Genomic DNA, 57,671 nt, shown 5'->3' on the forward strand with positions numbered 1-57,671 from the left:
GTGAACGACCACCAGACGTAGCCGTAGAGCTCGTCGTAGCGGCGGAGCGAGACGGGCAGCAGCGTCCCGGCCGGCGAGAGCGTCTGAGCGAGCTCGATCTCCCGCAGCCACGGCCGGATGTGCTCGTCGTAGACGGCGCGGCCGCCGTAGTACTGCTGCAGCATGAGCACGACCGCGGTGATGGTGAACAGGACGGCGGGGCGGCGGTCGTAGCCGCCGGCGGCCAGGGTGCGCCGCTGGTGCTCGTGGGCCTCGACGTCGAGCTCCCGCCAGGTGCGCCGGAAGAAGAGCCAGAGGACGGGCGCGAGCGCGATGTACGCGATGACCGGGAACAGGGCCTTGAGGACGGTGCTCCCCAGGGCCGACGAGGGCCCGGCGAGGCGGGAGCTGACGTCCGAGAGCGGTGGCTGCAGCGGCCGGAGCCGGTCGACGTGCGCCACGAGCCAGCTCCCCAGGTTGAGCATCGGCGCGCCGTGTACCACGATCCGCGGCCCAGCACAGCGGCGATACACGGGCGACACGGGGTCTCGACCGCCGCCGGCGCCGCCCCTCCGCAGCGCGGCCTTGCGGCGCCCCGCCCGGCTCTGCTAGATCGCGCCCCTCTTCAAAGCCGCGCGAGTCATCTCGCGCATGTCCGGCGCAGGCCTCGCCTGCCCGTGGGAGTCTCAGCAATGGCCAGCAAAAATCCGCTTGCGATCGTGAAGGAGCGCTTCGGCGACAAGGCGAAGCTCGTCGAGGCCGTGAAAGGGTTCGCGACCGAGGACCTCTGGCTCGGGCGCGTCAGCTCCGATCGGGGCGGCACGAAGGGTCTCGACCACGTCTCGAACGCCAAGCTCCTCCGTCTGCACGCGACGTTCAGCGTTGTAAAGGAGAAGTTCGGGACCCGGGCGAAGCTCATCGACGAGACGTTGACCGTCCTGAACCGGTCGAAGGACCAGGGGTACAGGAAGCGCCTCGAGGCGTACCCCGTCCCGCGCCTCTACGATCTCTACCAGTCGGCCTCGAAGCGGGCGAAGGCGGCCTCGAAGGCCCAGGCCTGAGCGCGCGCTGCTCGGAGCCCCCTCCCGCCGGTCGTGACCGGGCTGCCTGCCCTTGAAGGTCAGGCGTTCCTATCGTAATGAGCCGCGTCGCCAGCGCGCGGCGTCCAGCCGTCCTGCGTCGGACCGACGATCTGACGTCCCCCTGATGAGCCAGAAGCCCCCTCCTGGGGGCCCTCCCAGAGAAGGTGTGGGCGCCGCCGGCCGCGGCCCCCTCCAAGGAGAACGACTGTGAGCAGCGCGCACGAGACCGAGACCGACGTCTGGACGACCGAAGACGCCAAGTCGCTCTACATGATCGACCGCTGGGGTCGCGGCTACTTCGATGTGAGCCCGGACGGCAACCTCACGGTCGCGCCGCTCCAGGAGCGCGGCAGCAAGATCGCGATCCGCGACGTCGTCGACGCGGCGCTCGAGCAAGGGCTCCGCACGCCGCTGCTCATCCGCTTTCAGGATCTCCTCCATCACCGGGTGCGGGCGCTCAACGAGGCCTTCAACAGGGCGATCGCCGAGAGCAAGTTCCGCGGGACCTACCGCGGCGTGTTCCCGATCAAGGTGAACCAGCTCCGGGAGGTCGTGGAGGAGATCCTCGACGCGGGAAAGACCTATCACTACGGCGTCGAGGTCGGCTCCAAGCCCGAGGTCTTCGCCGGCCTGTCGGTCCATAGCGACCCGGAGTCGCTGATCGTCTGCAACGGCTACAAGGACGAGAACTTCATCCGGACGGCGCTGATCGGGCGCAAGCTCGGCAAGAAGGTGATCCTCATTGCGGAGAAGCTCTCCGAGGTGCGGATGATCACCCGCGTCGCCAAGGAGATGAACGTCGAGCCGATGATCGGGCTCCGGGTGCGGCTGCTCACCGAGGGGGCGGGCAAGTGGAAGACCTCCGGCGGAGAGAACGCGAAGTTCGGGCTCTCCACCGCCGAGATCCTCGCGGCGATCAGGATCATGGACGAGGCGGGCATGAGCTCCTCGTTCAAGCTCCTCCACTTCCATATCGGCTCGCAGGTGCCGGACATCCTGATCATCAAGCGCGCCGTGCGCGAGGCGACGCGCTACTACGCGAAGCTCCGCAAGATGGGGCAGCGCATCGAGTACATCGACGTCGGCGGCGGGCTCGCCATCGACTACGACGGCTCGCGCTCGACCTTCCACTCCTCGATGAACTACTCGGTCGAGGAGTACGCGCGCGACATCGTGCACAACATCGCGGACATCTGCGACGAGGAGCGGGTGCCTCACCCCAACATCGTCTCCGAGTCCGGGCGAGCGATCGTCGCGCACCACTCGGTGCTTGTCGTCCAGGCGTTCGGCTCGATCGAGAAGACGCCGATGTCGCCGATCGACATCCAGACCGAGGAGCACAAGCTCATCCAGAACCTCCTTTACATCAAGGACAACATCTCCGGTCCGAACCTCGGTGAGTCGTGGCACGACCTCCTCCAGATCAAGGAGGAGGCGCAGAAGATGTTCGAGCTCGGCCTCCTCAACCTCGACGTGAAGGCCCGGGTCGAGATCCTCTTCTGGGAGATCGCCGAGAGCATGCAGAAGATCGCGTCGTCGCTCGAGCCGGAGGAGGTGCCGGACGATCTCGGCGAGCTCCGCAAGCAGCTCGCCGACCAGTACATCTGCAACTTCTCGGTGTTCCAGTCGCTGCTCGATCACTGGGCGCTCGGCGCGCTCTTCCCGATCGTGCCGATCCACCGGCTGAACGAGCGCCCCTCGTCGGACAGCACGCTCGTCGACATCACTTGCGACTCCGACGGCAAGGTGAGCAAGTTCATCGATCTCAACGACGTGAAGGACACGCTCCCGCTGCACCCGATCTCGGGCGACCAGCCGTACTACGTCGGCATCTTCCTGACCGGCGCGTACCAGGACATCATGGGCGACATCCACAACCTCTTCGGCCGGGTCAACGAGGTGCACGTCTTCCTCGATGAGGACGAGGAGAGCGGGTACTACATCGAGGAGACGATCGCCGGGAACAAGATCCACGAGGTGCTGGCGCTGACCCAGTACGACAACCGCGATCTCGTGGGGAAGGTGAAGGCCCAGGTGGACGGCGCGATCAAGCAGGACCTCCTCAAGCCGACGGAGGGGATGCGCCTCCTCGCCGACTACGAGCGTGGGCTCAAGGATCAGACGTACCTGAGCCTCACCTCCGCGCCGTGACGTCGGAGAGCACGGCGCCCGCGGTCCGCGCGTCGCTCCCCCGGCGCCGGCCCGGGTGGGCGCGCCAGGCGGCGCTCGTCGCGCGGAAGGACCTCGCGATCGAGCTCGCCACGGGCGAGATCGTCACCACGAGCGGGTTCTTCGCGGTGCTCGTCGCCGTGATCGCGTCGCTCGCGTTCTACGCGGGCCAGGACGCGGCCGAGCGGGTCGCGCCGGGGGTCATCTGGGTGAGCGTGGCGTTCGCGTCGGTGCTCGCGCTGAGCCGCACGTGGCAGCGGGAGCGCGAGGACGGCGCGCTCTCGGGCCTGCTCGTGCTGCCCATCGCGAGGAGCGCGCTCTTCGCCGGCAAGGCGCTCGGGCTCTGCGCGTTCATCATCGCGGTCGAGGTGATCATCATCCCGGTCGCGGCGCTCCTCTTCGCTGTGGATCTCGCGGAGACGGGCGCGGGGCTCGCGCTCTTCTGCCTCGCGGCGACGCCGGGCATCGCCGCGAGCGGCACCCTCTTCGGGGCCATGACCGTGCGCACCCGCGCCCGCGACCTCGTGCTCGCCAGCGTGCTCTTCCCGCTGCTCGCGCCCACCCTGCTCGCCGCGGTCGCGGGGACGCGGGAGCTCTTCGGCGGCGCGGCGATCGGCGAGCTCACCGACTACGTGGCGCTCATGGGCGTGTTCGACGTCGTGTTCCTCGCGGGCGGGATCGGCCTCTTCGATCTGATCATCGAGGGCTGAGCCGCGGCGCGGTCGCTGACGCCCTCGGGCTCACGCGGGTGTCAGCGACCGCGCCGCGAGCACGTCGTCGGCGAGGATCGTCGCCGCCCGCTCGATGCCGGCGAGATCGAGCGAGGCGCCTGTGCACTCGCCGATCGCCCACAGGCCGTCGTCGGCCCTGCCGCGCGCGTCGACCTGCACCGCGTACCCCGCGCGCGGGTCGATCTCGACGCGCGCGCCCGCCTGCGCGGCGACCTCGAACGCGGGCGCTGCCGGCGCGTCCACCGCGACGGCCACGACCCGGACGTCGCTCGTCGGGCTGTCGGGGGCGAACGGCGCGTCGCGCACCGTCACGCTCTTCACCTGCGAGATCCCGTTCACCGCGGCGAGCGCGGCGAGCGGGATCCGGACCGCGACGCGGTCGCCGAGGGCGCTCGCGAGCTCGTCGGCCCAGGGGCCCTCGCCCGCGAGCGCGACGGGGCCGGTCGGCTCGACGCCGCACGCGAGGAGCCGGCAGAACGCGCGCGCCGAGAAGACCCCTGGCAGATCGTTGTTCGGGAACGCCGCGACGCCGTCGTGCGCCCCGGTGGCGAAGACCTTGGCGGGCGCCCTGATCACGGTCGCGCCCGCGTCGCCGGCGACCAGGAGCTCGCCGAGGTAGACGCCGGCGGCCACGTGACGGCGGAGCTCGCGGACGCCGTCGAGCGGGTATCGCGCGAGGAGCTCCGCGGCGCGGCGCGGCGCGCCGGCGAGCGACCCGCCGGGGGCGAGGCCGTCGTCGACCAGCGCCACACGGAGGCCGCGCGCCGAGAGCGTCGACGCAGCCGCCACGCCGGCGGGCCCGGCGCCGATCACGGCCGCGTCCACGTCGAGCCGCGCGGCGCGCTCGGGTGAGAGCGCCGCGCTCGGCAGCTGCCCGAGCCCCGCCAGCTTGCGCGCGATCGACTGCATGACCCCGGACAGGCCGGGGACGCCGGCCATCAGGTGGTGGTGATCGATCCCCTGCGGGAAGAACCAGTCGGTCACCTGGAGCAGGTCGGCCTGCCGCGAGCCCACGACGTTCTGCACCTCGATGCGCTCTCCACCGGCCGCCGGCCGCAGGCACGTCATCACGTTGGGTACGCCGTCGACCCGCGCGAGGCAGCCGTCGCAGCCTCCACGCAGGCAGGTCGGCGCCCTGGGGCGGTGCAGCTTCGGGCTCCGCGCGAGCGTCACGCGCCCCGAGGCGATCAGCGCCACGGCCAGGGGCTCGCCCAGCTCCGCCGGGACGGCCGCCCCGTCGAGGGTGATGGTGACCGGATGCTGGAGCGCGCGACCTCGCCGAAACATGGGCGGACGCTAGCAGACGCGCGCCGGCAGAGGAGGGCGCCGGGGCAAGCACGAGGAGAGAGCGAGCAGGAGGAGAGAGCCGGAGAGAGGTCGGAGCAGGGAAAGACAGACGATCGCCGGCGGCAGGCGCCCGAAGCGCGAGGCGCGCAATCACGCAGGGCGCGGGAAGCGCGGGAGGCGCGGGAAGCATGGGAGGCAGCGGAGGCGCGGGAGCGCGCAGAGCGGGCGGAGTGGAGAAGGTGTCCTCACCTTCGCGCGGTGATCTATGCTGTGTCCGATGCGCCTCGGCGTCCTCGGCCCTGCTCAGGGTGATCTGCCCGCGCTCGCTCGCGGCGCGCAGCACCTGCTCGACGAAGGCCACGCCGAGCGGGTCATCTACGTCGCCGAGGACGACGCGCTCGACCGGGTCGTCGTGGGCTGGGCGCAGCGCCTGGTCGGCGCGGACCCCACCGAGGGCGGGCTGTTCGATCGGGCTGCGCGGTGCGCGGCCGCGACCCCGGACAAGATCGACGCCTTCGTGGCGTCCGAGCGCGCTCGGCTGCGACTCCGGGTGCTGATGAGCCTGCCGTCGGGCCGGCGCACCATCGAGATCCTGGACGGGCGCGTCGCGCTGTTCGTGTTCGACAAGGCGGCGCTCGACGAGGAGGACATCGTGGCGGCGTCTCTCCTCGTCTTCGGCAAGAGCACGGAGCCGCTCATCAAGAGGGTCGGCTCGCGGACGTTCTTCTCTCCCGGGCCGATCGGCTCCGACGGCGGCACGGCGCTCCTCGACGATGGGCAGGGCGGCGTGCGGATCGAGGTGATGAACGCGAGCGGCGCGGTGACGGCGCGCGAGATCGTGGGCCCGCCCGCGGCCGGCCCCAGGCTGAGGGTTCAAGGTGGCTCGCACGGTTGAGGCGCCCGCCCGCGCCCAGGCCGCGCCCGCGCCCGAGGCGCGCCGCGTCGCCATCTTCGGGGGCAGCTTCAACCCGCCCCACGTCGCGCACGTCCTCGCGGCCACCTACGCGCTCTCCATCGCGCCGATCGACGAGGTGCTCGTCGTCCCTGTCTATCGCCACCCCTTCTCGAAGGAGCTCGTGCCGTTCGAGCATCGCCTGGCCATGTGCCACCTCGCGCTCGGGTGGCTCCCGCGCGTGTCGGTGTCGCCCGTGGAGCGCGATCTCGGCGGCGAGAGCCTCACGCTGCGCACGCTGGAGCACCTCGCCGCGGCGCACCCGGACTGGGCGATGCGCCTGCTCGTGGGCGCCGACGTGCTCCCCGATCTACCGAGGTGGCACCGCTTCGACCGCATCGAGCAGCTCGCCCCGCCGATCGTCCTCGGCCGCTCCGGCGTCGTCGCGCCCGCCGCGGAGCGCCTCGATGCGGGGCCGGCCGATGCCCGTCCTCACCTGCGCCCCGCGGACGTGGAGCTCCCTCGGATCTCGAGCAGCGACATCCGCCGGGCGCTCGCGGCTGGCGATCTCGAGGCCGTCCACCAGCGCGTGCCGCGCGCCGTGCTGGAGTACGTGCTCGCGCACCGGCTATACGGGAGTGGCCCATGACCGAGATGGACAGCACGCGCCCGTCGCCGGTGCACCCGGAGGACAACACCATCCTCGAGGTGTTCATCTATGGGGGCGGCAAGGTGGGCCGCGGGCTCGCGCGCGCGATCCGCGACGCGGGGCTGCGGGTGACCCTCCGGCCCGCGCGGGATGGCCTGCCATCGGAGCGCATCGAAGCCAACTTCGTGATCCTCGCCGTGCGCGATCGGGACATCGCGCCCTGCGCCGAGGCGCTGCGCGATCGCCGGCTCGTCGGCCACAAGGACGTCGCGGTCGTGCATTGCGCCGGCGCGCTCGGCCCGGAGGCGCTCGCGGCGGTGCGAGGCGACCGCGTCTGGGTCGCGCAGATGCACCCGATGATCTCGTTCGCATCGCCCTCGTTCGCGCCGTTCCTCGAGCGTGGTCAGCTCCACATCGACGGCGATCCCGGCGCCGTGCGCGCGGCGCGCTCGCTCGGGGTGTGCCTCGGCATGACGCCGCGCACGTTCTCCGGTCTCGACCGCGTCGCCTACCACGCGGCGGCGGGCCTGGTCGCCAACGGCGCTGCCGCGCTCGCCGCCGCCGGCGTCGACCTGCTCGAGCGCGCGGGCATCGATCGAAGGACGGCCGCCGAGATGCTCGGCCCGCTGCTCCGCACGGTCGCGGACAACGTCGAGGTCCTCGGCGTGCCCGAAGCCCTGACGGGGCCGGTGCGCCGCGGGGACGCGGCCGGCGTCGCGCGGCACCTCGAAACGCTCCGCCGGCTCGCGCCGCACCTCGTGCCGTTCTACGTGGCCGCCGCGGCGACGCAGCTCCCGCTGGCCCGCGTCCTGGGCGAAGCACCTGCGGATGCGTTCGACGCCATCCAGCAGGTCCTGGACGGAATACAGCAATAAGAGTGTAATTTTCTTATGATGAGGTAATGGCCTCATTATAGATAACGGCGGGATCCGTTGATGCGAGGTCCGGCGGAGAGGTACGCTTTTGTTGCCTTGGGATCCGTTGCCGCAGCCTGCGTTCCTTCCGTCATCACGAGCGACTCCGGGGGGTTCCGGGCGCTCGATGAGCGCGTCCGTGATGCCGCGTCGCGTGGGGTGCTCCACGTCCATGGACAGCGGCCGGTCCTGGACGCGGTTTGTTCCCACCTCGCGCGCCGCGCTCGAGGTGTGGGACGATCGCTGATCTCGGCCGCGCACGCCGCGGATCGGGATCCCTGGCGCGATCTCGCGCTTCGCTGCGCCGTCACCTCTGCCGATCCGGCCGCGGCCGCGCAGGGCATCAGCGCCGCCGCGCAAGGCGCGATCCTGCTGGTCGCCGAGCGAGAGGCCACCAGCTGGGGGAGCCTCGTGCTGGACGAGGTCACGCGCCTCATCGCGGAGGGGTCGTGCTCCGCGCTGGTCATCGTGTGCAGCGACGCCGCGATGCGGCCCTGGACGAGCGCGCTCACGATCGACGGCGTCGCGTCGCCGGACGATCTGCACCGCTTCTGGGAGGCGTTCGCGGCGGACGCGGAGCGTCGGGTCGTCGCGAAGATCGAGCGGCTCGACGCGCTGGAGGGCTGGTGCTCCGCGGTGCTGGCTGCGCCGCCCGAGCAGCGCGCCGCGCGGCAGCCGCCGAGCCGCGAGGCCGCGCGCCTGCTGGATCGGCTCGCGCTGAGCCAGCGGCCCTGGCCGTCCGCGCAGCTCCGCCAGCTCGCGGCGCGGCGCGCGCAGCCCGGGCCGGGGGACGCGGCGTGCCAGGGGGTCGCCCAGGAGCTCGCCGCCCTCGGCCTGATCGAGGTCGACGATCGTGGGTGGGTCGCCGCGCCGCGCGCGGTCGTCGATCCGGCCGACGTCGATCCCGAGGATGTGCTCGCGATCGCGGAGGCGCTCGAGGAGCAATCGTCCGATCCGTGGAGCCTCTCGCGCGCGAGCGAGCTCCTCGCCTCGCTGGGCCAGGACGAGCGGGCCGAGGCCGCGGCGATGCTCGCGATCTCCTCGGTCGGCGAGCCGTCGGCGCGCGCCGACTTCTGGCAGCGCTGGGCCCGGACGACGCGGACGCTCTCCGGCGAGAGCGCCGCGTCGGGCGAGCGGCTGCTCCGCGCGGCGCAGCTCGCGCTCCGGCTCGGCGACATCGAGTTCGCCATCGACTTCTCGTCCGCGGCCCAGCGCGAGCGGGAGACGTTCGCCGCGCTGCTCGTCCGGGGCCGCGCGACGAGCGCGCGCGGCGACCTGACGACCGCCGCGATGGTGCTCTCGCGGGCGCTGTCGCTCGCCGCCACGCCCGACGAGCGGGCGCGCGGCGCCGTGGAGATGGCGGAGCTCTGCTGCAAGACGGGCGACCTCGCGGCGGCCAAGGCGCGCGCGGAGGAAGGGCTCGCCGGCGCGGGGGAGATCGGGACGCGCCTCCAGGCGCGCAACATCCTCGGCAAGCTGCTCCTCGCGCAGCAGGCCTGGGCCGAGGCGGAGCTGCACTTCGCGGCCGACGCGTGGGAGGCGGCGTGCGCGGGCGAGCACGTGAGCGAGCTGCGCGCCCGGCTGAACCGCGCCATCTCGCTGCTCTCCAGCGGCCGGCTCGACGAGGCGCGCACGATGCTCGCCAGCGTGCTCGAGGAAGGCGAGCGGCGGGGCGAGCGCGCGGCGACCGGCTATGCGCTCACGAACCTCGCGGTCATCGCCCACCTGAAGCACGAGTACCCGGAGGCCTTGCGCCTCTTCGAGCGCGCGATCGAGATCTTCCGGAGGATCGGCGACAAGGTCGCGCTCGTGAACCTCATCACGAACCTCGCGGAGATCCGGCTGCAGCTCGGGATGATCGAGGAGGCCGAGCAGGCGCTCGCGTTCGCGCGGAAGGCCTGCGGCCACGTCATCCCTGGCGTTCGCGTCACGCACGTCGCCTACGTCGCGGCGCAGATCCACTTCGAGTGCCGGCGCACGGTGGACGCCTGGTCCGAGCTCACGGCCGCCTTCGCCTGCGGCGCCGGCTCGAAGCTCGGCGAGTGCTACGCGACCGCCGCGCGCATCGCGCTGCACGACGGCGACCTCCTGCAGGCCGGTCAGATGATCCAGCGGGCGCGCGCCGAGGCGACCTCCGACCGGCACCGCGCCGAGGTCGCGCTCCTCGAGGCGATGTGCTCCCGCGCCGCCGGCGCGCCGTTCGGGCAGATCGCCGCGGAGGCGCTCGCGCTGTCACGCCGGGCCCACAGCCACGAGTGCGCCCTGGAGGCGCACGTGCTGCTTCACCACGCCTCGTCCGCCGGGGACCGTGTGTCGCGCGCCCTCGAGGACGAGCCCACGGCGGCGCGCTCGCACCTCGAGGCGGCGATCGTCCTCCGCGATCGCATCGCCGGGTCGCTCCCGCCCGAGATCGCCCGCAAGTTCCTCTCGCGCCGGAGCTTCGCCGAGCTCGCCCGGCTGGAGGCGTGCGCGCGCAGCGCCGCCGAGGCGGAGCCGAGGGGCTGCGAGCTCTGCGGCTCCAGCGCGTGCGCCGGGTGCGCCAGGGGAGCGGCCCGCGCGCCGAGGCCGGCGAGCGTGGTCCCCGCGATCAAGCGGATGGTCGGGACGACGCCCGCGCTGCTCAGCCTCATCCACCAGATCGAGAAGGTCGGGGCGAGCGACGCGACCGTGTTGATCCATGGCGAGAGCGGCACCGGGAAGGAGCTCGTCGCCGAGGCCATCCACGAGGTGAGCGCGCGGCGCGCGGGCCCGCTGATCAAGGTCAACTGCGCCGCCCTCGTCGAGACGCTGCTGCTGTCGGAGCTGTTCGGCCACGAGAAGGGGTCGTTCACCGGCGCGGCGTCGCGCCGTCGCGGGCGCTTCGAGCTCGCCGAGGGGGGAACGCTCTTCCTCGACGAGATCGGGGACATCTCGCCGCGCACTCAGGTCGCGCTGCTCCGCGTCCTGCAGGACAAGACCTTCGAGCGGGTCGGGGGTGTCACGCCGCTGCGCGCCAACGTGCGGATCCTCTGCGCGACCCACCGCGACCTGCGTGCGATGGTCGCCCGGGGCGAGTTCCGGGAAGATCTCTATTACCGGCTCCGGCAGGTCGTCCTGGAGGTCCCCGCGCTGCGCCATCGGCCGCGGGATCTGCCCGCGATCGCGGCGGCGATCCTGGAGAGGATCGGCGGCGAGCGTGGCGTGGCGCCGAAGCGCCTCTCCAGCCGCGCCGTCGAGGCGCTCTCGCGGCACTCCTGGCCGGGGAACGTGCGCGAGCTCGAGAACGCCCTGCGCGCCGCGGCGATCTTCGCGGACGGCCAGGTGATCGATCTCGAGGATTTCACGACGAACGTCGAAGGGCTGCGGGAGCTCGAACCCGCGGAGCTGGCGAGCGCTCCGATGACACCGAGGGCTGGCATGCACCCTGCTTTCGACTCGTCGAGAGACTCATCGAAAGAGTCGTCCAGAGAGCCGACCAGCGCGCCGCGCTCGTCGGCGCCAGAGCAGGCGACGTCGGTGTCACATTCCCCGTCGACGCCTGCGGATCGCACGCCGCTGGAGCTCGCGTACGCTCAGGTCCGCGGAGGGGTCAGCCTCAGCGACATGAAGCGCGAGATCGAGCGCGAGTGCATTGCTAGGGCGCTCGACGAAAGTCGTGGGAACATCACGCGCGCCGCCGTGCTCCTGGGCATGAAGCGCCCACGGCTTTCCCAGCTTGTGAAGCAGTATGGCTTTGGCGGGACTTCGGAGGATTGAAGTGATGCGAGGTTGCTGGACGAGTTGGCTGTCGGGGGGCTTCGCGGCGCCTCTGCTGCTGGCGGGCTGCGCGATCACGTCCGCAGACCACGAGGAGCAGAGCGTGGAAGCGTGGGGCGATCTCGACCCGATGATCTCCGAAGAGGCGTCCGGATCGAGCGATGGCGCGGAGGGTGATGTCGTCGTACCCGTCACCGATTTCGTCACGCCTGCGTCGCTCCCGCCGCGCGACGTCGCGCCGCCGTCGAGCGACGACGGCGCGCCCACGTCGATCGAGGTCCGGTCGCGGGGGCGCTGCAACCCGGACCCGCTCCCGTGGAACCCCAGCAGCGCGGACAGACGCGACAGCGCTCCCTCCGAGAGCGACGGGACGCGCTGAGCCGCGCGCCCGGGCGGCCTGAGCGCGCCCGCGCCTCGGCGCGCGTCTTGCGGTCGCCGCGCGCCGCTCCCCGGCGCGTTTTGCGGTCGCCGCGCGGCTCGCCGCGGTAGCCTTCGCGCGTGGCGCCGCTCGGGATCGATCTCCGCACACGGACGACCCTTGTCTGCGGGGCCCTCGCCCTCGCCATCGCGGCGTCGACGCTGCTGCGGGGCCGCGTCCGCCGCGTCCACCTCTTCTTCGCCGCGTTCGCCGCCGACGTCGGGCTCTGGTACCTCTCGCAGTCGCTCTTCGGCTTCTTCCAGGCCTCGATCTGGGAGCGCTTCACGGCGATCCTCGCCGTGCTGCTCCCGCAGTTCGCGCTGCAGCTCTTCGAGGCGATGATCCCCCATGACGCGGATCGGCGCTCGCGGCTGCTCCGGTTCGCGGGGGTGCTCGTCATCCCGCTGTTCATCCTCGTGCTGGTGAGCCGGGAGCCGGGCTCGTGGCTCGACTGGCTCACGCGCGGCTGCATTTTCCTCTACGTCTTCGCGCTGCTCACCGCGGGGCTGTACACGCTCGGCCAGCGCGGCAAGCAGAGCTCCTCGCGCGCGACGCAGCGGCGCGTGCGGTTCCTCGTGGTGATCGGCGCGCTCGCCGGGCTCGCCAGCGTCGCCGACTTCGCCTGGTTCCTCGGCGCGGAGCCGCCGCCCGTCGGCGCGGCGCTCTCGATCGTGTTCCTGTTCGTCCTCGCCCAGGCGCTGCGTCACGAGCGCCTGCTCGACGCCTACGAGATGCTCGCGCGCCTGCTCGTCGCCACGGCGGTCGCGTTCCTGATCGCGCTGATCTTCTATCTCCTGCTCACGTTCATCGGCGGCTTCAACACGATGTACCTGAACGCGGTGCTCGCCGCGATCGTCATCCTGGTGCTGTTCGACCCGCTGCGGGAGCGCGTCGAGGAGCAGCTCCAGCGCCTCTTCCTGCGGGAGCGGTTCGATCTCGATCGCTCGCTCGCGGAGGCCCGGCGGCGCCTCGTGCACACGCTCGAGGTGGACGAGATGGGCTCGATCGTGATGAGCGCGCTCGAGCAGTCGCGCCGGGTCACGGCGGCGGCGCTCTACCTGCGCGATCAGGACGGGACGGGCTTCGACCGGCTCACCTCGCTCGGGCCGCGGGTCCCCGAGCGGATCGAGGTGGCGACCGCGAGGGCGCTGCTCGATCGCCTCGACCGGGGGCCGCTCGCGATGGAGGAGCTGGAGCGCGAGGCCCGCGAGCGGCGGGCGCGCCGCAGCCAGAGCGACGCGGACGACGACGGCAACTTCGCGCGGCGGACGGAGGTGCGGCCCCAGGTCCCCGAGGACGCGGTGCTCGCGGCGGCCGAGGTGCTCGGCAGCCTCTGCTCGGGCGTGGTCCTGTGCGCGCGCGACGAGCAGGGCGAGCCCATCGGGCTCCTGGTCGTGGCGGACACGCGCGTGCGCGACGCGTTCTCGCCCGAGGAGCTGACCCTGCTCGAGACGCTCGCCGCGCAGATCGGCGTCGTCCTGGAGAACTCGCGGCTCTACGCGCAGATGAAGGAGCGAGACCGGCTCGCGCTCCTCGGCCAGATGGCGGCCGGGCTCGCGCACGAGATCAGGAACCCGCTCGGCGCGATCAAGGGGGCGGCGCAGCTGCTCGCCGATCCCGTGCCGGAGGCGCAGATCGACGCGGCGTCGCGCGAGTTCCTCGGGATCATCCTCGAGGAGGTCGACCGGCTCGATCGCGTCGTGGGCTCGGTGCTCGATCTCGCGCGGCCGGCGCAAGGCTCGGTCGTCCCGACCGACGTGAACGCGATCGTGCGCCGCACCCTGCAGGTGCTCTCGATCGAGCGCAGGAACGACCAGCTCGAGGTCGAGGTCACGCTGGATCCCGGTCTCCCCCGCGTCGCCATCGATCCAGAGCAGCTGCGGCAGGTGCTGATGAACCTGTTCCGCAACGCCGTCCAGGCCATGAAGGGCCGGGGCAAGGTGGTGATCTCGACGCGCGTCCGCTTCGGCCGCGGCACGCGGCCCGGCTCGGGCTCGGACGAGCCGTTCGTCGAGCTCAACGTCACCGACAACGGCCCCGGGATCTCCCAGAAGGTGCTCGCGAACATCTTCCTGCCGTTCTTCACGACGAAGGACAAGGGGACCGGGCTCGGCCTGTCCATCAGCCAGCGCATCGCGCAGAGCGCCGGCGGCCGCATCGAGGTCCGGTCGTACGAGGGGAAGGGGAGCACCTTCGCCGTGATCCTCCCCGCCGCCGTCGACAAGCTGGGCGCAGCGCAGCCGTCGCCCGCGGCGTTGGCGCCTGCCGAGCCGGCCCCTCAGGAGCGGCCCGGCTGAGTCCGGTGCGCCCGTGGAGCGCCCGTGGAGCGCCCGCGGCGTCCGGGCGCATGCGCGCTGCGCGCGTTGCGTCGAGCGGCGTGCTCAGCCGTAGCGCGAGGTCATGAGCCGCTCCAGCGCGGGGTGCTCGCGCACGAGCGCGAGCGTGTGCTCGGCGTGTCCGTGGGCGTAGCCGTTGCCGATGTAGAGATCCACGTCCTTGCCGATCCCCTCGGCCCCCAGGGCGGCGGCGGTGAAGCTCGTGCTCATCGCGAAGAAGTACGTCTTGCCGCGATCGCGCGTGGCGACGATCGCGCTGAGCTCCACGCCCGGGACGTTCACGCACGAGAGCGTGAGGTCGGCGCCCGCGTCGCCGGTGAACGGCAGCACGGCGTCGCGCACGGCGAGGGTGTCGCGCGCGTCGAGGACCGCGACGTGGTCGCAGATCGCGAGCGAGCGCAGGTCGGCGGCGAGCTCCGGCGACGCCTCGATCCCGATGACGCGCCCGGCGCGGCCGACGCAGCGCCGCGCCTCGGCCGCGCACAGGAGGCCCGATTTCCCGCCCGCGCCGAGCACCACCACGCTGTCGCGCGGGCCGGCGAGGCGCGCCACCTGAGGCGCCGCGCCGGCGACGTCGAGCAGCGCGAGGGCGAGCCGCTCGGGCATGTCGGTCGGCATCCGGGCGAGCGGCGCCGACCCGAAGAGGATCGCGGTGCCCTCGACATCGATCTGCGCGGACGCGGGCCGCACGGCGATGATCCGGCGGAGCGAGAGCGGCGTGAGCGACAGCGACGCGAGCGTCGCGATGCGATCGCCGACGGCGACGCCGCGGTGCTCGGCGAGCGAGCCGACCCGGCGCGCGACGCCGAGCAGCATGCCGCCCGAGCCGGTGACCGGGTTGTGCTGCTTGCCCCGGCGCGCCACCGTCTCGAGGACGAGCCGCGCCACGCCGTCCGGGCTGCCGCCGGACGCCTCCTCCATCTGGCGGAAGCTCGCGGCGTCGATGTTCAGCGTCTGCACATCGACGACGATCTCGGTCTCGAAGTGGCGCGAGGCGTCGGCGTCCAGCCGCTCTGCCGGCTGCGGCATCGCCCCCGGTGGATCGAGCACGCGGTGCGTGCCCAGCGGATCGCCTGCGGGGAGGGTGGGTCGCGTCGCTGCGGAGCTCACGCCGAGGCCGTTCAACATGCCGGGCTCGAAAGCAAGGGCAATGAGCCGAGCGGCCGCAGGATTCCTCGCTGAGGCGGCCCGGCGCTCCGCCCAGGGCCCGGAGGCCCCGGAAACCGTCGGTGCCGACCGTTTCGACGGAGCCAATCGCCCTCTTTCCCTCAAATTGGATACACTCGCGTGCGCCGAGTGCGTTGGCCCCTACCCCCGCGGTGCGCCTCTGTGGCGACCGAGGGAGGGGGGCCGGCGCGTTGCGTCAGGATCGGACGAGCCGACTCATTTGAAAGAACGGACCGGATCTCTTGACCACCTTTGCTCGGTGAAACTAAGCTTTGCCCCCTGCTGGCGCTCTCGTAAGCGCACGAAGGTTTTTACTCCCTGCGATGGATAACCACGCTCCCAAGGTGTCGGCAACGCGGCAACTAGCGTTGCGCTTCATCTCCGGGAAGTACCAAGGCGGCGAATTCCCCCTCGGGGAGCAGCAGGAGATCGTCGTAGGTCGCTCCAGCGACCTCGACATGGTCCTCGTCGAGGACATGGTCTCCCGGCGCCATGCCCGGATTGCCTGCACCGAACAGTCGATTGTGATCGAGGATCTCGGCTCGACGAACGGAACGTTCGTCAACGGCGAGAAGATCAAGAAGACGACCCTGAAGGAGGGCGATCGTGTGCTCATCGGCACCAGCATCCTCAAGGTCGTCTCCACCGACCCAGGCGCGCCGCCGGCGCGGAAACGGATGGACGAGCCATCGCTGAGGAGCGGTCAGACCCGGTCGATGTCCGGGTCGATCGACGAGATCCCGCTCCCGGATCTGCTGCAGCTCTTCGGCACGTCGAAGAAGAGCGGCGTCCTCGTGGTCCGCTCCGACGACGACGTCGGCAAGATCTACCTGCGCAAGGGCATCGTGACCTTTGCGACGATCAACGATCTGACCGACGTCCCGCCGCTGAAGAGCGTCTACCGGATCCTCACGTGGGCCGGCGGGACGTTCGACCTCGAGGCGGCCGAGGAGCGGGTCATGACCGGCGAGATCAGCGCGACGGTGCAGGAGCTCCTCATGGAGGGGCTCCGGCAGATCGACGAGCTGAACAACATCCGCCACCAGCTCCCGGACCTGTCGGCGCGCCTGGTCATCCCCCAGCCGCTCAAGCCGCAGCTCCGCGATCTCTCGCCCGTCGATCTCGACGTCCTCCAGGTCGTCTACAACCACGGGCACCTCGCGATGGTCCTCAACAAGAGCCCCGCGACGGATCTGGAGACCGCGCAGTCCGTGTTGAAGATGATCAACGCGGGCTACCTCCGCGCCGAGTGAGCCGGGCGGGAGCGCACGGTGTCGCGAGGCCGCGCGACGCGGCCCATCGCGGCGGTGCGCGCAGCTCTCGGCTGAGCCGAAATCGATAGGTCGGGGGAGAGCGATCGGCAGCGCGTCCTCGCGCGCCGCGCTCCCGAAGGCGCGGCGCGCGGGGCGGCAGCGTGGTGTCAGGACTGCGACGTGCCGCGCTTCGCGGGGTCGATCGCCTTGCTCGCGAGGCGGAGCGACACGGCGCGGGCGTGCGCCTGCAGGCCCTCGGCCAGGGCCAGCTTCTCGATGATCGGGCCTTGCGTCCGGAGCGCCGCGCCCGAGTACCGGATGAGGCTCGCGCGCGTCACGAAGTCGTAGACCCCGAGCGGCGCGCCGAAGCGGGCCGAGCCGCCGGTCGGGAGGACGTGGGACGGCCCCGCGAGGTAGTCGCCCGCGGCGACCGGGGTGAGGTCGCCGAGCAGCGCGGCGCCGAGCGTGCCGATCTCCGAGAACAACCCCTCGGCGTCGGCGACGTGGAAGGCCACGTGCTCGACCGCGAGCTGATCGGCGATCTCGGCGAGGCGAGCGCGCGAGCCGACGACCAGCGCCGCCGCGTGCGTCGAGAGCGACGCCTCCACGATCGCGCGCCGCGTGAGCTCGGGGAGCGCCGCGTCGAGCTCGCGCGCGACCGCCTCCGCCAGCTTCGCCGAGGTCGTCGCGAGCAGGGCGTAGGACGCCTCGTCGTGCTCGGCCTGCGAGAGGAGATCGGCGGCGACGAGCCGGGGATCCGCGGATTCGTCGGCGAGCGCGAGGATCTCGCTCGGCCCGGTGATGCCGTCGATCGACACATCCCCGAAGACCAGCTTCTTCGCGCAGGCGACGTACGCGTTGCCGGGCCCCACGATCTTGTCGACCGGCGCGAGCTCCGGGAGCCCGTAGGCCAAGGCCGCGATCGCCTGCGCGCCCCCCGAGTCGAGCAGGGTCGTCACGCCGGAGAGGTGCGCCGCGGCGAGCGTGGCGTCGTCGGCCGACGGGCTCGCGAGGACGATCTCCCGCACGCCGGCGATGCGCGCGGGGATGGCCGACATGAGCACGCTGGAGGGGTAGCGGGCCTTGCCGCCCGGCGCGTAGACGCCGACCCGGCGCAGGGGGCGCACGCGCATGCCCAGCAGCACGCCCTCCTCCTCGTAGCTGAAGCCGGCCTGCAGCGCGGGCCCGTTCGCCGTCACGTCCGCGGGGCCGAGATCGCCCGCGTCGCGCTGCCGCTCATGGTAACGCGCGATCCTCGCCGCCGCGGTCTCGAGCGCGGCGCGGACCTCCGGCGAGAGCCTCGCGAGCGCCTCGGCCCCGCCGAAGCCGCCCTCCGCCTCCGGGCCTGCGTGGCGGACGAGCGCCTTCGACGTCCTCCGCTCGAACTTCTCGATGTAGCCGAGCACGGCGGACGTGCCCCCGCGCCGCACGTTGTCGATGATCTCGGTCACGGCCGGCGTGACGTTCGCGAGGTCGCCCGTGCCGCGGGTGCGCAGGGCTGACAGGGTGGACTCGAACTGAGGCGAACCTTCGATGTAGATGGGCAGCATGGCTTGATATGGACCGGCGCGGTGGAATCTCCGCGTGGACGGCGACACCCCGTACCACACCACCCCGGCCGCCGGTACGTCGGCCGCGCGGTCGACAGCGCCACGCGCGCTGCGGCCGAAGCAGCGCATCGCGGCGGCTGCAGCGCGTCGCTCCCCGAGTTCCCCGGCCTGAGCGGATCGAGTAGGGTCGCCCGATGCGGTCCGGCTCGTTTGGTCTCGCCTCCGCCGCGCTCTCGGTCGTGCTCCTCGCGCTGGCGCCTGCCGTGCTCGTCGGTTGCCCGGAGAACTCCTGCTTCCTCAAGATCTGCCAGGGCAGCAGCTGCCGCTGCTCGATCTCGTCGTGCAGCGACGGCGCCGGCTTCGACACGAAGCAGAACCGCTGCCGATGCCTGAAGGGCTACCTCTCGGTCGCGGGCCAGTGCCTCACGCCCCAGGCGGCGAACGCCTACTGCGGCGTGGGCCGCCACTACGAGGCCGGCGGCTGCGCTCCCGATCGCTGCCGGCCCGGGGACGAGATCGACCAGAGCACGGGCTACTGCGTGTCGCGCGAGCAGGTGGCGACCAACATCGGCGTCGCGGTCGGCGCCGGGCAGAAGCTCGGGTGCCCGCCCGGCCAGGAGCTCGTCGTCGACGGTCCGACCGCCGCGTGCGTGCCGCTCTCGCAGACCTGCGCGCGCGACGAGGTCTGGACCGGCCAGGCTTGCGCGAAGGTAGGGCGCTGCCCAACGGGCGCGATGTGGGATCCCGCGCTCGCCCAGTGCGTCCAGTACGCGCAGGGCTCGGGTGAGAGCGGGCTCACGGTCAACGTCGGGCAGTGGGCGGCGGCGAACTACGGGCCCGACGGCGGCATGGGTACGAGCGGCTTCTGCGGCGCTTTCGCGAAGAAGCCGTACAGCTTCGGGATCGTCGAGGGGGCCTCGGCCTACGTCCGCGCCACGGTGATGATGTCCTTCCCGGAGGGCGAGATCGCCCGCGGCGTCGTGCAGGCGGTGACGGTGTTCGACGCGAGCGGGAACCCGGTGCCGCCGCGCGGCGCCGCGGAGGTCGATGCGGCGGCGCGCAGCATCTTCGGCACGCTCGTGCTGGGCGGCGGGCGCGCGAGCGCGCCGACGTCGTCGACGACCGTCCGCTGCGCGGTCATCCACGCCGGAAAGCCGCAGCCGGTGCCCGCCGTCGGTGGCCTCTAGCGAGGGGCGCCGCGCTACGGCCGCGACAGCGTGCTCACGACGCGCGTGGCGGGGAGGGCGCTGAGGCCGACGCAGCTGACGACCTTGCCGCGCTCCACCACGAAGTTGCTCGTGGAGGGCTCGATCTTCGCGAACTCGACGCTCAGCCGGGCCCCGTCGAAGCTCGCGCGCAGGGGGCGGCCCTCCACCGCGCTGCGGACGTCCTGGCAGGTGCCCCGGGAACGGGCCGGATCGAAACTGCGCGACTCGGGGGCGATGAAGCGGAGCCGGTCCTCGACGGCGAACACCGCTGTCTCTCCGGGGATCTCGCGCAGCGAGAAGCGGGCCTCGCCCTCGGCATAGTCCTGCGGCGCGAACTGCTCCGGGCGGCGGACCCGGAACTCGAGCGACTCGCCGGCAAGGACGGCCTCGAGCTCGCGCCCGTTGCCGACCCACAGCCCGGTCAGGCTGGCGAGCGGCGACGGCTGCGGCTGCTCCGCGCTCGCCGCCGGGGTGGTGCTGCTCGCGCTGGCCGCCGGGCGCTGCTCCCTCGACGAGACGGCCCGCCGGCGACCGTCGCGCGGCCTGTCGAGCACGCCCAGCCCGAGCAGCGCGGCGGCCCCGCCGAACATTACGAGCGCCCCGGCGCCGATCGCGAGCCACGAGCCGCGCGCGCGCGGCGACCCCGAAGGCCCGCTCGCCAGCGCAGCGCCCGACGGCGACCGCAGCCCGTCGCGGACCTCGTCCACCGTCGTGGCCGCGGGCGGCGGCGGGCGGCTCGACGCGCCGAGCGGCGCAGCGGTCGCGGCCGGCGCAGGGTGGGCGATCGCGTCGAGCGCGGCGAGCAGCTCCTCGCAGCTGGCAAAGCGATCCGCCCGCTCCTTGGCGCACGCCTTCTGGAGGAAGGCGTCGAGCGCCGGAGGAACGTCGTGGCGCACGGCGCTGACCAGGGGGAGCGGCACCTCCGCATGCTGCCGCATGATCTCGATGTCGCTCTCGGCGTCGAACGGCACCTGCCCCACCAGCATCTCGTAGAGCACGACGCCCAGCGCGTAGATGTCCACCCGCTTGTCGAGCTCGCGGCGCCCGAGGACCTGCTCCGGCGACATGTAATAGAGCGAGCCGATGATCCCCTTGGTCAGCCCGCGCCCCGCGAGCGCGTCCGCCTCGGCCTTGGCGATGCCGAAGTCGGTGACCTTCGCGACACCGTCCTTGCCGCGGATGAGCACGTTCGCCGGCTTGAGGTCGCGGTGGATCACCCCCTCGCGGTGCGCGGCCGCGATGCCGGAGGCGATCTGCCGGAAGATCGAGAGCGCCTCGGGCAGGGGCATCCGCCGGCGCTCCTCGGCGTACCTGGCGAGCGTCTGCTCGAGGCTCTCGCCGTCGATGTACTGCATGACGAGCCAGAGGTCGTCTCGCTCCGCCACCACCGCCTTCAGGTGGACGACGTTCGGGTGATCGATCTGCGCAAGCGCGCGGCCCTCGGCGAGCGTCCGCGCGCGCACGTCCGGCCGGTGCCCGAGCTCCTGGCGCACCGCCTTCAGCACCACGTGCAGGCCGGTGTGGACGTCCCGAGCGAGGTAGACGACGCCCATGCCGCCCTCGCCGAGCACCCGCTCGACCACGTACTTCTGGTCGACGAGCGTCCCCGCCGGCAGGTGGCCGCCCGGCCCGCGCCGCGGCAGCGAGCCCGCCACCGGCGCCGGGACGACATGCGGCGCGCGGACGTCCGCCGCCGGCCCGTTCGCGCCGCCGGCCGCGAGGCTGGCCCTGTGCGCCGGATCCTCGGGCAGCAGCGCGCCCAGCAGCGGCTGCCCAGGGACGGTCGTCCGCGGGCCGGGCGCCGGAGGCGCCGAGGGCGCCGCGCCGACGCCCGCCTCCTTCGCGGCCAGCGACGCGCCACACGCGACACAGAACCGGGCGGAGCCCGGGTTCTCCGCGTTGCATACGAGGCACCTGGCCATGGCGCGATCAGCTCGATCCGCGGCGCGCCCGGCGAGCAGCGCGCCGTGGACGCTACGTCAGGTCCAGTGGCCCGCGCGGAGCGCCGCGGAGTCGATGGTCTTGATCTTGGGCGCGAGCGCCTCGCGGAAGATGGCCTCGTCGTCGTCGTCGAGGCCGCTCTCTCCGAAGCCGGACGCGACCTCCATCGAGGTAGCGAGGATGCGCAGGAACTGCTGGAAGCTCGACGCACAGAGCTCCGGCTTGAGCGACTCGGTCCCCGTCATACAGGTGAACACGGGGCAGTCCCCCTCGGCGTCGAGCTTCGAGATGTCGAGGAAATAGGGATCTCCCAGCAGGGCGCTGCGAGCGATGAGGATCCAGCTCTTGCGCCAGCCCGGAAGGGAGCTGTCGCCGCCGTTCGCTTGCTGCTCGGCCGCGAGCTTCTCGGAGGGGATGAGGCGTACACGCTCGACCGGAGTCACCGTCTCGACGTCGAGCGGGTCGGCCTCCTGCAGGAAAGCGCGGTACCTCGCGGGCACCCGCAGCGTCTTGCGCAGCTCTTCCACCGCCGCTGGAGCCGCCTTTCCGAACCTCGCAGGGATGCCTCTTCGGACAAAGGCATCCTTGAGCGCCGTAACCGACTCGGCAAGGTCGCTATCCACCGAACATCCCTTCCTTTGCAAGTCCACCGGGACAGCCCGCTGGGCGGGCGCCCTCATCGCTTCGAAACCACTCCGCTCCCGGGGAGAGCACCGGCGCGCACCCGGAGGAATACCCCGCGCCGGGCCAGGTAGTGTAACAGAAAAACGATGGTCGACGTTGCGTACGCTGAGAGTCGATTCCGGCCCCCCGAAATCGCCCATCGGTACGGTCCGGGCGTGCACCTGCTCGATGACCCGCTCGCATGGACTCTGCTGGCTCGAGCCTGCTCCCCGGAGACGGTCCAGCCCGACGTCGGGCGCCTCGTCGGTGTTCTCTACCAGAACCTGGCGCGCGCCGTCCTCGCCGCCGAGCTGGGGCGCGCGCGCGTCGACGTCCCGACCCGGATGATCTCCTCCCACCCGGAGGCGGTCTATCGCGGCACCGCGCTTTCGCGCGCGACCAAGGCCGTCACCGTGGGCATCGCGCGCGCCGGGACGATGCCCTCCCAGGTCGTCTACGAGCTCATGAACGAGGTCCTCGACCCCGCGCTGGTGCGGCAGGATCACCTGTTCATGAGCCGGCAGACGAACGAGCAGGGCGAGGTCGTCGGCGCGACCTGGCACGACGCCAAGATCGGCCGCGACGTCGACGGGCGCCACGTGCTCTTCCCCGACCCGATGGGCGCCACCGGCTCGTCCATGGTCAGCGCCATGACGTACTACAAGACCGCGCTCGAGGGGCGGCCGGCCAAGTGCATCGCCATGCACCTCATCGTCACGCCCGAGTACATCCGCCGCGTCACCGAGGCTCACCCGGACGCCATCATCTACGCGCTCCGGCTCGATCGCGGCCTCTCGCCGGCGCGCGTCCTCAAGACCGAGCCGGGCACGCACTGGGACGAGGAGCGCGGACTGAACGGCATCCAGTACATCGTCCCGGGCGCCGGCGGCGTCGGCGAGATCCTCAACAACGCCTGGCTGTGAGCGCGCGGGCGTCGCCGCGGCGGCGCGACGCCGGGGCAGGCGCGGCCACCTCGCGCGCCCGCCGTCAGCGGCCGCGCTTCGAGCGGCGGTTGTGGCCGGCGGCGAGCGCGCGGTAGTCGATCTCCGCGTGCGGCCGGCTCACGGCGGGGCGCAGATCGCTGCAGAGCCGCGTGAGCTCCGCGACCATCGCGCCGAGATCGCTCGCGCCCGCGGCCCTGCGCTGCGCGAGCTCGCCGTAGGCGGCCGCGAGGGACGCGATGCCCCTGCCGGAGACGTGCCCGCGGCGCGATAGATCGACGTAGCTCCGCGCGAGCGCGACGCTGTCGAAATTGTGGGCGACGACCAGCGACTGCGCGACGCGGAGCACGGCGTGCGCCGCGATCCGGCCGTCCTCGTGGAGCACGAACGCCGCCTGCAGGTAGTTGTAGAAGGGGACGACCCGGTCGCCGAAGATCCGGAAATCCGAGGGCGAAGACTGGCGATCGAGGTGGATCAGGATGCGCTCGACGACGGGGCCCTTCTCGACGTAGCTCGCGAACCGGATCGCATCGAGGATGGTGTCGTCGTAGGCGTGCCCGAGCCGCATCACCTCGCCCAGCTCCAGCGGGGTGACCCGGCCCTCACAGACGTCCGCGTACAGCGAGTAGACGAACGCGTCGGCCTCCGCGTCGTCCCCGAGCAGCACCTCTCGGATCAGCGCGCCGCTCGGGTCGCGCTGATCCGAGAGCTCGCAGCGCCGCTGGAGCAGCGCGGGCAGCTTGTAGCCGAGCTGCCCGCGCAGCGCGCGGAAGCGCAGCCGGAGGATGTTCTGCAGGTTGGGCTTCAGCGTGAGCGACGCCCAGCGCGCGCCGTCGAGCCGCAGCTTCTGCTCGATGCGGGAGCGGAGCTGCTCCGGGCTGCCCGACAGGATGTGGGTCTCGACGCCCGCGCGGCCGAGCTCGCGCAAGAGCGACCCCGCGCCAGGCACGGTGCGCTTCTGATCCGGCCGCTCGATCGCGGTCCGCACGAGGTCGCGCAGCGTGTCGAAATCGGTCCGCAGGTAGGTCTTGTCGAGGTCCCACCGCGCGATGAACGGCGCGCGCGGCGGCGACGCCGCTGCGTTCGCCGGCGATCGGGGCCCTCGCGGTCGTTCCTCGTCGTTCACCGTCTCTCGCTCAGCGCGCCATCCACTCGCGCCGCATCTTGTCGAGCGACTGCACCACGTCGCTGTCGGCGCCCTGCCGGGCGAGGTCCATCGCCTCGCGGAGGTACATCGACGCCTCGCCCGTGCGCTCGCGCTGGTGCGCCACGTGCGCGAGCGCGCCCAGGACGAGCGCGCGATCCGGCCCGCCTGGGCCGGCGAGGTCGAGCGCCTCGCGCAGCACGCCGTCGGCGTCGGTCAGGTCGCCGGCGCGCGCGAGCGCCTCGCCGAGCTTCCGGCTGAAGATCAGGACGGCGCGCACCGGATCGTCGAGCTCGCCCCGGAAGATCTCCCGCCGCGCCAGATCGAGGCCGCGGCGCAGCGCGAGCACGCTTCCGGCGCTGTCCCCGCGCGCGGCGGAGCGGTCCGCCGCCTGCTCGAGGAGCATCAGCGCGACGAACGCGTTCTGCGCGTGGTAGGCGTGGATCGCCTGCACCTCGAGCGGCAGCGCGAGCGGGTCGCCCGCGCTGTCGAACGTCGCCTTGGCGTGCAGATCGCGCCGGACGCCGGCCGGGATCGTCGCGAGCGTCACGTCGCGGAGCAGCGGGTGCGCCGTGCGGATGCCGCTCGAGTGCTCCTCGATCATGCCCGCCGCCGCGAGCTTGCCGAGCAGGTCGTCGAAGGCGCGGATGTCCGGGAGCAGGCGCTGCAGCGTGGACCGGTCCGCCGCGTCGCCGATGACGGCGAGCGCCTGCAGCGTGCGGCGCGCGTCCTGCGGCAGCCGCTCGATCCGCGCGGCGACGAGGTCGGCCATCCGCGCGGGCGGATCGCTGCCCCCCTCGAGCGTGTAGCGGACCAGCTGGTCGATGTAGAGCGGCGGCACCGTCGCGGCCTCGCCGCCGAGGACGGCCGGGGTCGCCGCGCTCGGCGGCAGAGCCAGCGGGGTTTGATCGGCGGCGCCGTCCGACGGATCGCGCCGCGGCGACAGCCGCAGGCCGCCCACGCTCGGCGGCGTCTTGCGGGCGGCGCGGTGGTCGAGGCCCACGCTGCCGCGGAGAAGCGAGAGCGCGGTGTCCTTCGGGAGGCCGCCGAGCGCCCGCACGGCGCCGCCCCACTCGGGCTCGAAGCCCGGGGTGTGGCTGGCGACGATGAGCAGCGCCGCGAGCGGCGGCTCCGCGATCACGTCGGCGAACGCGTTCCGGCTCGCGCCGTCGACGGCGTGCAGATCGTCGATCGCGAGCAGGACCCGGTGCGGGAACGCTGTCTGCTGCGCGCGAGAGAGCGCCCAGCGCAGGGCCTCCGCGGCGATGAAGCGGCGATCGTCGGGCGACAGGCCCCCTGCCGTCGGCTTGTTCCACGCGTGCCTGCGCACGTCGCTCCCGCGATCGCCCTTGCCGAAGATCTCGAGCAGCCCGCGCCGCGCCTCCGGCGTCGCGCCGCTCCAGTTCGACGCGTTGCCGCCGTCGGGCGGGAGCTCGGCGAGCCCGGCGATCGCCCAGCGGAGCGCGTAGTAGCCGACCTCCGCGCCCCACGGGTCCGGGCCGGTCTGGATGACGATGTCGCCCCGGCTCGCGGCGACGTCGAGGAACTCGCGGAGGAGCCGGGTCTTGCCGACGCCGTGCTCGCCGACGATGCGCGCGGCGACGACCGAGCCCTCGACGTCGGCGAGGCAGGTGTCGAGCCACGCGAGGTCGTCCTCGCGCGCCGCGAACGGGAGCGGGAGCGTGGGGGCCGAGGGGGCGCGATCCCGCCGGGCGGCCTGGGGCGCCGCGCGCGGCGCAGGGGCGGGCGAGTGGGCCTGCGCGATCCTGGCGCCGCACTCGCCGCAGAACTTCTGGCCGCGCGGCACGATGGCCCGGCACGAGCCGCAGATGACCGTCGCGTCGGAAAACGAGAAGCGCCCCGAGGGCGTGTCGAACGTCCCGAGCGCGGCGCGCAGCGCCGCCGCGAACTCGTCCGCGGACTGGTAGCGCCGCGCGGCGTCCTTCTCGAGCGCCCGCAGCGTGACCTCGACGAGCGGCTCGGGGATCTCACGCTCCGGCGCGAGCAGGGCGGGATCGGGCGGCGGCAAGGAGAGGTGCATCAGCACCACCTGCGTCGGCGATTCCGCCTCGAACGGGAGCCGGCCGGTGAGCAGCTGGAACAGGATGACGCCGCACGCGTAGAGGTCGCTCCGCGCGTCGATCGGATCGCCCCGCCCCTGCTCCGGGGCCATGTAGTCCGGGGTCCCGCAGACGATGCCGGGGCTCGTGATGTTCGACGTCGCGACCTCCCCCTTCAGCTTCGCGAGGCCGAAGTCGACGACCTTCACGAAGTCGCCGCCCGAGCGCATCGGCTCGAGCACGATGTTCTCGGGCTTGAGATCGCGGTGGATGATGCCGAGGTGGTGCGCCTCGGCGAGCGCCGCGAGCACCTGGCAGAGGATGTCGACGATGCGGCGGAACGGGAGCGGGCCGTCCTCGTAGACGACGCGGGCGAGGTCGCGCCCGCGCAGGAACTCCATGACGAGGTAGAGCTGCCCGCCGTTCTTACCGAAGTCGATGACGCCGACCGAGTTCGGGTGGTTGAGGCGGCTCGCGGCGCGCGCCTCGGTGATGAACCGGACCGACGCGCTCTCGTCGCCGAGCAGGTGGGGATGGATGATCTTGACGGCCACGGTGCGTCCCAGGGCCTTCTGCTCGGCCCTGTACACGCGGCCCATGCCGCCCACCCCGACGAGCTCCAGGATCACGTAGTTGCCCGGGAGCGTCGTCCCGATCAGCGGATCGTCGGACGTCCGGTTGAACTCCGAGATCGGGAAGCCGCACACCGGGCAGAATTTGTGCGCCTGCTCGCACGGATTCGCGCATTGCGGGCAGACCACTGTGGACACGCGCGGGACCTTACCACGTTCGGGATAGCGATTGGAGTCGAGGTCTCCCTCGGCCCGCGGGGGCGCCGTCTGGAGGGGGCGGAGGGGCTCGTCCAGCCGTCTGTTAGGTCCTGGATCCTTCTTGGGGTAACCTCGGGCGCGATGGTTACGCCTCGCCTACGTCTCGGTCAGCTCCTGGTCGACGCGCGGATGATCACCCAGGACGCCCTCGAGAGGACCCTGGAGCAGCAGCGCACGGATGGCCGGCGGCTGGGGACGCTCCTTGTCGAGCAAGGTCTCATCAACGAAACCCAGCTGACGCAGATCCTGTCGCACCAGCTCGCTGTCCCCTGGGTGTCGCTCCTGCACATCGAGTTCTCGCGGCAGCTGCTCAACCTCGTCCCGCACGACGTGGCCGAGCGTTACTGCCTCGTCCCGATCTACGTTCGCCACGTCCGCAACCAGGGCGAGACGCTCTACGTCGCGATGGACGATCCGACGAACGAGGACGGCATGAAGGAGTGCATGGCGTTCTCCGGCCTTCCCGTGCGCGCGATGATCGCTCCGCCGAGCGACATCCGGAACGCGATCCGGGTCTATTACGGAGCGCGCGCCCGCTCGGTGCCGCCGCCCGCGCCCGCGAAGCAAGCCCAGGTGAGCGAGCCGCAGTCGCGGGCGCGCCCCGCCGATCTGCCGCCTCCGTCCGAGCTCTCCGGCGCGCCCGAGACCGCGCGCCACGCCGATGAGCCATCGTCGACGTCGACGTCGACGTCGACGCCGATGCCGACGTCGACGCCGGAGCCCTTGCTGCTCACCAGGCCGGTCATGCGATCCGGGTCGCGGCTGGTCGAGGATGCGGGGCCGGCGATCGAGACCTCCGACGTCGACCCCTCCGACGTGGGGGTCATGGATGACGAGCTGGCGTGGGAAGCGCCTCGCCCCGCGGCCAGGGAAGTCCGCAGCTCCCCGGAGGAGCGGCAGATCCGCGGCCGCCCGGACGAGCGCTCGCGGCCGACGTTGAAGGTCGCGCCGACGCCCGAGCTGCTCGCGGCGGCGCAGGCAGCGCGATCCGCGCAACCAGCGCAAGCTGCGCAGACGACGCAGGCAGCGCAGGCGCCGTCCACGCAGGCAGCGCAGGCGCCGTCCACGCAGGCAGCGCAGCCGGAGCGCCGGAAGACGCTGCGCCCGAGCGCCGCGCCGGGGCCCGCCGGCGACGCGGCGCCGAGCGTGGACGGGGCCCCGACGTCGAGCACGCCGGCCGCGGCCCTCCTCGGCGCCGTGCTCGGACGCGCCAGCGCTGCGGCGCGCGCCGTCCCGGAGAGCGTGCCCGACTACGGCGACGAGCCCCCGAGCGAGCGCGAGGTGCGCAACATCCCCGCGCCGCAAGGCCGCGGTCGCCGGCGGATGGTCTCGCTCACCCTCCTCGACGGGACGACGATCACGCTCCCCGCGCGCGGGAGCAAGTCCCAGCAGCAGCAGCAGCAGCCGCGGAAAGAGGCTCCGTCCCCCCGAGCCACCGCGGCCTCCGAGCCGCCTCCTCCTCCGACGGCGGACGACTCGGGCCTCACCGCGCGCGATCTCGTCTCCGCGCTGCGCGCGGTGTCGCACGGGGCCGACGCGAGCGAGATCCTCGGCAACAACGTGCGCTGGGAGGCGATGTTCGCCGCGCTCCTGTCGCTGATGCTCAAGAAGCACCTCATCGCCGACTGGGAGTTCGTCGACGAGCTGAAGAAGATCTGACGCGAAGCAGGAGCGCCGGTCGCCGCTGCCGGCGCGGCGCGCGCCGCGTTCGCGAACGGCGACCGGTGGCCGTCAGCGCGCCTCCCGCGCCGCTCCAGCGCGGATCAGCGCATCGATATCGCCTTCCGAGAAGCCCGCGTCGCGGAGCACGGCGCGCGTGTGCTCGCCGGCGCGAGGCGCGGGCGCGAACGCGACGCCCGCCGGCGTGACCGGCGTCCTGAGCTGGGGGATCCGGCCGCGCGGCGAGGCGATCTCGAACAGGAGATCGCGCGAGGCGAGGTGGGGATCCGCCGCGGCGCTCCGCGGATCGAGGACCGGCTCGAGGCAGCAGTCGCGCTCGGCGGCGAGGGCTTCCCACTCGGCGCGCGTCCTCTCCCGGACGACGGCGGCCAGCTTGCGCTTGAGCTCGGCCTGGTGCGGCCCGGGGACGAGCGCGCTCGGATCGGGATCGAGCCCGGCGCCCTCGCAGAACGAGACCCAGAACTTCGGCTCCAGCGCGGCGAGGGCCATCGCGTGCCCGTCCTTCGAGAGGTAGGTGTTGTACGGCGCGAGCCCGCCGGTGAGCGGCTCGCCGCCCGCCGCGCGCGACGTTTCCCCGGCCCCTCCTGCGCCGCTCGCGAGCGCGGCGGCGAGCGTGGGGAGGGCGAAGCCGAGCACGCCGTCGGTCATGGCGATGTCGAGCACCGCGCCCTGCCCGGTCCGCTCCCGCTCGCGCAGCGCGGCGAGGATGGCGATCACGCACCACATCCCGCCGCTCATGTCGGCCACCTGGAAGCCCGGTACCTGCGGCGGCCCCTCGGCGGGCCCCTGCGCGCCGAGGACCCCCGCGCGCGCGATGTAGTTCAGATCGTGCCCCGCGCGCGCCGCCAGGGCGCCCGTCTGACCGTAGCCGGTCAGCGCGCAGACGATGAGCCGCGGGTTGTCCGCGCGCAGCGCCGCGTGACCGAGCCCGAGCCGATCGAGCACCCCCGGGCGGAACTGGTCGAAGAGCACGTCGTAGCTGGCGACGAGCCGGCGGAAGGCGTCGCGACCCTCGGGCCTCTTCAGGTCGAGCAGGGCGCTTCGCTTGCCGCGGTTCAAGAGCTGGAACGCCGCGGATTCTCCGGCGATCTGCGGGGGGAGCTGGCGCAGGAGGTCCCCGCCGGCGACGTCTTCGATCCTGTCCACCGTCGCGCCGAGATCCGCGAGCACGAGGGTCGCGAAGGGGCCTGGCAAGAGCCTCGAAAGATCGAGGATGCGCGTGTCGGTGAGGGGGCGCACGGCGGCGCAGATGGTCTCGCCGGAGCTCCGCCGGCGCCGGATCAGCCCGCGTTGAGCTGGAACAGCTTCGGGAGCTTCATCGCGAGCATCTGGTTGCCCGTGACCTTCAGCTTGCCCGCGAAGAAGAGCTGCATCGAGTTGGCCTGCGGGTTCTCGTGCAGCTTCTGGAAATCCTCGCTGGTGAGCGAGATCGTGACATCCGCGTTGCCAGGGTTGCCCGAGGAGAGCTTGGGCCCGCTGTCGGACAGGTCGATCAGCCACTCGCCGCCGCCCTCGCCCGTCACGTTGATCTGGTACTTCCCGCCGATCTGCTTGGCCGCGTCGGTGTGCTTCGCCAGCGCAGCGGGCAGCTCCTCGTTGAACAGTTTCTGGATATCGACGGCCATGGATCGCCTCCGGATGTCGTGTGGGACGTGGTGACTTGAAATCGCCTGGATACCGAGCGCGGTTTACCCGTGCTCGCGCGCGGGAGTCAAGCGAAGCACGACGCCCGCGCACGGGCTCGTCGCTCCATCAGGACAGGCCCGGCGCGCTGTCCGTCGACCCATCAGGATAACCCTGGCGCTGCTGCGTTCACGGTCGATGCGTCATGCGCGCGCGCGCGGCGCCTGCGCGGCGGGCCGGGGCGCCTTGTCCAGCGCGGATCGGATCGGGACCATCAGCAGGCGATCGATGGCGACGCGCTGATCGGCGGGCGGCGGGCTCTCCGGTATGCCCTGCATCAGCCGGAGGTCGCGGAGCGCGCCGCGATCGAGCGGGCCGAGCGATGCCCCCAGCCCGTCGAGCGCCGGCGTCATCGCGGGGAGGAGGCAGACGAGGGAGAGCTCGTTGGTACCCTGGCGCACCCACGTTCCCTGGTACACCGCGATCGCCTGCCCGAGCGCCTCCTGGAAGACGAACGCGCGCCACTCGAGCGGCGCCGTCAGATCGAAGACGCGGCCCCCGGCGCGGAGCTCCCGGCTGTCGAGGCCGAGGGCGGCGCCGCGCGCGTCGGTCAGGAGGAAGCGATCGAGGCACCCGGGCGAGCGCAGCGTGAGCTCCTCGAGGAGCGCGGCGAGCGCCGCGGGGCTGAGCGAGATCGGCTCGCCGTCCGGGCCGATCGCCTCGAGCCCGACCTCGTCGGAGCCCACGACCGACGCGTGGTCGAGGAGCGCGGCGAAGGTGCGCCGCGAGGGGCCGTCGAAGCCGGCCCCGATGGAGGACATCCCGGCGCTGGAGCTGAGCAGGGCGACGATGCGATCGCGCCGCGGCGTAGCGAGGAGCGTGACGCCGAACCGCTCGCGGGTGGTGAGCAGCACGTGCGGCGCAGCGCTGCCCTGGCCTCGAAGGAGCAGCTGATCGCCCTCGAGGCTCAGCCCGCGGCGGCTCACCTGCGGAGGGGGCAGGTGGTGCCGTCGTCCCCGCGCCAGCAGCGTGACCGCCGCCGTCACGAGGGCGACCGGCAACAGCGCACGGAGCATCAGGCCGCGCGCGGTCACCACCAGCACGAGCGCGGCCAGGAAGAGCGGGATCGCCCAGCGCCGCCGGGTGTCCGTGCCCCCCGCCGGCGTCACGTCGGGAGCGGTCGCGTCGAACCACCGGGCTCGTGGAGAAGGCGTCACGGCGGCGTCGCTCACCGGCTCGCCCGCGCGCTGCGTCGCCGACCTGCCTGTCGCAGAGGGAGGCTCGTGGGCTCGGACCTCGATCGGCGGGAGCATCGCGACGGACCCAAGCGGGTCCTTCTGGCCCTTCGCCTCGCGTCCCATCGCACCTCCACCCCGGCCGAAAGTTCGCGGTAGAATAGCATTGACCGAGGCCGGAGCGAGGGGACTTTGGACAACGCGCTGCGTAGGTGGCTGCGCGTTGTTGGCGCCCCGGTCTGTTACGATCGGTTGCGACCCCGTACGACCTGTTACGACCCGTTACGCGCGGTTACGACCTGTTACGACCTACCGAGGACGTCCCCGGCGGGTCGCGGATGGCACGCGCTGCGACGTGTCACGCCGCGTTGCAGGACGCGCATGCGGGCGATCGCGCTCCCATGGGAGCGGCTGCGGCAAGGGGCGCGCTGGTGAGGGCGGCCGGCTTCTGCGAGGGCAATCAAGGCAATCCCTCCTCGGCAAGGAGGAACCCGACGAGGTCCGCTCGCCTCGCATGCTTCCTCGAACTCGCGGCTTTCCGTACCCGAAATGGATAGCGCCCGCCTCGGAACGCCTGGTGACGCAGGGGATCCGGCCGAAGCGGAGGTAGCTCTCGGACGCAGGCGCGGGGCCGATGGCGTACGACGCGCTCGCGAGGCGGACATGGAGGCCGTCGCGGTCTGCGTCGCTGCAGACGGCGATGCGCCGGAGGCCGGCCTCATGCAGCGATCGGAGGACTCGGACGGCGATCTCGCCGCCGCAGGAGAGGAGGACCTTACGGATCGCGAGCTGGCCCTCTCACACGAAATCGCCTCCGCGAACGGACTGTCGCTCCGCCGCTCCGCGCCGAGCCTCGCAGCGCGGCCGACGGCGGGCTCGCCTGACGCGGGATCAGGCCCGCGAGAGTCTTTCCACAGGCCGAGCAAAAGGGTACGTCTGCCCTGTGCAGCGCCGCGATATCCCGCCCGAGCTCTCGTTCGCGGCCCTTCCCGTCGCCGAGCCTCGCGAGCTCACGAGCCCGCCGCCCTCGCGCCGCCAGCGGGGCGCCGAGCCGGAGGTGGTCTCGGTCGCGGAGCTGGATCGCCGACTGAAGCGGATCCTCGAGGGATCGACCGCGGACGTGCGCGTCGAGGGCGAGATCTCGGGCCTGCGCGTCGTGGGCAGCGGCCACGCCTACTTCACGCTCAAGGACGAGAGCGAAGAGGCGGCCATCGACTGCGTGATGTACAGGACCGCGGCGCCGCGCGCGCGGAAGCTGCTCGCCGATGGAGCGCGCGTCGTGCTCACGGGCCGCGCCACCGTCTACGTGCCTCGGGGCCGGCTCCAGTTCTCCGCGGACGACGCGCGCCTCGCCGGCCGCGGCGCGCTCCTCGAGGCGCTCGCCCGCCTCAAGGAGAAGCTCGCCGCCGAAGGGCTCTTCGCGCCGGAGCGCAAGCGCAAGCTGCCCGTCGATCCGCAGATCATCGGCGTCGTCACGAGCGGCGACGGCGCGGCGATCCACGACATCGTGACCGTCGCGTTCCGCCGCGGCGGGGCCCGGCTGATCCTCGCGCGCACGCCGGTCCAGGGCGCCGGCGCAGGGCAGCGGATCGTGCGCGCGATCTCGCTGCTCGAGGAGTTCCCGGGCATCGAGGTGATCATCGTGGGGCGCGGGGGCGGCTCGGCCGACGACCTCAGCGCGTTCAACGAGGAGATCGTCGTCCGGAAGGTCGCGGCCGCGCGGGTGCCGATCGTGAGCGCCGTCGGGCACGAGATCGACGTCGCGCTGACCGACCTCGCCGCCGACGCGCGCGCCGCCACGCCCTCGCAGGCTGCAGAGATGCTCGTCGCGGACGCTGCCGCGCGGCGCGCGGCGCTGGAGCACCTCGAGGCCCGAATGCGCCGCGCGATCGCGCACCGGATCCGGGGCGCTCGGGCCGATCTCGACCGGCAGCGCGCCCGGCTCGGCTCGCCCGCGCAGATCCTGGCGGAGCCCCAGCAGCGCATCGACGACGCCATGGCGAGGCTCCGGCGCCGCATGGAGCGCATCCTCGTCGAGGACCGCGCCGCGCTCCAGCGCCTCGAGCGGAGGCTCGCCGCGCGCCACCCGCGCGCGGTGCTCGCGGGCGCCCGCGGGGCGCTCCGGCCGCTGTCGGTGCGCCTCGGCGCCGCCGCGCACCGCCACGTCGCCCTCCTGCGGGAGGGCTTCGCGGGCGACGTGGCCCGGCTCGAGGCGATGTCGCCGCTCCGCGTGCTCGCGCGCGGCTACGCCATCGCGACGGACGCGTCGGGGCGCGCGGTCCGCGATCACCGCGAGGTCGCGCCGGGCGATCCGATCGCGGTGCGCGTGCACCACGGCGCGCTGCTCGTGCGGGTCGTCGTCACCGCGGGTCCGGACGAGCCGCTCGTCGAGGGCCACGGGCCCGCGCCGGCAGCGGCGGCCGCGTCGGCCGCGGCGGCGCCCGCGCCGCCTGCGCGCCAGGGCGGCGGCCCGCGCGCCGCGTCCGGCCGCGCGCCGAGGCGCAAGAGGGCGCAGCCCGGCGCGCCCGCGTGCGAGCAGCTCGGGCTCGGCTTCGCGGCCGAGGAGCGCGCCCCGACCCTCGGTCGCACGGGCGCCGCCGGCCAGGTCTCGGTGGGGCAGGGCGGCGCGGAGGCCGGCCCTGAGGAGAGGCACCATGTCGAACGCTGAGCGGCGAATGTTCGGTCTTGTCGGGCACCCGGTGGGCCACTCGGTCTCGCCGGCGATGCACTCGGCCGCGTTTCGGGCGCACCACCTGCCGCACATCTACAGCGCCTTCGACGTGCCCACCGGCCCGGAGCTCGCGCGCTTCGTCAGCGACATCCGCAGCGGCCTCATCGCCGGCGCGAACGTCACGATCCCGCACAAGCGCGCGATCATGTCGATGGTCGACGACGTGGACGCGAGCGCGGCCGACGTCGGCGCCGCGAACGTCCTCTGCGCGACGGAGGCGCGGCGCGTGACGGCGTACAACACCGACGTGGCCGCGCTCCGCGACGAGCTCGCGCTGCTCCTGGGATCCGCCCCGCCCCGCTTGGACGATCCGGAGGGGCCGTACGGCGCGCGCTCGAGCCCGCGCCAGCGCGCGGTGATCATCGGCGCGGGCGGCGCGGCGTTCGCGGCGATCGCCGCGTGCAAGATGCTCGGCTATCACCTCATCAGCGTGACCACCCGCTCGTGGACAAGCACCGAGGCGATGCTCGAGTCGCCCGCGGGGCAGCGCGCGTCCGAGCTCGGCGCGCTCACCGCGCCCTGGCCGATCCCGACCGACAGGTCGATCAGCAGCAAGTCCTCCGTGGCGCTGCGGCTCAACTGGAGCGAGTTCACCGTCGCCGCCGACCTGATCATCCAGGCCACGAGCGCCGGCATGCTCGGGGGGCCGCCCGGGGAGGAGGTCACGAGCATCATCCCGTGGGACGCGCTCTCGCCGAGCGTGTGCCTCTACGACCTCGTCTACAACCCCCCGGTGACGCCCTTCCTCCGGACGGCGCGCGAGAGAGGGCTCCGCGCCGACGGCGGGCTCGGGATGCTGGTCGGCCAGGCGGCGCAGTCCTTCACGCTCTGGACCGGCCTCCCGGCGCCGGTCGAGGTGATGCGCGCCGCCGCCGAGGACTCGCTCAGGAAGGCAACCGGCGGTCGATGAGCTCGGACGGATCCCGGCGGAATTCCCCGACCCACGACGCGCTGTCGTCCACGCCCGCGGCGCCCCGCGGCCAGGGCGCCGCGCTGGAGCACGCCTCGCCGTGGCCGCACGTCGAGGTGCGGGGCCAGTTCTCGATCGCGCGCAAGGAGTGGCTGCACACGAACGGCGCGGGGGCCTACGCGAGCTCGACGATCGCCGGCATGCACACCCGCCGCTACCACGGCCTGCTCGTCGCGGCCCTCGACCCTCCGCGGCGCCGGCACGTCATGCTCTCGCACGTCGACGCCTGCGTCCGCCCCGTCCGGCAGCAGGGCGCGCCGTCCGAGCGCCGCGCCTCGTGGCCGCGCTGGGACCTCGCCAAGCACCAGTTCCCGGGCATCGATCCGGAGAGCAGCTCGTTCTACCTCGAGCGCTTCGATCAGGATCCGCTCCCGCGCTGGGCGTACGCCGTCCCGGGCGGCGAGCTCGAGGTGACGCTCGGCCTCGTGCGCGGCGAGAACGCCGCCGTCCTCCGCTATGCCTGGAGCGGGGCGGATCCGGTGATGCTGACGCTGCGCCCGCTCCTCGCCGCCCGCCACATTCACCAGCTGCTCCGCGAGAACGGCGGGATCTCCCAGAAGGTCGAGCTGCGCGCAGGGGCGGCGCGCGGCGAGCCCGGCTCGGGTCGGGACCGCCCCGTGATGGGCGAGGTCCGGGTGCAGCCGAACCGCGCGTTGCCGAGGATCTGCTTCCGTTACCAGGGCACGTTCGTCGGCTCGCAGGACTGGTGGCGGCGCTTCGAGTACCTCGGCGAGCAGGATCGGGGCCTCGACTTCCTCGAGGATCTCTGGACGCCGGGCCATTTCGAGACGGTGATCGGCACCGAGCCCGTTCACCTGCTCGTGGCGGTGGGCGCGCTGCCCGAGGACGAGCCGGAGAACCTCCTCGCGGCGGCGAGCGCGGCGATCCGCGCCGAGGACCCGGGGCCCCGGCGCCCGCTCCTGGAGCGGAAGCTCTCCATCGCGGCCGAGGCGTTCCGCGCCGACGCGGCCGCGCGGCCCGGCGTCATCGCGGGCTACCCCTGGTTCGAGGTGTGGGGCCGCGACGCACTGATCTCCCTGCCCGGCCTCTACCTCGTGCCGCGCAAGACCGAGGCCGCGATCCGCGTCCTCCGCTCGATGATCGACGCCATGCAGGACGGCCTCGTGCCGAACCGGCTCCCCGACGCGGGCGAGCCCGCGGACTTCCACGCGGCCGACGCGACCCTCTGGCTGTTCGAGGCGGCTCGCCTGCTCGCGGACGCTGTCGGCGACACGCACCCGTTCGTGACGGGCGAGCTGCTCGGCGCGCTGCGCGACGCCTTCGAGGCCGCCGTGCGCGGGACCCGGAACGGGATCCACGTCACGGCCGACGGCCTCTTCGCCGCCGGGCGCCTCGGCGATGGCGCCGTCGACGGGCTCACGTGGATGGACGCGCGCGTCGCGGGCCGCGCGGTGACCCCGCGCGCCGGTTGCCCGGTCGAGCTCACGGCGCTGTGGGCGAAGGGCTCGGAGACGCTCGCGCGTCTCGCGCGGGCCGCCGGCGACGATCGGCTCGCGGGGCGGGCGGAGGCGGCCGCGCGCGCGGCGCGCCAGGGCTTCGCCGCCCGCTTCTGGTGCGAGGAGACCGGCTACCCGTACGACGTCATCTCGGAGCACGCGGAGGGGGAGGGCGCGTTCCGCGACGCGTCGATCCGCCCCAACGCGCTGATCGCCGTCGCCGTGGATCCCGCCTGCTTCACGCCGGAGCGGGCCGCGTCGCTGCTCGAGCGGGTCCGTCTGGAGCTCGTGACCCCCGCCGGCGTGCGCACGCTCTCGCCGGCCGATCCGGGCTACGCCCCCCGGTACCAGGGAGGCCCCGAGGCGCGCGACACCGCCTACCACCAGGGCACGGCCTGGCCGTTCCTGCTCGGGTTCTACGCGCGCGCCGCCCGGCGCTTCTCCACGCTCGGCGAGCACGTGATCCCGCTGCTGCATCGGCTCGCGGCCTCCGCGGCCGCGAACGAGATCGCGCTCGGCCAGGTGCCCGAGATCGCCTCCGGCGAGCCGCCGCACCACCCTGGTGGCAGCTTCGCGCAGGCCTTCAGCGTGGCGGAGCTCCTGCGCCTCATCGCCTGGGATCTGCCCGCCCTGGACCCGGGCAGCGCCGCGGGCGCGCCGCCGCGCTGATCCACGCCGGCCCGCGGGGCCGGCTGCGCCTTCAGCCTTCGCGCTCCAGCGCCGACTCCTCGCGCAGCGCCTTGCCGCCCCGGGCGGTGAAGCGGAGCAGCTTCCCTGGATCCTCGGCCTCCATGGCGAAGGCCTCGACCTCCTCGAACAGCGCCTCGAGCTTTCGAGGACCGCACGTGGGCAGGAAGCCGCGGAGCACGCGTGGGTCGTAGAACCGGAAATACTGCTGCTTGCCTGTCCCGCTCTCGACCAGGAGAAATCGGCGGAGGTGCTTCCGCACGTCGCCGAACGGGCGGTCGCTCGTCAGGAAGACGCCCCAGCAGTCGCCCCAGCCTCCGTCGACCAGCGCGTCGAGCAGCCTGGACCCGTGCGGCAGGTGCACGAGCGTGGGGCCGACGTCCGCGAGGATCTCGCCCTGGAAGCCGGTGTAGAGCGAGGCGGTCTGCTCGCCCGCCTCGCCGAGCAGCAGGCGGATGCGCGGGTCGCGGGCGGCGTCGACCACCGCGAAGAGGGGCGAGCGCTCCTGCCGGAGCCGCGCCCGCGCCGACGCGGCGAACGGCGCCCCCGTCGCGAGCGCCGCGGTCCTCCGCGCGCGGCGCGAGGGCGGCGCCGGCTCGGTCGGCGCGTAGCGGCGGCCCACCTCGCGGCGCGCCACCGCGAACAGCGTCCCCCCCGCGCGGATCTCGTCGCCGTCCCGGAGCGACACCTCGCGCGCCCGCTCTCGGTTGACCTGCGTCCCATTGCGGCTCCCCAGGTCGCGGAGGAGATAGCTGCCGTCGATCTGCTCCACCGAGAAATGCAGCGCAGAGAGCTCGCCGTCGCTCGTGATCGAGAGATCCGACTCGGGCGCGCGGCCGACGAGCAGCGGACGGTCGCCTGGGATACGCGCCGTCTGCCCGGCCAGGGGGCCCGAGATGACCCGGAGGACGAGCCCTGCTTCCTGGTCTTCGCTCATGGTCGTCTCCATCGCACAAGGCGCCGATGAGGCCGGCAAGTAAGCCTAGAACACCGATCGGCGGGAAATCCACCCGAAGGCGGGCGCCACGAGGGAGACGACCGGACGACTGTCAATCTTTTCCTCCTTCCGGGCGAGGGCCCTTTGAAGCAGTCTGCGCTGATTCCGCGCCGGCAGCCCTCGTTCGCCGCCCGAGACAGCGAGGGTGTGACGCGCGCGGACGCGTCAGCCGGGGCGACTGCGCAGCGGTTCGAGGCGCAGCCAGCGCGCCACGAACGCCCGGTCCTCGGGAGCGAGCACGCCGGTGACCCGCGCGGCCACGAGGTAGAGGCCCGCGTAGAGCGGGACGCAGAGCGTGAGGCAGAGCGCGGGGCGCCTATCGGTCGCGCCCGTGAGCAGGAACGCGGCGAGCGGCGCCGCGGCCACGATCGCGGTGGCAGCGACGCGCCCGTAATGGCCCCACGGGAAGACGCCGCGGAGGCCCACGCCCGAGAAGCGAGCGATGCAGGCCACCGTCGCGGTGATCACGACCACCTGGGTCAGGACGGCCGAGAGCGGCGCGCCGACCATGCCGATCGTGGGCAGGAGGACCAGGTTCGCCGCGGTGTTGAACACCATCGACAGCACCTGGATCCGCAGGATGAACGACGTCTTGCCGAACGCCATCAGCATGATCGCGTACGCGGTCACGCGCAGCGGCAGGAGCGCGGAGTAGATGCGGAACGGCACGGCGGCGCCGGCGTAGGCGTCGCCGTAGATGGTGCGCATGAGCGGCTCGGCGAAGAGGAGGAGGAACGCCGCGACCGGGAGCATGATCAGCGTCGTCTTGCGGATGCCCGAGTGCCACAGGTCGATCGCCGCCCGCGCGCCCTCCGCGGGCGTCCGCCCGTTCTCGACGCGGGCGACGAGGTCCGGGAGCATCGTCGAGGCGACGGAGTAGGCGAGGACGCCGACGAGCGGGAGCTCCTGCGAGCCGACGGAGAACTCGGCATACAGGCCCGCGCTGAAGAACAGGCCGATGACGAACTTGTCGAGCTTCTGGTTGAAGAGGCCGGCGAAGCGCGTCACCGAGAGCGGGAGCGCGTAGGCGAGCTGCGCCCTGACGCCGCCAGGGAACGGGGCCGCGGCGACGTCCTGGAACAGCCGCGCGTAGAGCCGGTACGAGAGCCCGAGCCGGAGGGCCTGCGCCGCGCACTGGGCGGCCACGATCCAGGCGATCGAGCACCCGAGCGCCGCGGGGACGATCGCGCCCGCGGCGCTCGAGAGCGTGACGATCAGCGCGACCCCCGCCGACTTGCGGTGGTTGTTCGTCGCGATGAAGAGCGGGCCGAACACGCTCGCCGGATAGGAGATCACGCTCATGAGGCCGATGAGCAGGAGGAGCCGCGTGACGCCCTCGCGGCCATCGAGGAAGACGCTGGGGACCAGGGCGAACACCGAGAAGGCCAGCGCGGAGAGCGCCCCGAGGCCGACCAGGAGCAGCATGCTCTGCCGCACCAGCCCGCGGAGCTCGGCGCGGGTCACCTTGGGCGCGAAATAGAGGAACGACTCCGGGAGGTAGAGCTGCGCGAGATCGCGCCCCGTCATGAACAGCATCGTCGCGAACGCGAGCACGCCGTACTCGGCCTTGCCGAGCAGCCGCACCACGACGACGCCCTGCACGAGGACGATGAGCGTGTTGACGAACTGCCCGCCGACGATCATCCCGATCCGGTCGGCCAGCGACGTGCCCTGCGCCTCGCCCGGGCGCGGCGCCTCCTTGGCAGCCGGCGCGACCTCCGGGGCCCGCGAGGGCGCGCTCGGCTCGACCGGGGCGGGCTGCTCGTCCTGCATGGCGGCTCGGTAGCACATGCGCGGGCAGGAGCGGCCTCCCGAGGCGAGCGCGTGGCGCGAGGGTCGGCCGTGATATAGGCGCGGCCATGAGGCGCGCGCTCCTCGTGAGCTACTACTTTCCACCGCGGTTCAGCGTCGGCGGTAAGCGCGCGTACCGCTTCGCGAAATTTCTGCCGGAGCACGGCTGGGCAGCGACGGTGCTCACCGCGAGGCCGCCTCCAGAGGAGCGGCTGGATCCTTCGTTCGCGGAGGGCTCGCTTCCTGCGGGCGACGTGCGCCGCGACTACCTCTCCGAGGCCGAGCTCGCGCGCATGCCGCGCCGGGTGCTCGGATCGGATGGCACCGTGGAGGCGCCGACCGAGGCCGCGCCGCCGATCGCGCGCCGCAGGGGCCTCGCGCGCCTCGCCGCCGAGGTCCGCTACGTCCCGGTGATCGGACCGAACACGGGGCGCGTCCCGGCCCTGGCGGTCCGCGTCGCGCGCCTCGCCCGCGAGGTCGGCGCCGAGGTGATCTTCGCGAGCGGGGCGCCGTGGGAGGCCGTGCTCGCGGGCGTGCTGGCCGGCAGGGCCATCGGCCGGCCCGTGGTCGTCGACTTCCGCGATCCGTGGTCGTTCGGCCCGGTGATGGCGACGCGGCCCGCGTGGAGCCGCGCGGCCGCGGCGCTCGTCGAGCGGGCCGTGGTGGGCGCCGCCGCGGCCTTCACGGTGACGTCCGAGATGACCCGCGACGCCTACGCCGAGCGGGGGATCGCGCGCCGCGTCGAGTGCATCCGGACGGGCTTCGATCCGGACGCGGCGGTCGCCCCGCGGCGCGGCGAGGCGGTGACGCTCGTGCACTTCGGCAACTGCTACAGCGAGCGCACCCTCGCGCCGTTCGTCCGGGCGCTCGCGGCCGTCGCGCGCCGGAGGTCGCTCGGCCCGGGCGCGATCCGGCTGCTCAACCTGGGGCGCGTCGCGAAGAGCGACCTCCGCCTCGCCGAGGAGCTCGGGGTGTCGCGGCTCTTCGAGCACCGCACGGTGCTGCCGTACGCCGAGGGGCTCGGCATCGTCGCGGGCGCCGACCTGGCGCTGCTCACCGGCTTCGGCGACGAGCCCCACCTCTTGCCAGGCAAGCTCTACGACTACCTCCTCGCGCGCGCGCCCATCCTCGCGGTCTCGCCGTCCCCCGAGGTCGCGCGCATCCTCGACGCGACCCGCCTCGGCTGGACGCACGCGGCCGGCGACGCCGCGGCGATCGAGCGCCGCATCGAGGACGCGCTCGACGCGCGCGCGGCCGGCCGGCCGCTCGTCGAGCCCGATCACGCGGCGCTCTCCGCGCTGAGCGCGCGCGCCAGCGCGGGGGTGCTGGCGGGCCTCTTCGAGCGCGTCGCGGCGAGCCACAGGCGCTGACGCGGCGCTCTCCGCGCTGAGCGCGCGCCTGAAGCCGCGCCCTCCGCGCTGGGCGCGCGCGCCTGAAGCCGCGCTCTCCGCGCTGAGCGCGCGCGCCGACGCCGCTCCCCGGGCGGCGCCCGCTCGACATCCTTGCCTGCGCGGCGGCCCCCGTGGCATGCGAGCCCGCGATGCCTGACCATCTTCTCCAGGATCGAGCGGGGCTCCCCGAGGCTGAGCGCGCCCTTCAGGAGGCGTGGCGCGCGAAGTACGCGCCCGAGGTGAAGGAGCTCATCGTGCGGCGCGAGGTCCCGTCGCCGAAGCTGACGCTGATCGTCATCTCCTACAAGGCGAAGGACTACCTGATCGAGTGCCTCCAGCACGCGCGCGGCCAGACGGCCGCGCTCGACGTGCCGTTCGAGATCCTGCTCGCGGACAGCGGCGGCATCGAGCACCTGCGGCCGCGCTCGGCCCCGCTCGTCGACGTCGAGCTGCGCCTCACCGACGGCATCCCGCTGAACGCCGCGCGCAACGCCGCCATCGCCTGGGCGCGGGGCGAGTACGTCGCGTTCATCGACGACGACGGGCTGATCGCGCCGACGTTCGTCGAGGTCGTCTGCCGCGTCTTCCAGGACCCCCGCATCGCGGCGATGCGCGGCCGGATCATCCCCAAGGAGCACCCCTATTTCTGCACGCTCGCGGGGCACTACGACCGCGGCGACGATGTCGTCGACGACGTCCTCGCGACCGAGGGGCACATGGCGATCCGGCGCGGCGTCTACCTCTCGACCGGGGGCTTTCCCGATCAGTTCTACGGCGCCGAGGGGGTCTACCTCGTCTACCGGATCGCGAAGGACTTCCCCGATCTGCGGGTCGTCTACGTGCCCGATCTCCTGATGCGGCACGACTACTTCGACAGCTGGGAGAACTTCATCTGGAAGACGCGCAAGTACCGGCGCATCCGGCGCGAGGTGGGCGGCATGGAGCCGGACCCCGAGTTCCTGCGCTACCTCGACGCGTACCTCGCGCGGCGGAAGCCGCACCGGCGGCTCACGGTGGAGCAAACGGTGGCGCTCGGGCTGCTCAAGGCGGTGCGCTGGGGGGTCCAGCGCCTGCCGGCGTGGGCCGTGGGGCAGCCTTGATGGACAGGCAGGCGGCGCGCGCGGGGGAGGGAGGCGGACCGATGGCTGAAGAGGGCGGCTTCGAGCGGGATCTCGCGGCGATCAACCGGCACTACACCGAGCGCTTCCTGCCCGCGAACCCCTGGGCGAGCCTGCTCAACGCCCACCCGTACCTCGTCGCGCGGCAGCGCCAGCGCCGCCTGCGCGATGCGCTCGTCGCGTGCGGCGTGCGCACGCCCGAGGCGCTGCGCGAGATGTCGGTGCTCGACGTGGGCTGCGGGTCGGGATCCAACCTGGCGTGGCTGGTCGAGCTCGGCGCGGATCCGACGCGCCTCACCGGCATCGATCTCGTCGCGCAGCGCACGGAGGTCGCGCGCTCTCGCTTCGCTGGCATCCGCTTCGTCGCGGGCGACTTCCTGACGGCCGACGTCGGGGGCCCGTTCGACGTGGTGATGATGTTCGCCGTCCTGTCGTCGGTGACCAACGCGGAGCTCAAGCGAGGCCTGATGGACAAGGCGCTCCGCCTGCTCCGGCCGGGCGGCATCTTCTTTTTTTACGACGTCGTGTCGCGGCGGCCCGTCCCCGGCACCGCCGACTACCAGCGCCTCACGTTCGCGGAGCTCGAGGGGTATTTCGCCCCCCGCGCGCTGCACGTCTTTCGCAGGGACATCCTCCGGCGCGACGTCGCCGACCGGCTCGTGCGGCGCTTCGGCGTGACGGTGGCCGAGCTCGTCCAGGCGACGCGGCTGCTCAACATCGACGGCACCTTCGCGTACGCGCGCGGTTAGGCCACCAGCAGGCGCCGCGAGCCCGCGCCCCTCTCCGACGTGTCGCCGGACGGGCGGGGCGAGCGTCGTGGGGCAAAATTCCCCGCCGGGGTGAAAAGGTCCCGCCGGCAGCCTGTCCGCGCAGCCACCCAGGGTGCTGAACAGCCCGGCTCCGCTCCGGCGCGGTCTGGCATGAGACGTGCCGAATGACGGGGGAAACCACGCGCCAGCCACGTGAAGACCACGTGATGAGCAGCTACAGCCGGTCGGATCAGCGCGCACAGCGCGGCTGCCGCCGCAGGAGATGACTCCATGTCCCAACGCGTCCTCCCCCCGTCGGCCGCGATCGCCTGGCACAGCCTGCCTGTCCCCGATGTGCTCTCCAGGATCGAGAGCGCCGAGGCCGGCCTCGCGGGCGACGAGGCCGCCCGGCGGCTCAAGGACGTCGGGCCCAACGTGATCCAGCGCGCGAAGGGCGACGGCCCGCTCAAGCTGCTCTTCCGTCAGATCAACGACCCGCTCATCTACGTGCTGCTCGCGTCGGCGGCCCTCGCGATGGCCATGGGCGAGGCGATCGACGGGTCGGTCGTGCTGGCGGTCGTGGTGCTCAACACGGCGATCGGCTTCGTCCAGGAGCTCCGCGCGGGCAAGGCGATCGAGGCGCTCGTCGACATGGTGCCCCAGACGGCCACGGTCGTGCGCGGCGGCCAGCGGAGCGTGATCCCCGCCGCCGACGTGGTCCCCGGCGACGTGGTGGTGCTCGACGCCGGCGACAAGGTCCCCGCCGACGCCCGGCTGCTCTCGGTGAAGAACCTCCACGTGGACGAGTCGGCGCTCACCGGGGAGTCGGTGCCATCGGACAAACACGTCGCGGCGGTCCCCGAGGACGCCGGCGTCGGCGACCGCAAGAACCTCGCCTTCGGCGGGACGCTCGTGACCAGCGGCGCGGCCACCGCGGTGGTCGTCGCCACGGGCGCCGCGACCGAGCTCGGCCGCATCTCCTCGATGCTCCACGAGGCGACCGAGATCGAGACGCCGCTCACGCGCTCGATGGCCAAGGTCGGCCGCGTGCTGACCATCGCGATCGTCGCCGTCGCGCTGCTCATCGTCGGGGTCGCGCTGCTCCGGGGCTACCCGCCGGTCGACGCGATGCTCGCGGGCATCTCGCTCGCGGTCGCCGCGATCCCGGAGGGGCTGCCCGCGATCATCACCATCTCGCTCGCCATCGGCGTGCAGCGGATGGCGCGGCGCCGCGCGGTGATCCGGAAGCTGCCCGCGGTCGAGACGCTGGGCAGCACGGGCGTCATCTGCTCGGACAAGACAGGAACGCTGACGCGGAACGAGATGACGGTCCGGGCCCTGTGGACGCCCGCGGCCGGCGCGCAAGGGGAGGCGGCGCTCGAGCAGGCCGGAGCGGCGCTCGAGGTGACCGGCGTCGGCTACGCGCCCGAGGGCGAGCTCCGACGCGACGGCGCGCCGGTCGGCGAGGTGCCCGAGGCGGTGCGCGCGCTGCTCCGCGCGGGGCTGCTCTGCAACGACGCCCGCATGACGCGCGAGGCGGACGCCTGCGGCATCGAGGGCGACCCGACCGAGGGCGCGCTCGTCGTCGCGGCCCAGAAGCTCGGCGTGGACGTCGAGGGGACGCGGCGGGAGCACCCCCGCGTCGATGTCGTCCCGTTCTCCTCGGAGCGGCAGCTCATGGCGACGCTCCACGAGGCCCCCGGCGGAGACCGGGTGATCTTCATGAAGGGGGCGCCCGAGGCGGTGCTCGGCCGCGCCGCGCTCGGCGAGGCGGGGCGGGCCCAGGTGATGGCGCAGGTCGAGCGGATGGCGGCGCAGGGCATGCGCGTGCTCGCCGTGGCCTCGCGGCCGGCGGGCCGCGACGCGGCCTCGCTCGACGAGGCGCACCTCCCGGAGGGGTTCGAGCTCCTCGGCCTGGAGGGGATGATCGACCCGCCGCGGCCCGAGGCGATCGACGCGATCAAGGCGTGCCACGCGGCCGGGATCACCGTGAAGATGATCACCGGCGACCACCTGGCGACCGCGCGGGCGATCGGCGGGCAGCTCGGGCTCGTGCCCGACGGGGCGCGCGCGATGAACGGCACCGAGCTCTCGCGGCTCTCGGAAGGCGAGCTGCGCGCGGCGGCGACGTCCACGCACGTGTTCGCGCGCGTCGCGCCGGAGCACAAGCTCCGCCTGGTCAAGGCGCTGCAAGCCGAGGGGAGGGTCGTCGCGATGACCGGCGACGGCGTGAACGACGCGCCGGCGCTCAAGCAGGCGGACATCGGCGTGGCCATGGGGATCACGGGGACCGCGGTGTCGAAGGAGTCCGCCGACGTCGTGCTGACGGACGACAACTTCGCGAGCATCCGGGCGGCGGTCGAGGAGGGGCGCCGCGTCTATGACAACCTGGTCAAGGCGCTCGCGTTCGTGCTTCCGACGAACCTGGGCGAGGCGCTGATCCTGCTCGTGGCGGTGATGAGCTTCCCGATCGTCGGGGGCGCGCCGCTCATGCCGATCACGGCCGTCCAGATCCTCTGGGTCAACCTGGTGGCCACGGTGGCGCTCTCCCTGCCGCTCGCGTTCGAGGCGATGGAGAAGGACGTGATGAGCCGCCCGCCCCGGGATCCGAGCGAGCCGATCCTGAGCCGGTTCGTGCTCGTGCGCACGGCGATCGTCGCGGTCCTCATGACGGCCGGGGCGATCGGGCTGTTCTTTTACGAGTACTTCATGGAGGTGCGCGGCGGCGTCGTCTCGGAGATCGCTTACCGCGAGGCCCAGACCGCGGCGGTCACGACGGTCGTGCTGTTCCAGATCTTCTACGTGCTCAACTGCCGGTCGCTGCGCGATTCGATGCTGAAGATCGGGCTGTTCTCGAATCCCTGGGTCTACGTCGGGATCGGCGCGCTGCTCGCCCTGCAGCTCTGCTTCGTCTATGCGCCGTTCATGCACACGCTGTTCGGCTCGGCGCCGCTCTCGCTCGATGCGTGGGTGAAGTCGACGCTGGTGGCGATGACGATCTTGCCGGTGATGAGCGCCGAGCGGTGGTGGCGCACACGCCGGGCGCGGCGCTCGGCGCAGCGCGAGCGCAGGTCCGACGCGTCCGACGTGGGCGGCGTCGCGGGCGCGATGGTGAACCGCGGCGCGTAGGTATCGTAGGTAGTGAGGATATCGAGCGCCGGCCGCGGCGGAGGCGAGGCGAGGCGAGGCGAGGGGAGCGCGGAGGCAGGAGAGCAGAATCGAGGATCGGCCGCGCCCGCGGCTCCGTCAAAACGCTGGTGCTGCGCCGGGTACCACGGCATCATCCTCGGTCGAGATGATCTACCTCGTCGCCGCGACGCGCCCGAACTTCATGAAGCTCGCCCCCATCTGCCGCGCCCTCAAGGCGCGCCGCCTACCGATGCGGCTGCTCCACACGGGGCAGCACTTCGACACGACGATGAGCGACGTGTTCTTCCGGGACCTCGGCCTGCCCACGCCGGATCACACGCTCAAGGCAGGCGGCGGCTCGCACGCCCAGCAGACCGCGGCGGTCCTCGTCGGCGCCGAGGCCGACATGATCGAGCACCGGCCCAAGGTGGTTGTCGTCGTCGGGGACGTCACCAGCACCCTCGCAGGCGCGCTCGCGGCGTCCAAGCTCGGCATTCCTGTCGTCCACGTGGAGTCCGGGCTGCGCTCGCGCGACTGGACGATGCCCGAGGAGATCAACCGCGTCCTCACCGACCAGCTCTCCGATCTCCTGCTCACCCCCTCTCACGACGCCCACCCCAACCTGCTCGCCGAGGGCATCGCGCCCGAGCGCATCCGGTTCGTGGGCAACGTGATGATCGACTCGGTCCACTACGCCCTCAAGCGCCAGACGGACGCGCTCTCACGCTTCGGGCTCGAGCCGAAGAAGTACGCGATCGCGACGCTCCACCGCCCGGCCAACGTCGACAGCGCCGAGCGGCTCGCCGAGACGCTCGACGCGCTCGAGGCGATCGCGCAGCGCCTGCCGACGGTGTTCCCCGTCCACCCGCGCACCGTCGCCCGCGCCGAGTCGTTCGGGCTGTCGGCGCGCCTCCGCGAGACCAAGGGGCTCCGGATCATGGAGCCGCTCGGATACGACGATTTCGTGACCGTGATGGGCAATGCGCTGCTCGTCGCCACCGACTCCGGCGGCATCCAGGAAGAGACGACCGCGCTCGGGATCCCGTGCCTCACGATGCGTCAGGGCACCGAGCGGCCCATCACCGTGACGCAGGGCACGAACATCGTCGTCGGGCTCGACGCCGCGCTCATCGCGCGCGAGGTCGACGCCATCCTCGACGGCCGCGCCAAGCGAGGCTCCGTACCCGAAGGATGGGACGGCAAGACGGGCGAGCGCATCGCCGATGCGCTGGAAGCGTTCCTCGCGGGGGATCCGCCGCCCAAGACCGCTGGCCCGCGCGCCTGAGCTCACCGCCCGTCCGCGCTCGCCGCCGTTCCGGAGCGGCCGGTGCGGCGGGAGCGGCTGACGCAACTGACTCAACTGACGCAACTGACGCAACGCCGAGCGCAGGATGCACCACGCGCGCTCACCGCGCGCCACATCGCTTCTTCCGTGGCCTACGTGGGAGTCGAGCCGCCCGCGCGACCACACTCCCCACAACCCCCGACCAAACAGCGTTCCATGGGACAGAGCGCTCTGGGTTGTGCTTGTTTATCGATGAACAGCCCCGGTATATAGTTGTATCGTGGCAAGAAATTTTCGACCTGGCGTGGAGTGGGCGGCTCGATGGCGAGGTCAACGAGGTTTCTCGCTCGTCGAGGTGATGGTCGCGGGCGGGGTCGTGACGATCCTGGCCGCCTTGGCGACCCAGGGGGTGTCCAAGTACCTCGTGTTCGCCAAATCGGCCGAGGCCAAGCAGACGATCGGCGGCATCGCCAGGGCCGTCGTCGGTTCGGCCGAGCGCCTCCAGGCGATGTCGGGCACCACGGCGATCCAGCCGCTGTGCAGCGATGCGGTCACGGTGCCCAACGGGTTCTCTCGTGTCCAGGGGAAGAAGTATCAGCCCGACCCCAGCCCGGGTGTTGACTACAACACCGGCAGCCCGACCGTGGGCTGGAAGTGCCTTGGGTTCGCGATCACCCAGCCCCAGTCGTACCAGTATCGATATCGACTCGGCGGCTCTCCCATGCCCGTCTCCGTCAACCATTTTCCGGCGGACGTGCCGGAGGATCGCAGGTGGGCCGCCTATGCACGAGGCGACCTCGACGGGGACGGCACGCACGCGTGGTTCGCGCTGGACGGCTACATGAAGGACGGGCAGGTGGTGTTCGCCAGCACGATCGGCACCATCGACCCGGATGAGTAGGCGGCGCCGCGATGGACACCGCAGCTCTCCACACGCTCTTCGGTGCCCTGTCGTCGCGTCGCGGCGGCGATAGCACCGCGATCGAGCTCCCGGGCGCGGACCTCGCGGCCGCGCACCTGCGCTGCGCCGACCTCCAGGGCGCGAACCTCGCGGGCGCGCGCCTCGACGGGGCCAAGCTCACCGGCGCGAACCTCGGGGGGGCGCGGCTCGACGCCGCGTCGCTCGTCAACGCCGACCTCACCGGGGCCGACCTGCGCTGGGCCGATCTCTCGGGGGCGCTGCTCGGCGGGGCGCTGCTCGCGGCCGCGGACCTGCGCGGGGCCAAGCTCCCGCGCTCGTTCTCCTCGGCGGGCTCGCTCGTGGGCGCGCGCGTCGATCCGTCGGCGTGCGCGCGCTCCGGCTTCGACGAGGAGGCCATCCTGGCGCTGGCGAGCGCGGGCGCGTCGTTCGACGACATCGCGTCGTTCCCTTCGCCGCTGCGCGACGCCCTCGCGAGCGCCGACGCGGTCCCCGAGAGCGCGGAGCGGAGCCGTCTCCCCGCGGCGCCGGACTCGCGGCGGATGGAAGCAGCGCCGGACTCGCGGCGGATGGAAGCAGCGCCGGACTCGCGGCGGATGGAAGCAGCGCCGGACTCGCGGCGGATGGAAGCAGCGCCGGACTCGCGGCGGATGGAGGCAGCGCCGGACTCGCGGCGGATGGAGGCGGCGCCGGACTCGCGGCGGATGGAGGCGGCGCCGGACTCGCGACGGATGGAGGCGGCGTGGTCATCGCAACGGATCTCGGCGCCACCCGAGTCGCAGCGGATACCCGAGTCGCAGCGGATATCCATCGCGACCGACGGGCCTCGCCAGGGCGTGGCCGCCAGCGCCTCGCGCCGCGCTGCCGGTGAGCGCGAGGCTCCGCCGGTCCGCCGCCCCGGCCTGTCCGGCGGCCCTCGGAGAGCGCCAGACTCGCCCTTGCTCGCGCGGTCGACCGAGCTGCGCCTCGCGCTCGCCGGCGGCGCATTGCTCCTCGTCCTCGCGGCCGCCGTCGCTCTGGCGAAGATCCCTCCGCACGGCCTCCTCGCGGTAGCGCACGCCGGCAGCGTGCTGGGCGCGGCGCTCATGACGTTCGCGCTGCCTCTCTTCGGTACCGAGCGCGACGCCGCGCGCTCCCTGGGCGCCCGCCTCGTGCTCGCCGCGCTCGCCGCGACGCTCGTCTACGGCCTCGATCCGTCGCGCCTCGCGGTCTTCCGGCTGCGCGCCACGCTCGCCTCGGGCGACGCCGCGCAACGGTCCGCCGCCGTACGCCTCCTCGCGCGGAGCGGTCACCGCAGCTTCGAGGGGCTGGATCTGTCGGGGCTCGATCTCTCCCGGGCCGATCTCACCCAGACCAGCTTCCGGAACGCGCGCCTCGCGGGGGCGGATCTCTCGAACGCCGCGCTGATGGAGTCGACCTTCGGGAGCGCCGATCTGACCGCTGCCAACCTCCGAGGTGCCGACCTCACCGGGAGCGACGCCGAACAGGCGATCGGCTGGGAGCTCGCGGCGTGCGATGCGGCGACGGAGCTGCCCGACGACAGCGCGTGCCTGCTGGGACACCCGGTGCGGGCAAGCCAGCCCTCGGGCGACGCCGCCGCGCGCTCCGCGCACGAGGGCGCCCCGCCGGCGGGGGCGCTGTAACGTCGGCGATCGACGGTCGCGGCCAGGATCGCCCTGGAGGTCGGGCGCCGGGCCGGCCAGACGTCTGGCTGTCCGTCGCCGGGCTCTGGCTGCTCGGTCACGGCAGCGACGTCAGCCCGGACGCCGCGCCGCCGCGCGGGCTGCGCGCGCCGCCGCAGCGTCGTCGACCGCCAGCGCCTCCTCGGCGATGGCGGCGAGATCGGCGAACGAGGCACCTGCGAGCGCGTCCTCCACCGCGTCGAACGCGGAGGCGCACATGCTGAGGCGCGTGATCCCGAGCCCGACGAGGAGCGGCGCGACGCCGGGATCGCCGGCGGCCTCGCCGCACACAGAGACCGGCCGCCTCGCGGCGTGCCCCGCCTCCACGACCCCGCGCACGAGCCGCAGCACGGCCGGGTGCGCCGGATCCGCGAGCGCGTGCAGCCGCGGGTGACCGCGCTCGGCCGCCAGCGTGTGCTGCGTCAGGTCGTTGGTCCCTATGCTGAAGAAGTCCGCCAGGCGCGCGAGGCGCTCCGCCATGAGCGCCGCCGACGGCACCTCGACCATGATGCCCGTGGCCACGGGCCAGCGGTGCGCCGCGCCCGTCGCCGCGAGCGTCTCGTGCGCGCGCTCCAGCGCGGCGCGCACGGCGCTCACCTCCGCGGCGGTCGAGACCATCGGGACCAGCACCCGGACGTCATGGCCGCGCCCCGCGACGAGGATCGCGCGGAGCTGTGCCTCGAGCAGCGCCGGCCGCGCGAGGGAGAGGCGGACGCCGCGGACGCCCAGGCTGGGGTTCGCCTCGGCGTCGAGCTCGAGGTACGGCAGCGGCTTGTCGCCGCCGACGTCGAGCGTGCGGACCACGATCGGAGCGCCGGCGAACGCCGCGAAGATCTCCGCGAGCAGCTCCGCCTGCTCGTCCTCGCCGGGCTCGTCCACGCGGTCCAGGAACAGCATCTCGGTGCGCAGGAGCCCGATCCCGACGGCGCCGGCCGCGCGCGCGGCGCGCGCGTCCGAGGGGCCGGCCACGTTCGCCCAGAGCTCGATCTCGCGGCCGCAGGCGAGGCGCAACCGGCCGTCCCGGGCGCCTGGCGGCCGCCGTGACGCGCGGAGGGCCGCCTGCCGCCGCTCGAGCTCGATCGTGGTCTCGGGATCCGGGTCGAGCCACACCTCGCCGGTCGCGCCGTCGAGGCCGGCGCGCGCGCCGCCCGTGTCCGGCACCAGCGCCGCCGCCCCGGCGACCGCGGGGATGCCGGCGCTCCGCAGCAGGATGGCGGCGTGCGAGGTGGGACCGCCGCGCCGGTCGATGACGCCGAGCACCCGCCCCGGTTCGAGCCGCGCGGCCTCCGACGGCGTGAGGTCCTCGGCCACGACGACGGCCGGCGGGCCTTCGGGCAGCACCGCCGCGGCGCCGCCGAGCAGGGCGCGCACCACGGCGTCGCCCACGTCGTGGACGTCGGCCTCGCGCGCCCGCAGGTACGGGTCGTCGAGCTGGCGGTAGATCGCGGCCGCAGCGTCGATCGCCTGGCGGAAGGCCCAGGCGGCGTTGCAGCGCTCCCGCTCGATGCGCCCGATCGCCTCGTCGACGAGCGCCGGGTCGCAGAGCAGCGCTTGATGCGCGTCGAGGATGTCGGTGCCGCGCAGCGCGCTGCCGAGGTCCTGCGCTGCCAGGTCGAGCGCCCGCCGCAGCCGCTCGGCCTCGGCCACAGGATCGTCGACCGTTGTCTCGGGGACCTCGGGGACGGACCGCACCAGCCGGACCATCGGGCCGAGCGCGATGCCGGGCGCGACGGGGATCGCGTGGCACGACGCGGGGGGCGCCGTATGCGCGGCCGCCGGCGCGTCGCGCTGCAGGAGCGCAGCGAGCGCCTCGACGGCCTCGCGCGCCTGCCGGCCGGTCGCGCGCAGGCGCAGCACGTCGCCCCGGCGCGCGCCGAGGGAGGCGAGCGCGATCAGGCTCGAGGCCGGCACCGGACCGCGCGCGGCCGTCACGTTCTCCAGGGTGATCGCCGCGTCGAAGGCCGCCGCGCGCGTGATGAGCCGCGCGGCAGGGCGGGCGTGGAGGCCGCTCGGATCGGCGATCGCCAGCTCGACCGTCGCGGCCGGCGCGGTCGCGTCGGTCGCGGCACCGGCCGCCGCCGCGGGGCGCTCCGCCTCGCCGAGATGCTCGGCCTTCGGAGCGAGCGCCTGCCGCGCCTCCGCGGCGACCTGATCGAGCGTGCCGCCCGCCGCCGCCCGCACGGCGGCCGCGATCGCCCCTTCCACGATCGGCCCGCCGGAGAGGCGCGTGCGCGCGGCGACGGCCGGATCGACGAGCTCGAGCGCCGTCTCGGCGCTCAGGATCGCGCCGCCGATGTCCATCAGCACGACGGCGCCGGCCGGCCCGCAGACGCGCTCGATCGTCGCGGCGATCGCGGTCGCGTCGGTGCCGAGCTCGGCGCCGCCGTCGCCCGCGCCCGCCGCGCAGGCGATGGCGACCGCGTCGCCGGTCATCTGGCGGGCCAGCGCCTCGGTGGCCTCGGCGAGCTCTCGGCTGTGCGAGACCAGGACGAGCCCGACGCGGCCCGCCGCCCCGCTCATGCGCCTGCCGTCGCGGCCAGGCTCCGCAGCAAGAGCGAACACGACGTGGCGCCGGGGTCCTGGTGCCCAGCGCTGCGCTCGCCGAGGTAGCTCGCCCGGCCCTTGCGAGCGATGAGCGGCACGGTCGCGAGCGCGCCGGCCTGCGCCGCCTCGGCGGCGCGGGCGAGCCCGTCCATGAGCGGGGAGCGCGCCGGCTCGCCCGTGGGCGCCGGCGCGCTCAGCGCGGCCTTGAGCGCGTCGACGGCAGGGGAGAGCGCGTCGACCATCGTCTTGTCGCCGGGCGATGCCTTGCCTCGCCGCTTCACGCCGTCGAGGCCCGCCTCGAGGCACCCGGCCAGGGCCGCGAGGTCGAGCGCCTCGGCGCCGGCCGCCCGCTGGCCCGCGTCGCGGAACAGCGTGCCGTAGAGCGGGCCGCTCGCCCCGCCGACGGTCGACAGCAAGATCATCCCGACGCCCTTCAGCAGCGCGCCGACGTCGCCTTGATCGAGGCCGCCGAGCCGGGCGCGCACCGCCGTGAAGCCGCGCGCCATGTTGACGCCGTGGTCGCTGTCGCCGATCGCCGCGTCGAGCTCGGTCAGGAGGGCCTTCTCGCGCTCCATGACGTCGGCCGCGCGCTCGATCCACGCCGCGATGTGCGCGCCGGTCAAGGCGTCCATGGCTCAGGTCCCCCAGCGCAGCGCCGGCGTGTGCACGGGCGCGTCCCACCAGCGGAGCATCTCGTCGTCGAGCTTGAGCAGGGTCGCCGACGCGCCGGCCATCTCGAGCGACGTAATGTACGACCCCACGAGGCTGCGCGCGACCTTGAGGCCGCGGCCCTGCGCGATCGCGCGCGCCTTGCGGTACACGACGTAGAGCTCGAGGAGCGGCGTCCCGCCCATGCCGTTGACGAACAGCAGAACGTCGTCGCCCGGCTCGAACGGCAGGTCGTCGAGGATCGGCTGCATCAAGATCTCGGCCACCCGGTCGGCCGGCTCCAGCTTGGCCCGCCGCCGGCCGGGCTCGCCGTGGATGCCGATGCCGACCTCCATCTCGTCCGGGCCGAGCTCGAACGACGGCTTGCCGGCGTGCGGCACCGTGCAGGCGGAGAGCGCGACCCCCATGCTTCGGCCGCGCGCGTTGACCCGTCGACCGAGCGCCGCCACCTCCTCGAGCGGGCGGCCCGCCTCGGCGGCGCCGCCGCAGATCTTCTCGACAAGGACGGTCGTCCCCACGCCGCGCCGTCCGGCAGTGTACAGGCTGTCCTCGACCGCCACGTCGTCGTTCACGAGCACGCCCTCCACCGGGATTCCCGCCTCGCGCGCGAGCTCGGCGGCCATCTCGAAGTTCATCACGTCGCCGGTGTAGTTCTTGATGATGTGGAGCACGCCGGCGTCGCCGTCGACTGCCCGCGTCGCCTCGAAGATCTGGTCGGGCGTCGGGCTCGTGAACACGGCGCCGGGGCAGGCGGCGTCGAGCATGCCGCGCCCGACGAACCCGGCGTGCAGCGGCTCGTGCCCGCTGCCGCCGCCGGAGAGCAGCGCGACCTTGCCCTTGCCCTTCGCCTCCGCGCGCGTGACGAAGCGCGGCGCTGCGTTCACCCGGAGGAGCTCGGCGTGAGCGAGCGCCATGCCTTCGAGCGCCTCATCGACGAGATCGTCCGGCGCATTGATGAGCTTCTTCATCCTGCCTCCGCTCCGTGCCCGTTCGGCTCCGCGCGCAGGATATCCCCATGCCATTGCCCGCCGCGAGAGGAGATCTTCTGACCGCGCCGTCCTATGCTGAGGTCGCCGTGGATCGAATCGCCCCCACGCTCCGCCCCCCTGGCCGTCCTGCGGGCTTCCAGCGCTGGAGAGAGCTGCTCTTCCTGCACTGGGAGACGCCGATCGCCGCGCTCCGCGCCGTCGTGCCGCCTGCGCTCGAACTCGACACCTTCGAGGGCAAGGCCTACGTCGGCGTCGTCGCCTTCACCATGCGCGACGTCAGCCCCTGGTGGTCGCCGAGCGTGCCGGGGATCTCGAACTTCCACGAGCTCAACGTCCGCACCTACGTTCACCAGGAGGGGCGAGCGCCGGGCGTCTGGTTCTTCAGCCTGGACGCGGCCAAGGCGATCGCGGTCGTAGCGGCCCGGGTCGGCTGGCACCTGCCGTATCACTACGCCTCGATGGATCTCGAATCGAGGGACGGGGAGGTCCGTTACCGCAGCGCGCGGCGCTGGCCGGGCCCCGTGCCTGCGCGCTTCGAGGCGCGCTATCGCGTCGGCGCGGCGATCGACGGCGGCGCCGCGGCGCCGGGGACCTTCGAGCACTTCCTGGCCGAGCGCTACCTGCTGTTCGCCGCGAGCGGCGACGCGCTCAGGATCGGGCAGGTGCACCACGCGCCCTATCCGCTCCACCGGGCCGAGGTGACCCACGTCGAGGAGAGCGTCGTCGCCGCGGCCGGCCTGCCCGCCCCGACGGGGGCGCCGCACGTGCTCTACAGCCCAGGCGTGGACGTCGACGTCTATGCGCTGACGCCGACCGCTCCGCGCGGGTGACGCCGCCGCGCCGCGCGGGTGACGCCGCCGCGCCGCGGCCGCGCGGTGATATCCGATCGCGCTCCCGCGCCCCGATGCCCCGGGGCGCCGAGCCAGCGAGCCGCGGGCACGGCCGCGGCGACTCCTGCGCGTCAATGCCTCGTGAGCCAGTGGATGACCTGGGATTCGAGGCCCGGCGCCGCCCCGAACCCGAGGCTCAGCGTCCGCGGGAAGCCCACGTGCCCGCCGTGCCGGAGCCACTGCACGTCGAGCAGCGGCGAGCGCGGGTGGGCCTCGATCGCCGGCCGCACCGTGTCGAGCGGCACCATCGGGTCGGCCTCCGCCGCGACGATCAGCGACGGGACGGCGATGTCGCGGAGGCGCGGGGCGGCGCTCTCGCTCGCATAGTAGGCCTCCACGCTCTCATAGCCGAAGCGCCGCGTCATGATGCGCCGGTCCCATTCGCGGATCGTGCGAATGGCGAGCGCCTCGTCGAGGGGCACGGGCACGGCGCGGCGCGAGGCGACGGCGGTGTACATCTCCTTCAACCCGGACATCACGTGCCTGCGGTACACCCACCGCTCGGGCTGGTCGATCGCGGCGACGGATCGCTCCAGGTCGAGCGGCGGGCAGACGGCCGCCACGGCGTGGACGCGCCCGTCGAGCGAGCCCGAGGCCGCGTAACGGAGGGCGATATGCCCGCCGAGCGAGTAGCCGAGGACGAGCACGCGCTCGTACCGGTCGAGCTCGGGGGAGGTGATGGCGGCGTGGAGATCGGAGAACAGGCCAGCGTGGTAGATGTCGTCTCCGTCGCCCCCGGCGCCGCGCAGGTTGACGCGCAGGCAGGCGAGCCCGGCGCGCTCGGCCCTCAGAGCGGCCTCGACCATATAATAACTCTCGCTCGTACCGCCGAGCCCGTGGACGACGACGAGGATCGAGCTCGCGCCTTCTCGGTGGCGGATCCTGCCGAGCAACCGGACGGGCCCGGCAGGAGTCTCATCGACGTGGACCGCGAAGGGGGAAGACGGAGCGAGCCGCGGGGCGCGAATCTGATGCTTGAGCCAGGGAGCGACCGTCCAGAAGTGGCCGTGGAGGATGCGCTGCATCATCCCGTTCGTAACACGGGCGACGCAGCGTTTCTATTTCACGCGCTCGCTCAGCGACACACGACCTCCGACGAGCCGCTGCAATCGTTCCGGCACACGTCGCAGAGGGCGCACTGGAGCATCGCTTCGTAGAGGGCCGCGCTGGCCGGGTCTACCGTCCTGCAGGCCTCCTTGCAGGCGGCCGTGTCGCACGTACGGAAGCAGCTCACGTACTCCAGGCACGGGGTGCTTTCCGTGCACGCCGAGAGCGCGTCGGCGCAGCTGGTCTCGAGCGCGCACCGGACGCACCCCGAGCTGCCGTCGCCGCAGGTGCCCGAGCCGTCGCATACCGGCGGCGGGACGGCCCGCTTCACGTTGAGCGTGAACGCGCCGTCGCTGGTGTCGGTCGAGCCGTCCACCACGACCACGACGGTCTGACCGGCCGCGAGCGTCACCGTGACCTCCGACTGATCGACCCGCGTGTCGTCGTTGCACGCGAGCTGAGCCCCCCTGCAGGTCGCGTCGTGCACGTGGAGCATCGTGTCGAACGCCGAGCCGAACGTATCGAAGGTGTAGTCGCCGGCGACGGGCGCCGTGAACGCGTACCCCGCGTCGGGGCTGCCCGACGCGCGGCAGGCCGTCGTCACGGTCGGCTGCACGCTGTTGGGCCGGCCGACCGTGCTGCCGGTGATCGTCTGCGGCACCGACGAGGCGAGGGTGCCCGCCGGGCAGCTCGGCGCGCTCGCCCGCGTCACGTTCAGCTCGAAGGTGCCCGCCTGGCCCTCCGCGCCGTCGACCACGATGTAGACGGTCTGGCCCATGGCCAGGTCGGCCGTGATGACCGCGCTCGGGTCGGCGCTGCACGCGATCTCGGAGCAGCCCGTCGCGTCGAGGAGGGCGAGGACGACGCTGTAGCCGGAGTTCGTGCTGTCGAACGAGTAGACGCCCGCGGTCGCGGCGGTGAACGAGTAGATGCGCTCGCTCGAGCTCGTGGCGGAGCACGTCGGGGAATACGTGTTCGGCAGGCCCGCGGTCGTGCCGTTCACGATCTGCGGCACGGCGCTGCCGAGGTCGTGGCCCGGGCTCACCGTGCACGCGCACGCCCCGGCCTGGCAGACCTGCGTGTCGTTGCACGCGGCGCCGCACTCGCCGCAATGCTCGGCGTTGGTCTGGAGGTCGACG

General features: G+C 73.1%; 43 protein-coding genes (2 of these 43 running past the window's edge). 24 read left to right on the top strand and 19 right to left on the bottom strand.

The features are described from left to right. Window positions 1–464, bottom strand: partial view of a CPBP family glutamic-type intramembrane protease gene (locus tag WMF29_RS13205; protein WP_437329169.1) — the start only. 550 nt of this gene lie to the left of the window's left edge; 464 of the gene's 1,014 nt are visible here — the first part of the coding sequence; it begins with the start codon at window positions 462–464; the stop codon falls past the left edge of the window. Between the two features lie 207 nt (window positions 465–671). Between WMF29_RS13205 and WMF29_RS13210 the strand changes: the two genes are divergently transcribed. The 3 genes from WMF29_RS13210 to WMF29_RS13220 all read left to right on the top strand — a co-directional run bounded on the left by WMF29_RS13210 (window position 672) and on the right by WMF29_RS13220 (window position 3,940). After that, window positions 672–1,040, top strand: coding sequence for a hypothetical protein (locus WMF29_RS13210; RefSeq protein WP_012235084.1), 369 nt, complete (start codon window positions 672–674; stop codon window positions 1,038–1,040). Window positions 1,041–1,268: 228 nt separating this feature from the next. Next, a complete protein-coding gene (speA, locus tag WMF29_RS13215) occupies window positions 1,269–3,212 on the top strand; it encodes a biosynthetic arginine decarboxylase (RefSeq protein ID WP_272103290.1) in 1,944 nt (647 codons plus the stop codon). Further along, window positions 3,209–3,940 carry a heme exporter protein CcmB gene (locus WMF29_RS13220; protein WP_437329170.1) on the top strand — a complete coding sequence of 244 codons (732 nt, stop codon included), beginning with the start codon at window positions 3,209–3,211 and terminating at the stop codon, window positions 3,938–3,940. Before speA ends, WMF29_RS13220 begins: the two co-directional genes overlap by 4 nt. Window positions 3,941–3,970: 30 nt before the next feature. Here WMF29_RS13220 and WMF29_RS13225 read toward each other — a convergent pair whose 3' ends face one another. Continuing rightward, window positions 3,971–5,248, bottom strand: a complete 1,278-nt coding sequence (locus WMF29_RS13225) for a (2Fe-2S)-binding protein (protein ID WP_437329171.1) — start codon at window positions 5,246–5,248, stop codon at window positions 3,971–3,973. Between the two features lie 277 nt (window positions 5,249–5,525). On the opposite strand from WMF29_RS13225, the gene WMF29_RS13230 reads away from it, so the two are divergent. From WMF29_RS13230 to WMF29_RS13255, 6 genes are all read left to right on the top strand, one after another. Then, complete coding sequence (locus tag WMF29_RS13230; RefSeq protein WP_437329172.1) at window positions 5,526–6,143, top strand: hypothetical protein; 618 nt, start codon at window positions 5,526–5,528, stop codon at window positions 6,141–6,143. Continuing rightward, on the top strand, window positions 6,127–6,789 hold the full coding sequence (nadD, locus tag WMF29_RS13235; RefSeq protein WP_437329173.1) for a nicotinate (nicotinamide) nucleotide adenylyltransferase: 663 nt from the start codon (window positions 6,127–6,129) through the stop codon (window positions 6,787–6,789). Before WMF29_RS13230 ends, nadD begins: the two co-directional genes overlap by 17 nt. Then, window positions 6,786–7,664, top strand: coding sequence for a DUF2520 domain-containing protein (locus WMF29_RS13240; protein WP_437329174.1), 879 nt, complete (start codon window positions 6,786–6,788; stop codon window positions 7,662–7,664). The genes nadD and WMF29_RS13240 overlap by 4 nt, the downstream gene beginning before the upstream one ends. A gap of 270 nt (window positions 7,665–7,934) precedes the next feature. Beyond that, window positions 7,935–11,438 (top strand): sigma 54-interacting transcriptional regulator, encoded by a 3,504-nt coding sequence (locus WMF29_RS13245; protein WP_437329175.1) that lies wholly within the window; start codon window positions 7,935–7,937, stop codon window positions 11,436–11,438. Between the two features lie 4 nt (window positions 11,439–11,442). After that, a complete protein-coding gene (locus WMF29_RS13250) occupies window positions 11,443–11,817 on the top strand; it encodes a hypothetical protein (RefSeq protein ID WP_437329176.1) in 375 nt (124 codons plus the stop codon). Window positions 11,818–11,936: 119 nt separating this feature from the next. Beyond that, window positions 11,937–14,153, top strand: a complete 2,217-nt coding sequence (locus tag WMF29_RS13255) for an ATP-binding protein (protein ID WP_437329177.1) — start codon at window positions 11,937–11,939, stop codon at window positions 14,151–14,153. 84 nt (window positions 14,154–14,237) lie between these two features. Here the strand turns inward: WMF29_RS13255 and WMF29_RS13260 are convergent, their stop codons facing one another. After that, window positions 14,238–15,320: an L-erythro-3,5-diaminohexanoate dehydrogenase gene (locus WMF29_RS13260; protein WP_437329178.1), complete on the bottom strand. Its 1,083-nt coding sequence runs from the start codon at window positions 15,318–15,320 to the stop codon at window positions 14,238–14,240. 362 nt (window positions 15,321–15,682) lie between these two features. Between WMF29_RS13260 and WMF29_RS13265 the strand changes: the two genes are divergently transcribed. Beyond that, window positions 15,683–16,612 (top strand): DUF4388 domain-containing protein, encoded by a 930-nt coding sequence (locus WMF29_RS13265; RefSeq protein ID WP_272103306.1) that lies wholly within the window; start codon window positions 15,683–15,685, stop codon window positions 16,610–16,612. Window positions 16,613–16,779: 167 nt separating this feature from the next. Here the strand turns inward: WMF29_RS13265 and hisD are convergent, their stop codons facing one another. Beyond that, the gene (gene hisD / locus WMF29_RS13270) at window positions 16,780–18,162 is read right to left on the bottom strand and encodes a histidinol dehydrogenase (protein ID WP_437329179.1); all 1,383 of its coding nucleotides are present in this window, start codon (window positions 18,160–18,162) and stop codon (window positions 16,780–16,782) included. A gap of 194 nt (window positions 18,163–18,356) precedes the next feature. Between hisD and WMF29_RS13275 the strand changes: the two genes are divergently transcribed. Then, the gene (locus WMF29_RS13275; RefSeq protein ID WP_437329180.1) at window positions 18,357–19,349 is read left to right on the top strand and encodes a hypothetical protein; all 993 of its coding nucleotides are present in this window, start codon (window positions 18,357–18,359) and stop codon (window positions 19,347–19,349) included. Window positions 19,350–19,363: 14 nt separating this feature from the next. Here WMF29_RS13275 and WMF29_RS13280 read toward each other — a convergent pair whose 3' ends face one another. Both WMF29_RS13280 and WMF29_RS13285 read right to left on the bottom strand, forming a co-directional pair. Then, window positions 19,364–21,292 (bottom strand): protein kinase domain-containing protein, encoded by a 1,929-nt coding sequence (locus WMF29_RS13280; protein ID WP_437329181.1) that lies wholly within the window; start codon window positions 21,290–21,292, stop codon window positions 19,364–19,366. 57 nt (window positions 21,293–21,349) lie between these two features. Next, on the bottom strand, window positions 21,350–21,838 hold the full coding sequence (locus tag WMF29_RS13285; protein WP_272103312.1) for an SMI1/KNR4 family protein: 489 nt from the start codon (window positions 21,836–21,838) through the stop codon (window positions 21,350–21,352). A 243-nt stretch (window positions 21,839–22,081) separates the two neighbouring features. Here WMF29_RS13285 and WMF29_RS13290 point away from each other — a divergent pair, with 243 nt between their 5' ends. Continuing rightward, on the top strand, window positions 22,082–22,897 hold the full coding sequence (locus WMF29_RS13290) for a uracil phosphoribosyltransferase (protein WP_437329182.1): 816 nt from the start codon (window positions 22,082–22,084) through the stop codon (window positions 22,895–22,897). Between the two features lie 64 nt (window positions 22,898–22,961). On the opposite strand, the gene WMF29_RS13295 is transcribed toward WMF29_RS13290, so the two are convergent. Together WMF29_RS13295 and WMF29_RS13300 are read right to left on the bottom strand one after the other, a co-directional pair. Continuing rightward, window positions 22,962–24,041, bottom strand: a complete 1,080-nt coding sequence (locus WMF29_RS13295) for a hypothetical protein (protein ID WP_272103315.1) — start codon at window positions 24,039–24,041, stop codon at window positions 22,962–22,964. 10 nt (window positions 24,042–24,051) lie between these two features. After that, window positions 24,052–26,889, bottom strand: coding sequence for a protein kinase domain-containing protein (locus WMF29_RS13300; protein ID WP_437329183.1), 2,838 nt, complete (start codon window positions 26,887–26,889; stop codon window positions 24,052–24,054). Window positions 26,890–27,030: 141 nt separating this feature from the next. Between WMF29_RS13300 and WMF29_RS13305 the strand changes: the two genes are divergently transcribed. Then, the gene (locus tag WMF29_RS13305) at window positions 27,031–28,608 is read left to right on the top strand and encodes a hypothetical protein (protein ID WP_437329184.1); all 1,578 of its coding nucleotides are present in this window, start codon (window positions 27,031–27,033) and stop codon (window positions 28,606–28,608) included. A 72-nt stretch (window positions 28,609–28,680) separates the two neighbouring features. Here the strand turns inward: WMF29_RS13305 and WMF29_RS13310 are convergent, their stop codons facing one another. The 4 genes from WMF29_RS13310 to WMF29_RS13325 all read right to left on the bottom strand — a co-directional run bounded on the left by WMF29_RS13310 (window position 28,681) and on the right by WMF29_RS13325 (window position 32,270). Continuing rightward, a complete protein-coding gene (locus WMF29_RS13310) occupies window positions 28,681–29,868 on the bottom strand; it encodes a CaiB/BaiF CoA transferase family protein (RefSeq protein WP_437329185.1) in 1,188 nt (395 codons plus the stop codon). A gap of 41 nt (window positions 29,869–29,909) precedes the next feature. Continuing rightward, window positions 29,910–30,254, bottom strand: coding sequence for an SCP2 sterol-binding domain-containing protein (locus tag WMF29_RS13315; RefSeq protein ID WP_272103323.1), 345 nt, complete (start codon window positions 30,252–30,254; stop codon window positions 29,910–29,912). Between the two features lie 201 nt (window positions 30,255–30,455). Continuing rightward, complete coding sequence (locus tag WMF29_RS13320; RefSeq protein WP_437329186.1) at window positions 30,456–31,613, bottom strand: IMP dehydrogenase; 1,158 nt, start codon at window positions 31,611–31,613, stop codon at window positions 30,456–30,458. A gap of 183 nt (window positions 31,614–31,796) precedes the next feature. Further along, a complete protein-coding gene (locus WMF29_RS13325; RefSeq protein ID WP_437331115.1) occupies window positions 31,797–32,270 on the bottom strand; it encodes a biotin carboxylase N-terminal domain-containing protein in 474 nt (157 codons plus the stop codon). Between the two features lie 160 nt (window positions 32,271–32,430). Here WMF29_RS13325 and xseA point away from each other — a divergent pair, with 160 nt between their 5' ends. The 3 genes from xseA to WMF29_RS13340 are packed head-to-tail and all read left to right on the top strand — an operon-like array spanning window position 32,431 to window position 37,314. After that, window positions 32,431–34,155 (top strand): exodeoxyribonuclease VII large subunit, encoded by a 1,725-nt coding sequence (gene xseA, locus WMF29_RS13330; protein WP_437329187.1) that lies wholly within the window; start codon window positions 32,431–32,433, stop codon window positions 34,153–34,155. After that, entirely contained in the window at window positions 34,142–35,128 is a 987-nt protein-coding gene (locus WMF29_RS13335) for a shikimate dehydrogenase family protein (protein ID WP_437329188.1), read from the top strand. The genes xseA and WMF29_RS13335 overlap by 14 nt, the downstream gene beginning before the upstream one ends. Then, window positions 35,125–37,314, top strand: a complete 2,190-nt coding sequence (locus WMF29_RS13340; protein ID WP_437329189.1) for an amylo-alpha-1,6-glucosidase — start codon at window positions 35,125–35,127, stop codon at window positions 37,312–37,314. The genes WMF29_RS13335 and WMF29_RS13340 overlap by 4 nt, the downstream gene beginning before the upstream one ends. Before the next feature lie 31 nt (window positions 37,315–37,345). Here WMF29_RS13340 and WMF29_RS13345 read toward each other — a convergent pair whose 3' ends face one another. Together WMF29_RS13345 and WMF29_RS13350 are read right to left on the bottom strand one after the other, a co-directional pair. After that, window positions 37,346–38,269 carry a DUF4123 domain-containing protein gene (locus tag WMF29_RS13345; RefSeq protein ID WP_437329190.1) on the bottom strand — a complete coding sequence of 308 codons (924 nt, stop codon included), beginning with the start codon at window positions 38,267–38,269 and terminating at the stop codon, window positions 37,346–37,348. Window positions 38,270–38,494: 225 nt separating this feature from the next. Continuing rightward, entirely contained in the window at window positions 38,495–40,102 is a 1,608-nt protein-coding gene (locus WMF29_RS13350; protein ID WP_437329191.1) for an oligosaccharide flippase family protein, read from the bottom strand. 86 nt (window positions 40,103–40,188) lie between these two features. Between WMF29_RS13350 and WMF29_RS13355 the strand changes: the two genes are divergently transcribed. The 7 genes from WMF29_RS13355 (at window position 40,189) to WMF29_RS13385 (ending at window position 50,354) form a co-directional block, all read left to right on the top strand. Then, complete coding sequence (locus WMF29_RS13355) at window positions 40,189–41,490, top strand: glycosyltransferase (RefSeq protein WP_437329192.1); 1,302 nt, start codon at window positions 40,189–40,191, stop codon at window positions 41,488–41,490. A 170-nt stretch (window positions 41,491–41,660) separates the two neighbouring features. Further along, the gene (locus tag WMF29_RS13360) at window positions 41,661–42,611 is read left to right on the top strand and encodes a glycosyltransferase family 2 protein (RefSeq protein ID WP_437329193.1); all 951 of its coding nucleotides are present in this window, start codon (window positions 41,661–41,663) and stop codon (window positions 42,609–42,611) included. Window positions 42,612–42,652: 41 nt separating this feature from the next. Then, window positions 42,653–43,378, top strand: coding sequence for a class I SAM-dependent methyltransferase (locus WMF29_RS13365; RefSeq protein WP_437329194.1), 726 nt, complete (start codon window positions 42,653–42,655; stop codon window positions 43,376–43,378). A 291-nt stretch (window positions 43,379–43,669) separates the two neighbouring features. Continuing rightward, window positions 43,670–46,507: a cation-translocating P-type ATPase gene (locus tag WMF29_RS13370; RefSeq protein WP_437329195.1), complete on the top strand. Its 2,838-nt coding sequence runs from the start codon at window positions 43,670–43,672 to the stop codon at window positions 46,505–46,507. A gap of 166 nt (window positions 46,508–46,673) precedes the next feature. Continuing rightward, window positions 46,674–47,792 carry a non-hydrolyzing UDP-N-acetylglucosamine 2-epimerase gene (wecB, locus tag WMF29_RS13375; protein ID WP_272103344.1) on the top strand — a complete coding sequence of 373 codons (1,119 nt, stop codon included), beginning with the start codon at window positions 46,674–46,676 and terminating at the stop codon, window positions 47,790–47,792. A gap of 280 nt (window positions 47,793–48,072) precedes the next feature. Continuing rightward, window positions 48,073–48,693 carry a pilin gene (locus tag WMF29_RS13380; RefSeq protein ID WP_437329196.1) on the top strand — a complete coding sequence of 207 codons (621 nt, stop codon included), beginning with the start codon at window positions 48,073–48,075 and terminating at the stop codon, window positions 48,691–48,693. Between the two features lie 11 nt (window positions 48,694–48,704). After that, window positions 48,705–50,354 (top strand): pentapeptide repeat-containing protein, encoded by a 1,650-nt coding sequence (locus WMF29_RS13385; protein WP_437329197.1) that lies wholly within the window; start codon window positions 48,705–48,707, stop codon window positions 50,352–50,354. A 111-nt stretch (window positions 50,355–50,465) separates the two neighbouring features. Here WMF29_RS13385 and ptsP read toward each other — a convergent pair whose 3' ends face one another. Genes ptsP through dhaK form a run of 3 tightly spaced genes read right to left on the bottom strand, consistent with a single transcriptional unit; the run spans window position 50,466 to window position 54,574 of the window. Continuing rightward, window positions 50,466–52,913 (bottom strand): phosphoenolpyruvate--protein phosphotransferase, encoded by a 2,448-nt coding sequence (gene ptsP / locus WMF29_RS13390; protein ID WP_437329198.1) that lies wholly within the window; start codon window positions 52,911–52,913, stop codon window positions 50,466–50,468. Beyond that, complete coding sequence (dhaL, locus tag WMF29_RS13395) at window positions 52,910–53,569, bottom strand: dihydroxyacetone kinase subunit DhaL (RefSeq protein WP_437329199.1); 660 nt, start codon at window positions 53,567–53,569, stop codon at window positions 52,910–52,912. Before dhaL ends, ptsP begins: the two co-directional genes overlap by 4 nt. A 3-nt stretch (window positions 53,570–53,572) precedes the next feature. After that, on the bottom strand, window positions 53,573–54,574 hold the full coding sequence (gene dhaK, locus WMF29_RS13400; protein ID WP_437329200.1) for a dihydroxyacetone kinase subunit DhaK: 1,002 nt from the start codon (window positions 54,572–54,574) through the stop codon (window positions 53,573–53,575). 107 nt (window positions 54,575–54,681) lie between these two features. Here dhaK and WMF29_RS13405 point away from each other — a divergent pair, with 107 nt between their 5' ends. Continuing rightward, window positions 54,682–55,425, top strand: a complete 744-nt coding sequence (locus WMF29_RS13405; protein WP_437329201.1) for a YqjF family protein — start codon at window positions 54,682–54,684, stop codon at window positions 55,423–55,425. Window positions 55,426–55,556: 131 nt separating this feature from the next. On the opposite strand, the gene WMF29_RS13410 is transcribed toward WMF29_RS13405, so the two are convergent. Together WMF29_RS13410 and WMF29_RS13415 are read right to left on the bottom strand one after the other, a co-directional pair. Then, on the bottom strand, window positions 55,557–56,513 hold the full coding sequence (locus WMF29_RS13410) for a YheT family hydrolase (RefSeq protein WP_272103355.1): 957 nt from the start codon (window positions 56,511–56,513) through the stop codon (window positions 55,557–55,559). A gap of 47 nt (window positions 56,514–56,560) precedes the next feature. Continuing rightward, window positions 56,561–57,671: the 3' portion of an MXAN_6577-like cysteine-rich protein gene (locus tag WMF29_RS13415; protein ID WP_437329202.1), read on the bottom strand. It continues 683 nt past the right edge of the window; 1,111 of the gene's 1,794 nt are visible here — the last part of the coding sequence; its start codon lies off the right edge, out of view; it ends in the stop codon at window positions 56,561–56,563.

This window comes from Sorangium sp. So ce381 (genome assembly GCF_051473845.1).
GTDB classification, from domain to species: Bacteria; Myxococcota_A; Polyangia; order Polyangiales; family Polyangiaceae; genus Sorangium; species Sorangium atrum.

What these genes read in the sequence shown, in the direction of transcription:
- WMF29_RS13210 (WP_012235084.1), top strand. Translation starts at nt 672, where the DNA reads ATGGCCAGCAAAAATCCGCTTGCGATCGTGAAGGAGCGCTTCGGCGAC.
- WMF29_RS13225 (WP_437329171.1), bottom strand. Translation starts at nt 5,248, where the DNA reads ATGTTTCGGCGAGGTCGCGCGCTCCAGCATCCGGTCACCATCACCCTC.
- WMF29_RS13230 (WP_437329172.1), top strand. Translation starts at nt 5,526, where the DNA reads ATGCGCCTCGGCGTCCTCGGCCCTGCTCAGGGTGATCTGCCCGCGCTC.
- WMF29_RS13240 (WP_437329174.1), top strand. Translation starts at nt 6,786, where the DNA reads ATGACCGAGATGGACAGCACGCGCCCGTCGCCGGTGCACCCGGAGGAC.
- WMF29_RS13250 (WP_437329176.1), top strand. Translation starts at nt 11,443, where the DNA reads ATGCGAGGTTGCTGGACGAGTTGGCTGTCGGGGGGCTTCGCGGCGCCT.
- WMF29_RS13260 (WP_437329178.1), bottom strand. Translation starts at nt 15,320, where the DNA reads ATGTTGAACGGCCTCGGCGTGAGCTCCGCAGCGACGCGACCCACCCTC.
- WMF29_RS13265 (WP_272103306.1), top strand. Translation starts at nt 15,683, where the DNA reads ATGGATAACCACGCTCCCAAGGTGTCGGCAACGCGGCAACTAGCGTTG.
- hisD (WP_437329179.1), bottom strand. Translation starts at nt 18,162, where the DNA reads ATGCTGCCCATCTACATCGAAGGTTCGCCTCAGTTCGAGTCCACCCTG.
- WMF29_RS13275 (WP_437329180.1), top strand. Translation starts at nt 18,357, where the DNA reads ATGCGGTCCGGCTCGTTTGGTCTCGCCTCCGCCGCGCTCTCGGTCGTG.
- WMF29_RS13280 (WP_437329181.1), bottom strand. Translation starts at nt 21,292, where the DNA reads ATGGCCAGGTGCCTCGTATGCAACGCGGAGAACCCGGGCTCCGCCCGG.
- WMF29_RS13290 (WP_437329182.1), top strand. Translation starts at nt 22,082, where the DNA reads ATGGTCGACGTTGCGTACGCTGAGAGTCGATTCCGGCCCCCCGAAATC.
- WMF29_RS13305 (WP_437329184.1), top strand. Translation starts at nt 27,031, where the DNA reads ATGGTTACGCCTCGCCTACGTCTCGGTCAGCTCCTGGTCGACGCGCGG.
- WMF29_RS13315 (WP_272103323.1), bottom strand. Translation starts at nt 30,254, where the DNA reads ATGGCCGTCGATATCCAGAAACTGTTCAACGAGGAGCTGCCCGCTGCG.
- WMF29_RS13320 (WP_437329186.1), bottom strand. Translation starts at nt 31,613, where the DNA reads ATGGGACGCGAGGCGAAGGGCCAGAAGGACCCGCTTGGGTCCGTCGCG.
- WMF29_RS13335 (WP_437329188.1), top strand. Translation starts at nt 34,142, where the DNA reads ATGTCGAACGCTGAGCGGCGAATGTTCGGTCTTGTCGGGCACCCGGTG.
- WMF29_RS13340 (WP_437329189.1), top strand. Translation starts at nt 35,125, where the DNA reads ATGAGCTCGGACGGATCCCGGCGGAATTCCCCGACCCACGACGCGCTG.
- WMF29_RS13345 (WP_437329190.1), bottom strand. Translation starts at nt 38,269, where the DNA reads ATGAGCGAAGACCAGGAAGCAGGGCTCGTCCTCCGGGTCATCTCGGGC.
- WMF29_RS13350 (WP_437329191.1), bottom strand. Translation starts at nt 40,102, where the DNA reads ATGCAGGACGAGCAGCCCGCCCCGGTCGAGCCGAGCGCGCCCTCGCGG.
- WMF29_RS13355 (WP_437329192.1), top strand. Translation starts at nt 40,189, where the DNA reads ATGAGGCGCGCGCTCCTCGTGAGCTACTACTTTCCACCGCGGTTCAGC.
- WMF29_RS13360 (WP_437329193.1), top strand. Translation starts at nt 41,661, where the DNA reads ATGCCTGACCATCTTCTCCAGGATCGAGCGGGGCTCCCCGAGGCTGAG.
- WMF29_RS13365 (WP_437329194.1), top strand. Translation starts at nt 42,653, where the DNA reads ATGGCTGAAGAGGGCGGCTTCGAGCGGGATCTCGCGGCGATCAACCGG.
- WMF29_RS13370 (WP_437329195.1), top strand. Translation starts at nt 43,670, where the DNA reads ATGTCCCAACGCGTCCTCCCCCCGTCGGCCGCGATCGCCTGGCACAGC.
- wecB (WP_272103344.1), top strand. Translation starts at nt 46,674, where the DNA reads ATGATCTACCTCGTCGCCGCGACGCGCCCGAACTTCATGAAGCTCGCC.
- WMF29_RS13385 (WP_437329197.1), top strand. Translation starts at nt 48,705, where the DNA reads ATGGACACCGCAGCTCTCCACACGCTCTTCGGTGCCCTGTCGTCGCGT.
- ptsP (WP_437329198.1), bottom strand. Translation starts at nt 52,913, where the DNA reads ATGAGCGGGGCGGCGGGCCGCGTCGGGCTCGTCCTGGTCTCGCACAGC.
- dhaL (WP_437329199.1), bottom strand. Translation starts at nt 53,569, where the DNA reads ATGGACGCCTTGACCGGCGCGCACATCGCGGCGTGGATCGAGCGCGCG.
- dhaK (WP_437329200.1), bottom strand. Translation starts at nt 54,574, where the DNA reads ATGAAGAAGCTCATCAATGCGCCGGACGATCTCGTCGATGAGGCGCTC.
- WMF29_RS13410 (WP_272103355.1), bottom strand. Translation starts at nt 56,513, where the DNA reads ATGATGCAGCGCATCCTCCACGGCCACTTCTGGACGGTCGCTCCCTGG.